52 protein-coding genes, 3 pseudogenes and 1 riboswitch (1 of these 56 cut by a window edge) are annotated in these 57,671 nt (G+C 39.5%); of the genes and pseudogenes, 38 read left to right on the top strand and 17 right to left on the bottom strand.

The window, feature by feature from the left end; translation table 11 throughout:
• Window positions 1-353: 353 nt before the first annotated feature.
• The 5 genes from HMPREF0519_RS02875 (at window position 354) to HMPREF0519_RS02895 (ending at window position 9,023) form a co-directional block, all read left to right on the top strand.
• Complete coding sequence (locus tag HMPREF0519_RS02875) at window positions 354-569, top strand: hypothetical protein (RefSeq protein ID WP_003634469.1); 216 nt, start codon at window positions 354-356, stop codon at window positions 567-569.
• Between the two features lie 1,285 nt (window positions 570-1,854).
• The gene (locus tag HMPREF0519_RS02880; protein WP_003634474.1) at window positions 1,855-3,180 is read left to right on the top strand and encodes a glycoside-pentoside-hexuronide (GPH):cation symporter; all 1,326 of its coding nucleotides are present in this window, start codon (window positions 1,855-1,857) and stop codon (window positions 3,178-3,180) included.
• A gap of 154 nt (window positions 3,181-3,334) precedes the next feature.
• On the top strand, window positions 3,335-6,208 hold the full coding sequence (locus HMPREF0519_RS02885; protein ID WP_040472641.1) for a type I restriction endonuclease subunit R: 2,874 nt from the start codon (window positions 3,335-3,337) through the stop codon (window positions 6,206-6,208).
• Window positions 6,209-6,223: 15 nt separating this feature from the next.
• Window positions 6,224-7,822 (top strand): type I restriction-modification system subunit M, encoded by a 1,599-nt coding sequence (locus HMPREF0519_RS02890; protein ID WP_003634478.1) that lies wholly within the window; start codon window positions 6,224-6,226, stop codon window positions 7,820-7,822.
• On the top strand, window positions 7,815-9,023 hold the full coding sequence (locus HMPREF0519_RS02895; protein ID WP_003634480.1) for a restriction endonuclease subunit S: 1,209 nt from the start codon (window positions 7,815-7,817) through the stop codon (window positions 9,021-9,023). The genes HMPREF0519_RS02890 and HMPREF0519_RS02895 overlap by 8 nt, the downstream gene beginning before the upstream one ends.
• Window positions 9,024-9,195: 172 nt before the next feature.
• On the opposite strand, the gene HMPREF0519_RS02900 is transcribed toward HMPREF0519_RS02895, so the two are convergent.
• Complete coding sequence (locus tag HMPREF0519_RS02900) at window positions 9,196-10,134, bottom strand: DUF5655 domain-containing protein (RefSeq protein WP_003634482.1); 939 nt, start codon at window positions 10,132-10,134, stop codon at window positions 9,196-9,198.
• Between the two features lie 132 nt (window positions 10,135-10,266).
• Window positions 10,267-10,773: pseudogene (locus tag HMPREF0519_RS14715) on the bottom strand (restriction endonuclease subunit S); the annotation flags it as partial.
• 106 nt (window positions 10,774-10,879) lie between these two features.
• On the opposite strand from HMPREF0519_RS14715, the gene HMPREF0519_RS02905 reads away from it, so the two are divergent.
• Window positions 10,880-11,602 (top strand): hypothetical protein, encoded by a 723-nt coding sequence (locus HMPREF0519_RS02905; protein ID WP_225429113.1) that lies wholly within the window; start codon window positions 10,880-10,882, stop codon window positions 11,600-11,602.
• Between the two features lie 119 nt (window positions 11,603-11,721).
• Window positions 11,722-12,639, top strand: coding sequence for a site-specific integrase (locus tag HMPREF0519_RS02910; protein WP_003634491.1), 918 nt, complete (start codon window positions 11,722-11,724; stop codon window positions 12,637-12,639).
• Between the two features lie 28 nt (window positions 12,640-12,667).
• Here the strand turns inward: HMPREF0519_RS02910 and HMPREF0519_RS02915 are convergent, their stop codons facing one another.
• Window positions 12,668-13,189 (bottom strand): restriction endonuclease subunit S, encoded by a 522-nt coding sequence (locus HMPREF0519_RS02915; protein ID WP_225429114.1) that lies wholly within the window; start codon window positions 13,187-13,189, stop codon window positions 12,668-12,670.
• 234 nt (window positions 13,190-13,423) lie between these two features.
• On the opposite strand from HMPREF0519_RS02915, the gene HMPREF0519_RS02920 reads away from it, so the two are divergent.
• The 9 genes from HMPREF0519_RS02920 (at window position 13,424) to HMPREF0519_RS02960 (ending at window position 22,695) form a co-directional block, all read left to right on the top strand.
• Window positions 13,424-14,209 (top strand): glucose-1-dehydrogenase, encoded by a 786-nt coding sequence (locus tag HMPREF0519_RS02920; RefSeq protein ID WP_003634494.1) that lies wholly within the window; start codon window positions 13,424-13,426, stop codon window positions 14,207-14,209.
• Between the two features lie 77 nt (window positions 14,210-14,286).
• Entirely contained in the window at window positions 14,287-14,922 is a 636-nt protein-coding gene (locus tag HMPREF0519_RS02925; protein WP_003557350.1) for a uracil-DNA glycosylase, read from the top strand.
• Window positions 14,923-15,611: 689 nt separating this feature from the next.
• Complete coding sequence (locus HMPREF0519_RS02930) at window positions 15,612-16,820, top strand: serine hydrolase domain-containing protein (protein WP_003557354.1); 1,209 nt, start codon at window positions 15,612-15,614, stop codon at window positions 16,818-16,820.
• Between the two features lie 83 nt (window positions 16,821-16,903).
• Window positions 16,904-17,047 (top strand): teichoic acid D-Ala incorporation-associated protein DltX, encoded by a 144-nt coding sequence (locus HMPREF0519_RS02935; RefSeq protein WP_003634498.1) that lies wholly within the window; start codon window positions 16,904-16,906, stop codon window positions 17,045-17,047.
• Between the two features lie 14 nt (window positions 17,048-17,061).
• Window positions 17,062-18,588 (top strand): D-alanine--poly(phosphoribitol) ligase subunit DltA, encoded by a 1,527-nt coding sequence (gene dltA / locus HMPREF0519_RS02940; RefSeq protein WP_003634500.1) that lies wholly within the window; start codon window positions 17,062-17,064, stop codon window positions 18,586-18,588.
• Complete coding sequence (gene dltB, locus HMPREF0519_RS02945) at window positions 18,585-19,802, top strand: D-alanyl-lipoteichoic acid biosynthesis protein DltB (RefSeq protein ID WP_003634502.1); 1,218 nt, start codon at window positions 18,585-18,587, stop codon at window positions 19,800-19,802. Before dltA ends, dltB begins: the two co-directional genes overlap by 4 nt.
• 39 nt (window positions 19,803-19,841) lie before the next feature.
• Window positions 19,842-20,078 carry a D-alanine--poly(phosphoribitol) ligase subunit DltC gene (dltC, locus tag HMPREF0519_RS02950; RefSeq protein WP_003551866.1) on the top strand — a complete coding sequence of 79 codons (237 nt, stop codon included), beginning with the start codon at window positions 19,842-19,844 and terminating at the stop codon, window positions 20,076-20,078.
• Complete coding sequence (dltD, locus tag HMPREF0519_RS02955; protein ID WP_003557360.1) at window positions 20,075-21,367, top strand: D-alanyl-lipoteichoic acid biosynthesis protein DltD; 1,293 nt, start codon at window positions 20,075-20,077, stop codon at window positions 21,365-21,367. The genes dltC and dltD overlap by 4 nt, the downstream gene beginning before the upstream one ends.
• A gap of 32 nt (window positions 21,368-21,399) precedes the next feature.
• The gene (locus HMPREF0519_RS02960) at window positions 21,400-22,695 is read left to right on the top strand and encodes a serine hydrolase domain-containing protein (protein WP_003634505.1); all 1,296 of its coding nucleotides are present in this window, start codon (window positions 21,400-21,402) and stop codon (window positions 22,693-22,695) included.
• An 87-nt stretch (window positions 22,696-22,782) separates the two neighbouring features.
• Here the strand turns inward: HMPREF0519_RS02960 and HMPREF0519_RS02965 are convergent, their stop codons facing one another.
• Window positions 22,783-23,268 (bottom strand): C39 family peptidase, encoded by a 486-nt coding sequence (locus HMPREF0519_RS02965; protein ID WP_003634508.1) that lies wholly within the window; start codon window positions 23,266-23,268, stop codon window positions 22,783-22,785.
• Between the two features lie 248 nt (window positions 23,269-23,516).
• Between HMPREF0519_RS02965 and HMPREF0519_RS02970 the strand changes: the two genes are divergently transcribed.
• Window positions 23,517-24,680 (top strand): histidine phosphatase family protein, encoded by a 1,164-nt coding sequence (locus HMPREF0519_RS02970; RefSeq protein WP_003634510.1) that lies wholly within the window; start codon window positions 23,517-23,519, stop codon window positions 24,678-24,680.
• 122 nt (window positions 24,681-24,802) lie between these two features.
• Here HMPREF0519_RS02970 and HMPREF0519_RS02975 read toward each other — a convergent pair whose 3' ends face one another.
• Complete coding sequence (locus HMPREF0519_RS02975) at window positions 24,803-25,120, bottom strand: glycine cleavage system H family protein (protein WP_003557368.1); 318 nt, start codon at window positions 25,118-25,120, stop codon at window positions 24,803-24,805.
• Window positions 25,117-26,175 carry a lipoate--protein ligase gene (lplA, locus tag HMPREF0519_RS02980; RefSeq protein WP_003634513.1) on the bottom strand — a complete coding sequence of 353 codons (1,059 nt, stop codon included), beginning with the start codon at window positions 26,173-26,175 and terminating at the stop codon, window positions 25,117-25,119. The genes HMPREF0519_RS02975 and lplA overlap by 4 nt, the downstream gene beginning before the upstream one ends.
• Window positions 26,176-26,355: 180 nt before the next feature.
• Between lplA and HMPREF0519_RS02985 the strand changes: the two genes are divergently transcribed.
• On the top strand, window positions 26,356-26,913 hold the full coding sequence (locus HMPREF0519_RS02985) for a L,D-transpeptidase (protein WP_003634515.1): 558 nt from the start codon (window positions 26,356-26,358) through the stop codon (window positions 26,911-26,913).
• Window positions 26,914-27,040: 127 nt separating this feature from the next.
• On the opposite strand, the gene HMPREF0519_RS02990 is transcribed toward HMPREF0519_RS02985, so the two are convergent.
• The 4 genes from HMPREF0519_RS02990 to HMPREF0519_RS03005 form a co-directional block, all read right to left on the bottom strand.
• On the bottom strand, window positions 27,041-27,358 hold the full coding sequence (locus HMPREF0519_RS02990; RefSeq protein ID WP_225429115.1) for a glycine cleavage system H family protein: 318 nt from the start codon (window positions 27,356-27,358) through the stop codon (window positions 27,041-27,043).
• A gap of 258 nt (window positions 27,359-27,616) precedes the next feature.
• Window positions 27,617-28,462: an aldo/keto reductase gene (locus HMPREF0519_RS02995; protein ID WP_003634520.1), complete on the bottom strand. Its 846-nt coding sequence runs from the start codon at window positions 28,460-28,462 to the stop codon at window positions 27,617-27,619.
• 118 nt (window positions 28,463-28,580) lie between these two features.
• Complete coding sequence (locus tag HMPREF0519_RS03000; RefSeq protein WP_003634522.1) at window positions 28,581-30,041, bottom strand: PH domain-containing protein; 1,461 nt, start codon at window positions 30,039-30,041, stop codon at window positions 28,581-28,583.
• Window positions 30,031-30,510 (bottom strand): PH domain-containing protein, encoded by a 480-nt coding sequence (locus HMPREF0519_RS03005; RefSeq protein ID WP_003557378.1) that lies wholly within the window; start codon window positions 30,508-30,510, stop codon window positions 30,031-30,033. The genes HMPREF0519_RS03000 and HMPREF0519_RS03005 overlap by 11 nt, the downstream gene beginning before the upstream one ends.
• Window positions 30,511-30,680: 170 nt before the next feature.
• Between HMPREF0519_RS03005 and HMPREF0519_RS03010 the strand changes: the two genes are divergently transcribed.
• From HMPREF0519_RS03010 to HMPREF0519_RS03020, 3 genes are all read left to right on the top strand, one after another.
• Window positions 30,681-31,880: an MFS transporter gene (locus HMPREF0519_RS03010; RefSeq protein WP_035462213.1), complete on the top strand. Its 1,200-nt coding sequence runs from the start codon at window positions 30,681-30,683 to the stop codon at window positions 31,878-31,880.
• Between the two features lie 194 nt (window positions 31,881-32,074).
• Window positions 32,075-32,650 (top strand): MarR family winged helix-turn-helix transcriptional regulator, encoded by a 576-nt coding sequence (locus HMPREF0519_RS03015; RefSeq protein WP_003557382.1) that lies wholly within the window; start codon window positions 32,075-32,077, stop codon window positions 32,648-32,650.
• An 11-nt stretch (window positions 32,651-32,661) separates the two neighbouring features.
• Window positions 32,662-34,422: an ABC transporter ATP-binding protein gene (locus tag HMPREF0519_RS03020; protein WP_003634525.1), complete on the top strand. Its 1,761-nt coding sequence runs from the start codon at window positions 32,662-32,664 to the stop codon at window positions 34,420-34,422.
• A 211-nt stretch (window positions 34,423-34,633) separates the two neighbouring features.
• Here HMPREF0519_RS03020 and HMPREF0519_RS03025 read toward each other — a convergent pair whose 3' ends face one another.
• Genes HMPREF0519_RS03025 through HMPREF0519_RS03040 form a run of 4 tightly spaced genes read right to left on the bottom strand, consistent with a single transcriptional unit; the run spans window position 34,634 to window position 37,991 of the window.
• Entirely contained in the window at window positions 34,634-35,239 is a 606-nt protein-coding gene (locus tag HMPREF0519_RS03025; protein ID WP_040472642.1) for a response regulator transcription factor, read from the bottom strand.
• Window positions 35,236-36,336, bottom strand: a complete 1,101-nt coding sequence (locus tag HMPREF0519_RS03030; RefSeq protein WP_003634530.1) for a sensor histidine kinase — start codon at window positions 36,334-36,336, stop codon at window positions 35,236-35,238. The genes HMPREF0519_RS03025 and HMPREF0519_RS03030 overlap by 4 nt, the downstream gene beginning before the upstream one ends.
• Entirely contained in the window at window positions 36,314-37,102 is a 789-nt protein-coding gene (locus tag HMPREF0519_RS03035) for an ABC transporter permease (RefSeq protein WP_003634532.1), read from the bottom strand. The genes HMPREF0519_RS03030 and HMPREF0519_RS03035 overlap by 23 nt, the downstream gene beginning before the upstream one ends.
• A gap of 1 nt (window position 37,103) precedes the next feature.
• Window positions 37,104-37,991, bottom strand: coding sequence for an ABC transporter ATP-binding protein (locus HMPREF0519_RS03040; RefSeq protein ID WP_003557398.1), 888 nt, complete (start codon window positions 37,989-37,991; stop codon window positions 37,104-37,106).
• A gap of 271 nt (window positions 37,992-38,262) precedes the next feature.
• Between HMPREF0519_RS03040 and HMPREF0519_RS03045 the strand changes: the two genes are divergently transcribed.
• The 8 genes from HMPREF0519_RS03045 to HMPREF0519_RS03085 all read left to right on the top strand — a co-directional run bounded on the left by HMPREF0519_RS03045 (window position 38,263) and on the right by HMPREF0519_RS03085 (window position 46,486).
• Complete coding sequence (locus HMPREF0519_RS03045) at window positions 38,263-39,036, top strand: (S)-acetoin forming diacetyl reductase (RefSeq protein WP_040472643.1); 774 nt, start codon at window positions 38,263-38,265, stop codon at window positions 39,034-39,036.
• 202 nt (window positions 39,037-39,238) lie between these two features.
• On the top strand, window positions 39,239-39,826 hold the full coding sequence (locus HMPREF0519_RS03050; protein WP_003634535.1) for a TetR/AcrR family transcriptional regulator: 588 nt from the start codon (window positions 39,239-39,241) through the stop codon (window positions 39,824-39,826).
• Between the two features lie 291 nt (window positions 39,827-40,117).
• Window positions 40,118-40,297 carry a biotin/lipoyl-containing protein gene (locus tag HMPREF0519_RS14255; protein ID WP_225429181.1) on the top strand — a complete coding sequence of 60 codons (180 nt, stop codon included), beginning with the start codon at window positions 40,118-40,120 and terminating at the stop codon, window positions 40,295-40,297.
• An 803-nt stretch (window positions 40,298-41,100) separates the two neighbouring features.
• Window positions 41,101-41,331: a lipoate protein ligase C-terminal domain-containing protein gene (locus HMPREF0519_RS03065; RefSeq protein ID WP_003557406.1), complete on the top strand. Its 231-nt coding sequence runs from the start codon at window positions 41,101-41,103 to the stop codon at window positions 41,329-41,331.
• A 202-nt stretch (window positions 41,332-41,533) separates the two neighbouring features.
• Window positions 41,534-42,382 carry an aldo/keto reductase gene (locus tag HMPREF0519_RS03070; RefSeq protein WP_003634540.1) on the top strand — a complete coding sequence of 283 codons (849 nt, stop codon included), beginning with the start codon at window positions 41,534-41,536 and terminating at the stop codon, window positions 42,380-42,382.
• A gap of 888 nt (window positions 42,383-43,270) precedes the next feature.
• Window positions 43,271-44,191, top strand: a complete 921-nt coding sequence (locus HMPREF0519_RS03075; RefSeq protein WP_003634546.1) for an ABC transporter ATP-binding protein — start codon at window positions 43,271-43,273, stop codon at window positions 44,189-44,191.
• 1 nt (window position 44,192) lies between these two features.
• Window positions 44,193-45,800 (top strand): ABC transporter permease, encoded by a 1,608-nt coding sequence (locus tag HMPREF0519_RS03080; protein WP_225429116.1) that lies wholly within the window; start codon window positions 44,193-44,195, stop codon window positions 45,798-45,800.
• A 47-nt stretch (window positions 45,801-45,847) separates the two neighbouring features.
• Window positions 45,848-46,486: a TetR/AcrR family transcriptional regulator gene (locus HMPREF0519_RS03085; protein ID WP_003634550.1), complete on the top strand. Its 639-nt coding sequence runs from the start codon at window positions 45,848-45,850 to the stop codon at window positions 46,484-46,486.
• Between the two features lie 201 nt (window positions 46,487-46,687).
• On the opposite strand, the gene HMPREF0519_RS03090 is transcribed toward HMPREF0519_RS03085, so the two are convergent.
• Together HMPREF0519_RS03090 and HMPREF0519_RS03095 are read right to left on the bottom strand one after the other, a co-directional pair.
• Entirely contained in the window at window positions 46,688-47,830 is a 1,143-nt protein-coding gene (locus tag HMPREF0519_RS03090; protein ID WP_225429117.1) for a DUF2325 domain-containing protein, read from the bottom strand.
• Between the two features lie 129 nt (window positions 47,831-47,959).
• Window positions 47,960-48,604: a TcaA second domain-containing protein gene (locus HMPREF0519_RS03095; protein ID WP_003557420.1), complete on the bottom strand. Its 645-nt coding sequence runs from the start codon at window positions 48,602-48,604 to the stop codon at window positions 47,960-47,962.
• A 75-nt stretch (window positions 48,605-48,679) separates the two neighbouring features.
• Here HMPREF0519_RS03095 and HMPREF0519_RS03100 point away from each other — a divergent pair, with 75 nt between their 5' ends.
• Both HMPREF0519_RS03100 and HMPREF0519_RS03105 read left to right on the top strand, forming a co-directional pair.
• Window positions 48,680-49,342, top strand: coding sequence for a hypothetical protein (locus HMPREF0519_RS03100; RefSeq protein ID WP_003557421.1), 663 nt, complete (start codon window positions 48,680-48,682; stop codon window positions 49,340-49,342).
• 11 nt (window positions 49,343-49,353) lie between these two features.
• Entirely contained in the window at window positions 49,354-50,025 is a 672-nt protein-coding gene (locus HMPREF0519_RS03105; RefSeq protein WP_190870481.1) for a Crp/Fnr family transcriptional regulator, read from the top strand.
• Window positions 50,026-50,177: 152 nt separating this feature from the next.
• Here HMPREF0519_RS03105 and tenA read toward each other — a convergent pair whose 3' ends face one another.
• On the bottom strand, window positions 50,178-50,846 hold the full coding sequence (tenA, locus tag HMPREF0519_RS03110) for a thiaminase II (RefSeq protein ID WP_003557426.1): 669 nt from the start codon (window positions 50,844-50,846) through the stop codon (window positions 50,178-50,180).
• A gap of 115 nt (window positions 50,847-50,961) precedes the next feature.
• Window positions 50,962-51,052: riboswitch (TPP riboswitch) on the bottom strand.
• 343 nt (window positions 51,053-51,395) lie between these two features.
• On the opposite strand from tenA, the pseudogene HMPREF0519_RS03115 reads away from it, so the two are divergent.
• The 7 genes and pseudogenes from HMPREF0519_RS03115 to HMPREF0519_RS03140 all read left to right on the top strand — a co-directional run.
• Window positions 51,396-53,000: pseudogene (locus HMPREF0519_RS03115) on the top strand (xylulokinase).
• A gap of 20 nt (window positions 53,001-53,020) precedes the next feature.
• Window positions 53,021-53,747: pseudogene (locus tag HMPREF0519_RS03120) on the top strand (L-ribulose-5-phosphate 4-epimerase).
• A 218-nt stretch (window positions 53,748-53,965) separates the two neighbouring features.
• On the top strand, window positions 53,966-54,805 hold the full coding sequence (locus tag HMPREF0519_RS03125; RefSeq protein WP_003634569.1) for a TMEM175 family protein: 840 nt from the start codon (window positions 53,966-53,968) through the stop codon (window positions 54,803-54,805).
• 98 nt (window positions 54,806-54,903) lie between these two features.
• Complete coding sequence (locus HMPREF0519_RS14260) at window positions 54,904-55,173, top strand: glycosyltransferase family 2 protein (RefSeq protein ID WP_003634571.1); 270 nt, start codon at window positions 54,904-54,906, stop codon at window positions 55,171-55,173.
• Window positions 55,170-55,646: a glycosyltransferase family A protein gene (locus tag HMPREF0519_RS14265; protein WP_003634574.1), complete on the top strand. Its 477-nt coding sequence runs from the start codon at window positions 55,170-55,172 to the stop codon at window positions 55,644-55,646. The genes HMPREF0519_RS14260 and HMPREF0519_RS14265 overlap by 4 nt, the downstream gene beginning before the upstream one ends.
• 188 nt (window positions 55,647-55,834) lie before the next feature.
• Entirely contained in the window at window positions 55,835-57,163 is a 1,329-nt protein-coding gene (locus HMPREF0519_RS03135) for a D-alanyl-D-alanine carboxypeptidase family protein (RefSeq protein ID WP_003634577.1), read from the top strand.
• A gap of 77 nt (window positions 57,164-57,240) precedes the next feature.
• Window positions 57,241-57,671: the 5' portion of an ABC transporter ATP-binding protein gene (locus HMPREF0519_RS03140; RefSeq protein ID WP_003634579.1), read on the top strand. It continues 346 nt past the right edge of the window; only the first 431 of its 777 coding nucleotides appear in the window; the start codon lies at window positions 57,241-57,243; the stop codon falls past the right edge of the window.

Consider the following 57,671-nt stretch of genomic DNA (forward strand, 5'->3'; position numbering starts at 1 on the left):
CTATGTGGTGAAAAATAGGTCACAAAAGTTGCAGTTTCTTTCTGATACATAAAGAAACTGCTGTTTTCTTGTCCCAATCCTTGACATTTTCTAAAAAAGTTAACGAAACGCTTAAGAAAAAAATGGTTTTTCGGCCAATAGGCCTGATTTAAGTTTGGATTAAGCTGTTACAGGTAATCTATAGACAATCAAATTTGAAAGGAGACGATGCCAATGGTCTAAAAATAACGATAATGACCGAGCTTTCAACTTGGAAATAAAAACTAAATAATTAAAAATTTAAATGTTCAATAAAAATAAGTCGTGATCATTAACTATTCAATTAAAAGAATTAACTTGAAGGGAGATTTTAAATGATGACAATGAAACAGATTTTATATGCATCAGGGGCTGCCTTGACAATGTTTGGAACAACGGCAGCGAGCTCAATTGTTGTCAATGCAGATACAACGCCAACCACGGTTAATGGTAAAGCCAACGAGCAGAAAAATAATAAGGCTGTCTACGGGCAGAATAACAATTCAAAGAATAATCAAGAAAACGATACTGATGAGCCAATAAGTAACTAAAATATGAGCAGTATTGTCAATGCAAGGGTGTCTAACCAATTCAGCCGATGGGTCAAATTCAACAGTGGTACGTATAGTTGACGTGTTTACAGTTAGGCAATCAATGTACTATGCGGACGGACCTCACAATTAATCAACTATATTTGATCACTTTAAGCTTCGATTAAGCTCTGGAATATATGATATAAACAATAAAATAAGAGGTAGGAATAAAAGGAGAACCTCTTTTAACGATGATCAAGAACGAAGGGGATGATGATTGATGACAATAGCAAATAGTACAAAAATCAAACCAAAGTTTAAATATGATAGAAAATCTCTTGATTATACCCGCATCATTGTGTGGAGTTGCTATTAAAGACCGACAATACGAGTTAATCCAGTTCGAGAGCTGGAACTCATTACACACCAGCCAACTTTGAAAGGAGTGATGCGATGATATTTAACTAGTTACAAGTTGTATGCGAAAAATACTAAAAAACTCACCCCTCAAATAATCACAGATTCAAACGATTTCTTAACAAACCTCATGATATGAATACCCTTCAATATAATGAAAACTCTTTCCTCAATCAAAGTCCTGTGATAGCAGGGCTTTTTCTTATGGCCATATTGCCAACAAAACGCTTTAATCACTGTTCTAGGCTTGAGGATCCTTTTGAAAAGATTAAAGCTTTAGATAAAGAACAACTAACAGTGCAAGTGGACGGCCAATATAAATAGCCGAGTTAGCAATTTGATTTGACAGCTGATCATTGTTGAAGATTAATTTCCAAGCGTCATTGCGTACAATGGACAGAGGCAACGTCAAATTATTTTTAAAAATTGTATTTGCCCTGATTCATTCTGATTCCTTGTTTCTATACTTTAAAAGAGTTCGAGAAAAAATAAAAAAAGATTTTTAGCTTAAGCTTCAGTTAAGCTAGGGACGATATGATATAGACAATCAAATAAGAGAGATGCAAAGCCAAATCAGCACTCTCTTAATATAATTAAGGAAGCGATGCGATGGAATTTAGCGGTTTGTAACGAGAAAATGTGTAAAATAATTAACCCCTCAAATAATTATTTAACTCAACGATTTCTTAACTAACTTCATGTATATGAATACCCTTCAATATAAAATGAAAAATCTTCCCGTAAGATCTGGACGTCAAGTTCAGGTCTTTTCTTATGGCCTTTGCGCAATAAAAATTGACAATTGATTGCTATTGATGCCTGGAAACACCTAGAATAATTGTTAACAATAAGAATGTTGACAATTTAAAACAAATCAGGTGATTAAATGGCAAAAACAACTGCCGGTTGGGTAACCCGCTGGCCTGAACGAATCAGTTACGGATTAAGTGATGCGGCTGATAATTTGGTTTTTCAAATGATGACAACTTACCTGCTGTTTTTTTACACGGACGTTTATGGCCTAAGTGCCAGTGCGGTTGCCATTTTATTTGTGGTAGCTCGAGTAGCGGATGTGGCGGAAAGTTTCATTATTGGTGTGATGATCGATCGAACACATTCTAAATTCGGTAAGAGTCGACCGTTCTTTCTGTGGTATGCATTCCCTTATGTGATCTTTGCCGTTCTTACGTTTATAACACCCGATTTTTCATACGGTGGCAAATTGGCGTGGGCATATTTTACATACTTGGGGCTCGGCTTTTTATACACAGCGGTTAATTTACCGATTACGTCGATTTTACCAACGATGTCGCAAAATTCGCGTGAGTTGACGTTACTCGGTGTGATCCGTCAGTTCTTTGGCAGCTTGGTTCAAATTATAGTGGCAGTATTTACATTGCCCCTCGTGGCGCTTTTCGGAAAGGGAAATCAACAGGCAGGTTTTCTTGGCACGATTATCTTGTTTGGCATTATTTCGTTGATCCTGATTCTGAATACATTTATCCACGTTCGTGAGCGGTATGCGAATCCAAATATTGCACATCAGCCATTGAGGTCAGTGGCCGCAATGATTCGCAAAAATCAACCTTGGATTGTTATTTCGGTGTCGATTTTTATGTACTGGCTGGTCACGTCGATTAAGAATCAAACCACTATCTACTATTTTAAGTATGTTTTGGGAAATGAAAATCTGGTGCCACTTGCTAACGGTTTTACGTTTACGTCATTAATTGGGGTACTGTTGATCATGCGGATTACGGGAACCCAAAGTAAAAAACGCACCATGATGGGTGGCATTTTGGCCGCTTTTGTTGGTCAAATCGTGATTGCACTTGGTGTTTATCTAAGCAATATGCCAACGCTGTTTGGTGGTATCTTTATTAACTCAATTGGTAATGGTATTATTATTGGCTTGGTGTCGATCATGATTGCGGACACAATCCGTTATGGGGTCAGTATGGGTGTTCAGGCAGAGGGCATCTTGGCTTCGACCGATGATTTTGGTGTCAATTTCGGGCTGGGAGTCGGCGGCTTGATTACAGCTGGGGTGTTTCATATTTCTGGATACGTTGCCAACCAGACGCAGAATAGCGCAACAATTACGATGATTGATGTGAATTATGTCTGGATTCCGCTGGTGATTTATGCAGCAATGTACTTTGTAATGAGATTGTACGATGAACAGCGGATATTGGATGAGATTAAGGAATAGTGATTCTTAACTTTTTTAATACAGTCTAAAAATACAGCTAACGATGGTTGGCTGTATTTTTATTGGAATCGTATACCTCAATAGTCTTAGCTATGATAATATAAAGAAGAATATTAGTTATTACATATTTGAATCTGTAAGGGGGCTGGTATCAATGAGTGAAGGATATGAATCTGAAGCGTTACTGGAAAAAAGATTTATGAACCGGCTTAACGCAATTGGATACAAGACTGTCAAAATTAGCGATGAAAAACAATTAACTGATCATTTTCGGACTTTATTAAATGAACGAAACGATGAAAGACTTAAGGGCACCCCGTTAAGCGACACTGAGTTTAGCCGGGTGCTCCATCAAATGGTTGGCACACGAAATATCTTTGAGATCGCCCAGTTGTTAAGGGGGTCGGACATTCAGCCCTATGGAAAAATTGTGATTCAACGGGATGATAATTCCCAGTTATATTTAGAATTTTTTGATGGTCATGATTATCAAAACAATACATATGAAGTGACCCATCAAGTCACAATTAATACGAAGTATGTTAATCGCTATGATGTTACTATTTTGATTAATGGTCTTCCAATCGTTCAAATTGAATTAAAAAGGCGTGGTGTAGACTTTTCTGAAGCATTTCATCAAATCATTCGCTATCGTGACGAATCCTTTCGGCAACTTTATCGGTTTGTTCAGCTTTTTGTAGTCTCGAATGGTGATGGAACCAGGTATTTTGCAAATGGTGATGGCAAACTTAATTCCAATTTTATGTTTTATTGGACAGATCGACAAAATAATTGGTTGAATGATATTGATGCCTTTACATCATCTTTCTTTGTGCCGGAAAGACTGCACAGTATGATTGCCAAATATACAATTTTTGATAACGACAATCAGAGAATGTTAATCATGCGACCATATCAAGTCTATGCAACTGAAGCAATTGTGAACCAAGCTAAGCATCATCCGGAAAAGAATGGCTTTATCTGGCACACAACGGGTTCTGGCAAAACAATCACCGCCTTTAAGTCTGCACAACGACTTACGCGTGAAACTGATGCGGAGAAAGTGATCTTTCTAATCGATCGGTCCGATCTGGATCTACAAACGGCCAAAAACTTTAATTCTTATTTACCTAAATCCGTGACTAACCAACCTGCATTGGATAGAACGGATGACACGCGTAGTCTGGTAAAACAGTTACGATCTAAAGACGACCCACTGATTATTTCAACCATTCAAAAAATGAATGTCGCTATTAGTCATTCAAAATACAAAAAGGTATTAAGCCAATTTCATGATCAACGAGTGATTTTTATCGAAGATGAAGCTCATCGTAGCCAATTTGGTGAGATGAGAAAAAATATCAATAATTGGTTTAAGAATTCAGAGCATTTTGGCTTTACAGGTACGCCGATTTTTTCCGAAAATATAGGGGCAGATGGCCGGACAACTGAAACGCTCTATGATGAAGAATTACATCATTACCTTATTAAAGATGCCATTCGGGATCATAATGTGCTCGGGTTTAGTGTTCAATACATCGGAACAATCAAGGGGAAAGACACTACTATTGCTGACGAAAAGGTTCCCGGTATTGATACCAAAGCGGCTTTTGAAAGTCCAGAGAGGCTTAAACAGGTTGCTACGCATATTATGTTGAATCATGATAATGTTACTAAGAATCGGCAATACAATGCTATTTTCACGGTTTCAAGCACTAATATGGCACTTAAATACTATGAGGTGTTTAAAAAACTAAAAGAAGAATCACACAGTGATCTTAAAATTACAACGATATTCACATGGGCTGAAAATGAAAAGGATGCCGAAAAGAAGCAGGATGAAAAGTTTAAAACATCTCGTCACGGCTTGGATGCAGTAATCGACGATTATAATCATCAATACGGCACGGCATTTAGTACGGATAAGTTTTCAGATTATTTCGGAGACATTTCTAAGCGAATGAAAGAGCATAATGCTCAGACGCCGGATGATAATATTGATATTTTGATTGTTGTCAATATGTTTTTAACCGGATTCGATTCGCCTAAACTATCCACTTTGTACGTTGACAGGAGATTGCAGTGGCAGGGCCTTCTTCAAGCGTTCTCCAGAACCAACCGAATTGAAAAGCAATCCAAACCCTTTGGAAATATTATTTGTTATCGAAATATTAAAAAGGAAACGGATGATGCTATCAAATTGTTTTCCGGTGGCTCCGGTAACTTTGTAGTTGTGCCATCCTATCAAGAGCTGGCAGACCAATTTGACGATAAAATCAAGCGATTAAAAGAGGTTGCGATCACTCCTGGGGATGTGGACGACCTTCATAATCAAGGTGAAGATAAGCTTAAAGATTTTGTTTTGGCATTTAGGGATGTTTTGCGGGTACAAAATAAAATACGTGTTTATGATGACTTTTCTTGGGATAAATTTGAAAATCAATTATCTGAACAGGAAATGGAACAGTATCGTTCGAAATATTTTGCTGCCCACCAGGCGCTTGAGCAAGAAGACGGTGGTGGGGAGAAAGCTTCAATTCTTGATGATATTGATTTTGAAATTGAACTGTTGGAGACGGATAAAATTGACGTTGAATATATTATGAATCTGATTAAGTCAATCAATCTTGGCAGCAAGGAATCAAAGAAGTCAGACACAAATAAGATTAAACGGATGCTTAATAATGCGGATAATCCGGAATTGAAATCCAAAGCAGATTTGTTGGCGGATTTTTTGGATCAAATTATTCCCAAGCTACAGTCTGACGCAAATGTCAGTAATGAATTAAATAAGTATTTGGCAAAACGTCGGCAGAATGAAATTCAACAATTCTCTGAAAAAAATAAAATTCCGTTGGATATTATCGACCATCAATTAAGTGATTATGATTTTTATGGTCGGACAAATTCTCAGGAGGTTATGAGGGCCCTGAGTGAAGCAGGTTATGACTTTAAGCAAAAAATAACAATAAAGAAACGCATCAAATCGTTTGTCCAAAAGACAATCAAACGATTTGCAATGTCGTAAAGAGGAAGACACAAAATGGTAGCGACACATACGGAACAGGCACAGCAACAAGCTGAACTTCAAAAGAGACTGTGGGCAATTGCCAACGATTTACGAGGCAACATGGATGCAAGTGAGTTTAGAAATTATATTCTTGGATTGATTTTTTATAGGTTCTTGTCTGAGAGGGTTCAGATGTACGCAAATCAATTACTGCAAAATGATTCATATACGTTTAGCGAAGCCTATCAAGATGAAGATTATCGAGATGATTTAGTTGCTGAAATCAAATCTTCACTAGGCTTCTTTATTGAACCAAAGGCTTTGTTTGATTCGATGATTCAGCATATTCAAGCCGGTAATTTTGATATCGAAATGCTACAGGATTCAATTAATGAAGTTCAAAGTTCAACAATTGGCCAGGAATCAGAGGATGACTTTAAGGGCTTGTTTGAAGACATGGATTTGGCATCCTCGCGGCTTGGCTCAACCGTTGCCGAACGTAGTGAATTGATCGCTAAAGTGATGATGAATTTGGCAGATATTGATTTTCACGAAAATGAATTAAAAATTGATGTTTTAGGTGATGCTTACGAATATTTAATTGGCCAATTTGCTGCAACGGCTGGTAAAAAAGCCGGAGAATTCTATACACCTCAACAAGTCTCCAAGGTGCTGTCACAACTGGTAACACTTAATAGGGAAGAAGTTCGAACAGTTTATGATCCAACAATGGGATCCGGTTCTCTGCTATTACGGGTAGGTGACTATGCAAAGGTTGCCGAATACTATGGTCAGGAACTAAACGGTACAACCTATAACTTGGCCCGAATGAATATGTTAATGCATGGAATTAATTACAGTCGTTTTGATTTGAGACAGGGAGATACTTTGGAAAATGATCAGTTTCCAGAGCGGACCTTTGATGCGGTGGTGGCTAATCCACCGTATTCAGCAAATTGGAACGCAACCGATAAGTTGGATGATGAACGGTTTAGAAAATATGGGAAAACTGCTCCGAAGTCTAAAGCAGATTTTGCTTTTGTGGAACATATGTTATATCACTTGAAAACAGATGGTCGAATGGCAGTTGTATTGCCTCACGGGGTTCTGTTTAGAGGCGCCGCGGAAGGTAAAATTCGGCAATACATGATCGAAAAAGATAATGTATTGGATGCTGTCATCGGGATGCCGGCTAATTTGTTTTATGGGACGTCAATTCCAACGGTTGTTCTGGTCTTTGACAAGAGTAGAATCAACCATGACATTTTATTTATTGACGCTTCAAAAGATTTTGAAAAGGGTAAAAATCAAAATAACTTAACTGATGAAAATGTCAAAAAGATTATTGATACTTACAAAGATCGGAAAGATGTTAAAAAGTTTGCGCATGTTGCTGACTTTAAAGAGATTAAGGAAAATGAATTCAATTTAAATATTCCCCGATACGTTGATACGTTCGAACCGGAGCCACCAGTTGACGTGGACAAACTGGTGGCTGATATTAAGGACACGGACGAACAAATCAGCAAATTAGAGTCAGAATTTTCGTCAATGCTGGATGATCTGGAAGGTAAGAATCCTGTCGCTCAACAGCAGCTTACAAAGATTAAGGAGTTGTTCAAGAATGAGTGAGGAAAAACAGCCTAAAATCAGATTTAAGGGATTTGATGATCCTTGGGAACAGCGTAAGTTGGGAGAAGGTCTTAAGCAACTAAAATCCTATTCCTTGCCCAGAAAGTATGAAGTACCAGAAAGTGATACTGAATACATTCATTATGGTGATATCCACACTTCGTCAAGAAAATATGTTGATAAATCATTTAGGTTGCCTAATATTAAATCAGGTGACTTCCAGCTACTTCAAACTGGCGACATTGTTTTGGCAGATGCTTCAGAAGATTATAAAGAAATTGCTGAACCAATGTTAATGAAAAATATCAAGGGAAGAAAAGTAGTATCAGGATTGCATACAATAGCTATTCGTCTTAAGTGTGGGGACCCCGTTTATTATTTATATCTTTTTTTGTCTCCGGGCTTTAGACATTACGTTTATAAAGTTGGAACTGGTTTAAAAGTATTTGGGATAAATTATGATAAGGTTCAAAAATATTTCTTAGCCGTTCCAGATGAAAAAGAGCAAAAGTATATTGGTAAAATTTTATTTTTAACTGATCAACTTATCGCTGCCAATCAGAGTAAGCTTGAACAACTAAAGCGACTTAAAAAGTTATTGATGCAAAAGATTTTTAATCAAGAGTGGCGGTTTAAGGGATTCACTGATCCTTGGGAACAGCGTAAGTTGGGAGAAATATTTGAAGAGCGCAAGGAAAATCCGAAAGGTCAAACACTTAAGATGCTTTCAGTGACTATTAATTCAGGAATAGTTGATGCAAATGTCCTAAATAGGAAAGATAATTCTAACAGCAATAAATCTAACTATAAAGTAGTTCATGCTAATGACATTGCATATAACTCAATGAGAATGTGGCAAGGGGCAAGTGGGGTTTCTAATGAATTGGGAATAGTGAGTCCTGCCTATACAGTTTTAAAACCACGGGTTGGTTTAGATGTCAGATTTTGGGGATATTTATTTAAACTTACGAAAATGTTGCAGGAATTCCAAAAAAATTCTCAAGGATTAACCTCTGATACATGGAATTTAAAGTACAAACAAATCAAGTCCATAGAGGTCACGATGCCATCTAAAAATGAGCAAAATGCAATCTCTCAACTATTGCAAAAGCTTGATTTCTCTATCGCTGCCAATCTGCGACAGCGTCTTAATAACTTACTAAACATAGATAACTATTCAAGATTATCAATCAATGCATAGCAGTGCAAAAATCCAGAACACACATTCTACATATTAATAACTATTCTTAGAAGTTTCTGAATAATATGCAAAACACTCTTCCACCTAATCCTTAGGCATACAATTCCCTATCAGCTTACAGTTAACCATTTGCTTACGCTCATACTGAGGAAAAATAAAATCAAGTTATTGCTCAACCTAACTTTTCTTTATCTCTCCAAGCCTTTTTAGCGAGGCTTAAAATATATTCTAAATTAGTATCGTCCTTAACAACTAATTCATAATCACCATTTCCCCAATGGCCTATATGCTTCACATTTCGTGCTAATCCAAGGGAATCATCGAGCTCTCCTTCAGGGCAATTAATCCATATTTTTAATTGCTTCTTTTGAATCTGAATATCAATGAAATTATGCTTATGAATTCGAAATCCAACGTAAAGTTTAACCGGTTTCACCTCGATTGTGCTATCCCACGAGAGAATGGCATCTTTAAACGCTTGATATAATCGACGAATTTCTTCAGAACCGTTACTTAAATGATCTTCCTCAGTATATAGTGCGATTGAAGAAACATCTTTTACACTTTGCACCGACTTAGGTTTTGCCGCAACATGGGTATGTGCCGTTTGCCCCAAATTATTCTTTTCAATTTTGTTAACAATCACATAGTCATTTGTATACTTGTTTACTTCATACAATTCAATCGGTAAAACCGGGTTGTTGACTGCATCTTTTTGATACTGAGTAAATCCTTTCGCCACAAAAATAACTTTTACTTGAGACCAATCAAAATAGCTTTCCGATTCATTTACTCCATAAAAATGATTATAAAGTAAGATGAAGTCTGCCTTGTGGTTTAAAAGAGTATTTAAATATGAGTACCCTTGATCAATCACACTTGATTTAGTCATATTCTTGTATTCCAAGATTACAAATGATTTAAGCTCTTCATCGAAAGCTACTGTATCTAATCGATAATTACCAACCGTAAATTCAGACGAAAGAAATTTATCTCCAAAAAGTGGCTCAACATTGGCTTGAACAATATTCTGCATTTCACGTTCAATTTTAAAATCTTCGGGCTTGATGATTTTTAATCTTTTATTCTCACTTATCTTATAAAGTTCCATTGATTACCACCTTCCGTACATCAAAATACATAATCACAAAAGGAGAGAGAACCTGACTTAAAAATCACTTCCAAAATCCTCTTATTGCACTATCGCTGATTGGCAGCAATAAGTATCTAAAAATAATAAAAATTAGACGAACATATTTTGCATCAAATATTTCTTTAAACTTTGTAACTGATCGAGCCGTCGTTGATTGGCAGCGATAAGGACATTAATTAAATAGGATAATTTACCAAGCTTTCGTTGTTCATTGGAAGTAGGGCACAATACTTCTATTTTTCCCACAACTTTTGCATTAAGTTTTGGTTGGGCAGTACCAGTGTTATATCTTTGATAATGTATTCTTTCCAAGGATTCTGCCAAGAATGTCAGATCAGTGCCTTGAGAGCTTTGAAAAGTGTGCGCGTGGTTATTAACCCAAAACCTACCATTCACGACATAACTAATTGGATGGGTTCGATCTAAAATATTTGCGCCGTCCTCTGCTAGTAAAAGATAGGTGCCCTCAAAAATATAATCTTTAACATAATCAACAATTCCAGTAGCACCATAGTATGGGTATTTCCCTGCCTGCCTTTTACCCGATTCTATTGGGATACGATCTTTGTCTCGTGACTTTACAAGTTGCTTTAGCTTACGCTGTTCCCAAGCGTGTTAAAATCGGGTTGATTTTCGGGATTGCAATAAATAGAATTCTCGTGAATTGAAAAAATGCTGTTGAACTTGAAAGAAGCGTTTGTATATGAAAATAACCAGTCGAGTTTTGATCTTTCTATGTATGGTAATTTCACTATTCTTCATTAATAGCAGTACAGCTCATGCTGCCACCTATTCGAAGAAGTATATGATTCATGATCAATTGAATCTTTTAAAACCTTCTCAAAAGCAACAGATTATTCAACAAAATCAGCAATGGCAGCATGAGGGTAATAAACCACAAATTTGGGTTTATACATTAAATCGGCGACCTTCGGACGTTGGTAATTTGGGTGAGGATCTTTTAACCAAGATTGCTAAAAAGGCAACACCGAAAAATGGTGATTATGATTGGGAAACAAAAGTCGACTCGAAAGCGCAGGTATGGGGGATACATGTCTCACTTTTAGTTGCTTATCCTGGTAAGGGAACGCAAATTAAATTAATCAAGAGTGAAGATTTAGATGGAGCTACATCTGATTTCCAAAATTGGCAGCTTCACCGAGGATTATCGACGAAGATAGTTAATAAGAATATTGCTTATCAATACTTCAACCGCTTTTCGCCGTTTATTAATAAGCATATTGCCAACGTTAAAACGATGAAGCCTGGTATCAGTTGGGGCGATATTTGGGCAGTCATACTTACGCCGATGGTCCTCTGGTTAATTATCAAATTAATTCGATGGTTGCACAACACGCCAACTTCAGGAGGCAGTGGCGATAGTAGCTTCGATGATGGTTACATATTAGGTCGATGGTCACGTTGATGCGTGCTTTGGAATCATAGAGTTTAAATTGGCTTTTTATGGTCTATTGCCTGTTTAATAAACATAGAGGGGGCTTCTGCAAATGAAGTGTCCTCTAATTTATTTATGGAGGTAATATCATGACTAGCGATATTAAGTTACACCGATATTTTCAGGATTGGATGAACCTTTACAAAAAAGATGCTGTCCGGGAAGTCACTTACCGCAAATATGAAATGACTTACCGACAAATTGTTTCTTTAGCACCGGATTTGAGGATGTGTGAACTATCCAGATTGACTTACCAGAAATTGCTTAATGATTATGCGAAAACCCATGAAAGACAAACCGTTATGGACTTTCATCGACATATTAAAAGCTCTTTGATTGATGCTTTAGAGGAGGGGATCCTAGAACGAGATCCTACTCGAAAAGCTATTATAAAGGGGAAGAAGCCGGGACCACACAAAACAAAATTTTTGAATCAACATGAAGTTCAATTAATGTTAGACAGTTTGTCTTTAGATGCAGGTGTAAACTGGGATTATTTTATTTTGCTCATTACTAAAACCGGTTTACGCTTTTCGGAAGCGTTGGCTATTACACCGAATGATTTTGACTTTGCCAGACAAACGTTAAATATTAATAAGACTTGGGATTACAAATCAAGACAGGCTGGGTTTGCGCCAACCAAGAATTTCTCGTCTATGAGAAAAATTCAATTGGATTGGCAAACGGTCATTCAGTTTTCTCAGTTAACGAAAGAATTATCGGAAGATAAACCGATATTTGTAAGGTCAAAAGTATATAACGATACGATTAATCATTACCTGGAAAGACTATGCAAGAAATCCGGCATTCCAATTATTTCTGTTCATGGTCTTAGGCATACCCACGCATCACTTTTGTTGTATGCGGGTGTTAGCATTGCCTCTGTTGCCCGTAGACTGGGACATTCTAATATGAACACCACGCAACAGACTTATTTGCATATTATTCAAGAGTTGGAGAACCAAGATAATAACAAAGTTATGAAACATTTAGCTAGTTTAGTGTAAAACGTGTCAAAAATAACGCCTGACAAGATTAAAGGGCGTTTTTAATTTGTAAGTGCTTACCCTGATTGGCAGCGATAAGACTTATTAAATTTTCAATCAATTGAGTTATTTCCGTTTGTTCTTTCATAGAAGGAAATGAAACGGGTATGTTGGTTAGATATGCATAGTAAAGATTTGCTACTCCTCCGCCCTCAACTCGCTTTGCAAACTCATATTTTAGCATTGAGTTAAAAGAATATGCAGTAAAAAGTGGATTTTGCTTTGTATTAAACACTGAAATCATTTCTCCAATGGCAACATTAGGTATACTCAACCAAGCGCAATGTGCAAAATCAAGTGGATCTTCTCCAACACGAGGAATTAAGACTTCAGTTCCTTTACTTAATTTTAAATTTTTAACCGAAATATTGGTATGTGAATAAATATGATCAATTTTGCTGTTAGATTTTGTGTATAATTCCCCATACCTAACACACGGCGTACCTCCATCGCCAACGACGGACCATTTCGGAGCGCTATGGCCGTAATAAAAGTAACCCCAATCTCCCAACTTACGCTGTTCCCAAGCGACCTCCAAAAAATTAATGGCATTTATTAAAATATAAAACACGAAAATATTAATATTTTAAATCGGGCCAACTTCATATACGCTCTTTCTCCCAACATACCAACACTTGTGCTTGAATTCCCAGCGTTGTCAGATTAACATTAATTTGTAACAATAATTTGTTTTAAAAGATGAAGCTGGTTTGAACTCTAAATTAACTTCCGGGGGAGGAAACAAATGTACACAGATTTAAAAAACAAAATTGCTGTCATCACCGGTGGCTCAAAGGGAATCGGCAATGCGATTGCCAACAGGTTTGGTCAGGAACATATGTCGGTTGTCATCAATTACAATAGCGATGAAGCCGGTGCTCAAAAGGTAGCGGAAGAGGTGGCCGACAACGGTGGTCAAGCCACAATTGTCAAAGCCGATGTTTCCACTGAAAACGGCAATCAGGAATTATTGCGTGCGGCGTTGGATAAGTTTGGTGATCTCGATGTTTGGGTCAATAATGCCGGTATGGAAATCAAGTCACCGACACACAAACTATCTTTGGAGGATTGGAATAAAGTTATTTCAATCAACGAAACGGGTGTCTTTTTAGGGGCAAAAACCGCACTGAATTACTTCAAAGGAAAAAATAAAAAGGGCAATATCATTAACGTTTCATCAGTACATGAGCAGATTCCATGGCCTACCTTTGCCAGTTACGCTGCAGCTAAGGGTGGCGTGAAGCTGTTCACCCAAACAATCGCAATGGAATATGCTAAAGAGGGGATTCGTGTTAACGCCATTGGTCCCGGTGCAATCAATACGCCGATAAATGCGAAGAAATTTGCTGATAAGGCACAACTTGATCAAACGGTTTCAATGGTGCCGATGAATCGAATCGGTAAACCCGAAGAAGTCGCGGCAGGTGCAGCTTGGTTGGCTTCCGATGAATCAAGCTATGTGACAGGAATTACTTTGTTTATCGACGGTGGGATGACACTGTATCCAGCTTTTAAGGATGGACAGGGTTAATCAATTTGATGATAAATTATCAGTAGTCAACCTGTATTTTGAAAGTGCGACAATAACCAAGAAAGAGGTACGTGCAGATGCAACTTCACACCGTGTTAACCCCCGAATGGATTGAGTGGGGAAAGAAAAAGTCGGAAGAAAATCCCCGCTTGGAGGGTTTTGTTGCCGGAGAAGGTGGCTATCATCCCAAGGTGTTGCTTTTAGGTGAAGCACCGGGAGATAAAGAGGTTAAATTAGGACATCCATTTCAAGGCCCATCCGGAAAAGAACTCGACCGTTGGCTGGCTTCGTTGGGCTTAACTCGTGAGGATATCTACATTACAGGGGTTGTCAGTGCGCGACCGTTTTCGATTGGCAAGACTGGGCGTAAACGCGACCGGCGGCCTAACAACACAGAAGTGAAACAGTGGGCACCGATGTTTGATTTTGAGATGACTCATTTTAAGGATCTATTGATGATTCCAATGGGCAATGCCAGCCTTCAGCGTTTACTTGGCAACAAAGCCAAAATCGGAGATTTGCATGGGCAATTGATTGAGCAGCCAATTCAATACCTCGATAAATCAACTGATACCTTTAAATTGACTGATAATATTCGAAAAATCTTTCCACTTTATCATCCTTCGTATTCTAAACGGTTTAAAAATATGAAGACAGTTGTTGACCAAGATTCAGCCAATTTAAAAAAGCTGCTTGCTCAAGTACTTAGTTGATGTTCGATCGTCCTGTCATTTTGGTAACGATTAACTAATGGTATTAATGAAGATCGTTATTTTCAGTGATTAACTTAAGTAAGTCGCAAGGGGCATCCAATGTCGTTGTTTACAACGTTATTGGGTGTCTTTTTTGTATGCTTGATAAAAGAAGGTTCATCAGCTTATTTTTAACTTTTTAACAATTCTAGTTATATTTAATTAGCAAAATATGCCTATATAGGTAATTAATATTAATGGAATGTCAAAGATACTAAAGGTTTATCAAAGAGAAGGAAATATTGGAGCAATTTAATTGTTATTAAAATCACGCAGAATATAATAGGTTCAAATGAGTGAAGGGGGGATAAATAGGAACCTTTTGATTACTAAATGTCGGTTTTGATTACCTAACTTGATTTGACGATTTTAGTGAATTGGAAACCTCAGTGGCAACTAAGTACAAACTTACACAAAGACTATGAAAGCTCAATTGCTTAGGGGGACAAGGGATGTAAGCAGGTTGTCAAAAAAATTTTACTTGTTCGAGTGACTTTTTGTAGTAATCTTGAGGCTATGTAAGAAATTCAGAGGATTAGTTGCAGGACAAGACGTTAAGACCATGTTCCTGGTTTAGCAAGGATGATTATTTATCAATTAGTTTGATGATAAATAAAGTTTGAAATGGTTTTACGGAAGGGGGTGCACACATGAAATGGGGACGTCGTTGGGCTTACGGGCTTTTACTATTAGTGATTATCGTTATTGGCGGCGCCTTAGCTATTAAACAGCATTTAGACGCGCAAAACGCACGCCAGGCTGAGATAAATCGCTCAGAAGGAAACCGTCCTTCCAGCCAAAAAAATGCCAGTCGTTCCAAAAATAAACCAAAAGAGACGGTTAAGTTTCAGGCTAAAGGGTCTGGTGATCATGCTGATGCACAAACCAACGATATCACGATGTATTTGAAGAAAAATCATTTTGTGGGGTCGGCTTTGATTATCAAGAACGACCGATTCTTATATCGGCGTGCATTTGGATATGCGAATTACGCGGATAGAATCAAAAATAGAACCAATTCTGAATTCCAAATTTTGTCAATACAAAAGTCTTTAACTGCTGCATGTATTATGAAACTTGTGCAAGAGAGAAAATTATCATTAAAGACGCCTTTAGCACATTTCTACCCGACAATCTCAAATGCAACGCATATCCGGATTCGCAATATGCTTGATATGGATTCGGGATTGTCCATGAAAGAGGTTGGGTCGGCCAGGCTATTGAACGAGAAACAGGTTGTGGCATTTGCCGTTAAACATTTATCAAGTAAAAAATCCGAATTCGATAAATGGCAGTATCAACCAGTTAATTATGTTCTATTATCTGGTATTATTTCTCGTTTGACTGGGGAAACCTATAAAAAGTATTTTGAACAAACGTTTATAAAGCCTATGAATCTAAAAGGGACCGGATTTGTTCAGGATCAGCCTTTAACGCTTTATAAAACAACGGGTTATCGCTACCAAAAAGCTAATCAGTTCAGTCAAAATTATCGACGGCCCTTTAATGAAACCCAGGCCTCAATGAATAACGAATTGGGTACGGGGCAGGTTTACATGACCGCTTTCGAACTTTTCAAAGCTGAGCATCGTCTTTTACAAGGGAAAGTGATTTCACTAGCAAATGTCAGAATTTTACATACACCAGGTAGCTCATCAACTTATGGAGGTGGTGTCTACAATCAAACAAATGGCATCCGGTCGCACGGCATTGGTTATGGATATGAATCGTCTATCTTGGAATCTCGGGATGGGAAAAATGGCGTCGTCCTTCTAAGCAATAATTATCGACCGGCAGCTTCTATTCAAAATTTGTCAGTTCAACTCTTTAATAGGGTGATGAATGGGAAACTGAATTAGTTCATTATTTTAAGATTGTAGAACGCATAAATTAACCAACCTATTTTAATGTAGTGTTGACTTTTTTAAGGGGGAGAGTTTGCATGGCTTTACTAGAGTGGATTCAGAGGCCAGTTGTAAAATTTGTTTTAACGACTTTATTTTACTTTGCGATTATGATGATTCTGTTTTATTTATATAATTATAGCGGAATCAATCAAGCAAAATTTATTTACAATGACTTTTAACGGGGTGAGTGAGGATGCAAAAAAATTTAATCGACATGGTTGATTCATATGCCGAAACTAAAAGGGATGAAGTTGTTTATCATTACAACAATCAAACAAACACTTATTTAGATTTAAAGCACTATTCAGATGCTCTGGCAAAACACATTGATGCCATGAAGCTACCTGCTAATCAACCGATTATGGTTTTTGGTGGGAAAAGCTTTGAAATGATCGCAACATTTATTGCGATTGTGAAAACCGGCCATTCTTATATCCCTGTAGATGTTGATTCGCCGGATGAGCGGCTGGTATTGATAAATTCTATTGCAAAGCCGGTTGCTGTAGTGGCAGTTGAGGACCTGCCTGTCAGTCTTGGGACTGTACCGGTAATCACCAAAAAGGAACTTGGCAACATTTTCTTGGAGCGGGAAGACTATCAAGTGACACATCCTGTCGAAGGAGATCAAACTTTCTACATTATTTTTACGTCTGGAACGACCGGTGTGCCTAAGGGCGTTGAAATCAGCTATCATAATTTAATGAGTTTTGTAGATTGGATGGTAGGCAGTGATTTTCAGTTACCGGATGACTTACAGATGCTGCAACAACCTGCTTATTCGTTTGATTTATCTGTTATGAGTCTGTATCCTACGTTGTTTAAGGGTGGGACATTACACGTCTTATCTAAGAAAATTACAGATAATTTTTTGGTCCTTTTTACAACGTTACCAACACTACCGATTAATGTCTGGGTTTCGACACCGTCATTTATAAATATTTGTTTGTTGGAACCGACCTTTAACGCAGAAAACTATCCGGCTTTAACCGATTTTCTCTTTTGTGGAGAGGAGTTAACGGCCAGGACAGCCAAAATGCTAAAGAAAAAGTTTCCTAAGGCCCATGTTTTTAACACTTATGGTCCCACTGAAGCGACTGTGGCTATGACTCAAATTGAAATCACGGATGAGGTCATTCAGAAATTCGACCGCTTGCCAATTGGCTATGTTAAAAACGGTATGCATATCAGAATCATTGATGACGATGGTCATGTTGTTAGTGACGGGACACAAGGAGAACTTGAAATTTACGGTTCAAGTGTTTCCAAGGGGTATATTAATAATCCGGAAAAAACGAAACGTGTTTTTTCAACACTAAATGATCAACCGGCGTATAAAACAGGGGATGTCGCTACCGTTCGCCAAGACGGCCTGATTCAATATTATGGGCGAAAAGATTTTCAGGTTAAGATAAATGGTTATAGGGTCGAACTTGAAGATGTGGCTATTTTGGTTGATAAACAGAAGTACGTTAAACAAGGTGTGGTTGTTCCAAAATATAATGCACAGCATCAGGTATCAATGTTGATTGCATATATTGTGCCAAATGAAAATCACTTTAATAATGAGCTGGATTTAACGGCAGCAATTAAAAGTGATTTAAAAAATTCAATGATGTCATATATGATTCCTCAAAAAATTATATATAGAAAATCTTTACCATTAAGCGCTAATGGGAAGGTTGACATTAAATCAGTCATTAACGAGGTTAACTCAAAATGAGATGGTATATTCCTTATGGAAATCCAACGTACTTTATTTGGCTAGCTGTAGCGTTGATACCGTTAATGATTGGCTTGCTTTATGGACGCCGGTTTCGCTGGTATCAGACAGTGGTATCACTATTTTTCTTGATTTTGACGTTTGGTGGTCCCAACTGGCGGACTGGAATTGCATTAATTTGTTATTTTGTTTATCAGGTTTTACTGGTATCCGCTTATTTTCATTACAGACGTCGGAAAGATTCGCCCAATAAGGGATGGGTGTTTGTTCTATCGGTCATCTTGGCAATTCCGCCATTGGTTGTTGTCAAAGTAACACCCGCTATTCAGTCGGGTAAACAGTCCATTATCGGTTTTCTGGGTATTTCATATATTACTTTTAAAGTCGTTCAGACAATTATGGAGACTAGGGACGGCTTTATAAAGGAATACCATCCGATTATCTTTGCTCAGTTTCTATTATTCTTTCCAACAATTTCGTCAGGGCCGATTGATCGGTACCGGCGGTTTGTAAGTGACTATGAGGCTGTTCCTGCACAGAAAGATTATCTCGACTTGGTTCAAACAGGTGTCCGATATATCTTTCTTGGCTTTCTTTACAAGTTTGTTTTGGCATACTATTTTGGCTCTGTATTGATGCCTCAAATGCAGTTTGGTGCCATGATGGCCCATGGTTTTTCATGGTATATTATCGGCTATATGTACACGTATAGCATGGACTTGTTCTTTGATTTCGCAGGCTACAGTTTATTTGCGGTAGGGATCAGTTACTTCATGGGCATTAAAACGCCTATGAATTTCAATCATCCGTTTAAGTCTAAAAATATTAAGGATTTTTGGAATCGTTGGCATATGACTTTATCGTTTTGGTTCCGTGACTATATTTTTATGCGGTTAGTCTTCTTTATGATGAAGCACAAGGTCTTCAAAAGCAGAATTACAACCGCAAATGTCTGCTATATCATCAACATGTTAATTATGGGATTTTGGCATGGTGAAACATGGTTCTATATTCTTTATGGGTTACTTCATGGATGTGCATTAGTGGTAAATGATACTTGGCTTCGTTATAAGAAGAAGCATCAAGATAAGATTCCACATAATAAGTTTACAGAACTATTTGCAATCTTTATTACATTTAATTTTGTCTGCTTCACATTCTTGATCTTCTCAGGTTTTCTTAACACGTTGTTTTTTGGACCAAGTAAGTTTTAATGAGTACAAAGATTAAATTATATTGAGGGGTTGACTATTATGGATGATGTAAAAGAAACTGTTCTTTCAATTTTAAATGACTTAACTGGTGAAGATTTTTCAACAAGGTTGGACGAAAATTTGTATGATAGTGCATTATTGGATTCTATGGGGACTGTTCAGTTGTTATTGGATCTCCAGGATAAATTGGGTGTTAATGCACCAATTTCAGAATTTAATCGATCGGAGTGGGATACGCCTTCAAAAATTATTGCAAAGGTTGAAGAATTGAAATGAAAGTAAAAAAGCGTCTTTTTGAAATCTTTGGGCCAATTCTATTTGCGGCTTTACTGATGTTTGCTGTGTTTTTATCACCAACATGGATAAAATTCAGCTATGTCAGTCCCAAAGTTCAGAGGAACGCCGCCGCTTCCTTGTCGCCTTTAATATTGAAGGGCCAGTTAATAAAGCGCAGCGCATTGGAAAACAATTATGTACCGTTTTTTGGTTCTTCTGAATGGTCGCGGTTTGACCCATTTCATCCATCTGTTTTAGCTACTAAGTATCACCGATCGTATCGTCCATTTCTTCTTGGAGCCAGAGGGAGTCAGTCCCTCACCCAATTTTTCGTCATGCAGTCAATTAATCAACAAATGAAAAACAAGAAAGCAGTCTTTTTTGTTTCACCACAGTGGTTTGTGCCAATGGGTGAAGATCCAAATGCCTTTTCCTTTTATTATTCACCGCTTCAGACAACAACCTGGATTCAACAGGAAAAAGGTTCTAAAATGGATCGTTACGCTGCTTACCGATTGCTACAGATGCCTTCCGGTGACTCTGATAAAATTATTTCCGGGACTTTGGCACGGATTGCTGCAGGGCTTAAGCCAACATCCTTTCAAATGCTTTATGTTAACTATCGTCATAGGGTATTGTTGAATGAAGATCAGATTTATTCCAGGTTTAGAATCCCGGTTAATAATGCAAAAAAAATTGCTGATAATGCGGCAGAATTACCGAAGACGTACCATTTTCAGCAGTTGGATAAGTTGGCTGGCCAATTAGGTGCACAACATACAAACTCTAATAGGTTTCAGATTGGGAATCGCTTTTGGAATCGCCGCTTAAAGCATCACGTGAAAGCTTTGAAGGGGTTTCAATCTAATATGAGTTTCTTGAAATCGCCGGAATACGGCGACTTTCAATTAGTACTAAATCAGTTTGCTAAAGATCATACAAATGTGTTATTTATTATTCCACCTGTTAATCAAAGATGGCAAAAATATACTGGATTATCTTCAGAGATGTTGAAGCAATTTGATCAAAAGATAACTTATCAATTGCGCTCTCAAGGCTTTAATCATATCGATGATTTAAGTCAAGATGGAAATGTGAATTACTTTATGACAGATACCATTCATCCGGGATGGCGGGGATGGTTGAAGATGGATCAGGAAATTAATCCGTTTTTGACTAAAAAGCAAAAGGCACCTCACTACAGGATCGACAAGAGTTTCTATTCCAAAGAATGGCAACAGGCTGGTTCAGATTTTGATTATGATGGTTATAGAAACGACGGACGGTGACAAGTTTGATTCAAACGACAAAAAGGGTAAGAATGATACTATTTTTTTTCTGTGGGATGCTATTTGCCGGTTCGATTGCAATTCATGGGCTGATGGACGGATATAATCCGATATTAAAAACAAGCAATAAACGATATGATGCACAAATTGTTAAGCGTTCTAATGCGTACTCAATCTATCGTTTTGGACCTTATTTTACCAGTTCAAGCACAAGAACGGCGGATAGCAATGGAAACAAATACCCTAATGACTATGTAAGAGTGATGCAGACCAAGACAACCAAGACCGGCACCTATGCAAAATTAAGGTATTTCAATCAAAATATTGGTTGGATGAATGTTAAGGGACTCAAACCCGTTAGTTTTTCTCAAATAGCAACAGCGACTATGAAACAATATGATGTCAGTGGAAGTGCTATATTGGCTTCAGCAGGCAGTAAACACACTGTCACTGTGAATAATGGATTTGCCAATGCAGCAAAGAAAACTGCCAATAGTAGTGACGGCACTGTACTATATCCCTTAGCATCCCTCCAAAAGGCAATGACGGGTGCAATCATCCAACAATTGATAAGTAGTGGCAACTTGTCTGCCGGGACGAAATTAAGTCGTTATTATCCGCAGGTAAAAGGCAGCAGCAATATTACGATTCAGCAAATGCTGTCAATGTCATCCGGCCTGGATAATAATGATACGACACCGGCTAAGGTGATGACTGAAAATCAGGCCTATACAAGCATGTTGAAACGTTTAGAGTCAACGGGCAAGATGGCCTATGATTATAGCGATGTTAATTACGTTTTATTGGCAGGCATTATTGCTAAGGCAACAAAGCAGAGTTATGTTTCAAACCTAAAGACAAGAATTATTAATAAACTTGGCATGAAAAATACAAAGGTTGTTGATAGTAATAATATTGATACGTCCTCAATTGCATTAAGTTATTCTCGAAAGGCAACAACGGATTATACCAGTCCACAATCGGTTTCACTCCCAAGACTCTCTGCAATTCCCGGAGCGGGCAATATGCTCACGACACCGAGTGATTATTACAAGTTTATCTTAGGATTGCAAAACGGTTCCGTCTTAACGGCTAAGCAATATCAACAGTTGTTAAGCTATGGAACGGTTTATTCCGGTGGTATGTATGTTACCCAAAATGGTGTGAAGTACAATAACGGTTCGTTTGGTGGTCAGAGTTATCATTCGGGATATTTCGCAACTACTGGTAATTATCACATGGCCATTGTCTTCGAAAATCAAGATCCACTTGGTTTAACACCGAAAGATTTTGTGAAAAAAATGTATCAGGTTGCAACATATTATTAATTGGATAAAGATATAACCATTAATTATGATTGGTTATTAATAAAACAAGGAGTTGAGGCAAAATCATTTTGCCCCAACTCCTTGTTTTTAATAGCTTAAAGCCATTTGTTGTTTGTTGTGCCAGATTTTATAGAACGCATCTTCAGGCAATGAGTCCTGCTTTTTCGTCCAACAATCGTTAAAATAAATTGTTGAGTTGTTAAACCCCGTCATTAATAGGGCATGGGTGTGAAATCCGTCAAATTCACCAACCCATATGACAATGGGGTGACCTGTTGCACTTAAATACTGTTTTAGATTGGCCAATGGTTGACCGCTCAAATTGACAGCGTTTCCTGCATAGGTTGTCACTAAATCTGTGAGTGCAGATGGGTAAATACTATCACCATCATCAGTGAATGGATTACCAACAAATCCCTGATTGGGGTCAGTCGGATGGTAGGGCATTTCATGTGCCAGCTGAACTTTGTCAACAACGGCACCTGCATATTGAAGCATCATTGTGGTGGCAGTAATCTCGCAGCCGGTTGGGAGTTCTGGACGCTGAGCAATAACGGGAATTGATAGTTTCATTGATATATACGCTCCTTGATAAGTAGTAAATGTTTATTCTCTTGATATTATATAATGCTTCTAGTTTATCATTGTGATCAACTGTTAAAATGTTTCCGTTCTAAAAGAAAGAATAGTTTTAATGATGAAAGCGCTAACACAAAATGATATAATTAAATCGGTTTAATAAACGTATTGGGCGATTATTGACCATCATTATATTATTTCGTAATGGTCGGGTACCATTACTTGTTCTGGGGGAGTCTTATATGAAGAAATCACTTATTGTTGTAACGACTGTTTTGTCAGGCATTTTTTTCTGGGGCACAGCTAATCAGCAGGAAGCTTCAGCGGCATCGAAGCCTGTTGAGATTTATTTGACACGCCACGGGCAAACGATGTTTAACATTAATGGGCGTGGCCAGGGGTGGGCTGATAGCCCATTAACGGATACCGGGGTTCAAGTTGCACATCAATTAGGCTATGGATTATATGGCTTACATTTTAGTGCTGCATATTCGGTTGATAATATGAGAACGTTTAAAACAGCTCATTATGCACTTGACTCATCCGGCAATGGTAAGGTCAATGTGACTTGGACGCCTAATCTGCGTGAGGGTGGTTATGGTAGTTTTGAAGGTCAAAAATATGACGACGTCAATAAAATTACAATGCCGTTGGTACGGCCTGCAGGAACCTACACTGGACCGCAAGACTTTGGCAAAGCACAGCAGGCACTTGGTAAAGACTTTTGGCCGGCACTTCAAGATGCTTATCATGATGCGGAAACCGTTGATGGCGGAAAGTATAGCGATTCAACATTACCAGCCAGCCTAAAAGCCGAATCAGCCAGTCAGGTTATTTCGCGGATGGACACTGAATTAACCTTTATCGCTAAGAAAGCTGCTAATAAAGGCGGCAACGTGTTGGTTGTCAGCTCGGGTATGTCCATTCCTGAATGGTTGTCTGCCCAATCGAATTATACGGTCAATGATTTTGTAAATTGGGGCAACGAGGCTGTTATGAAGGTCACATATAAAAATAATCAATTTTATTTTCCAAAATATGTGACTAGCGATACGCTCCTTTATACAATCAATAAGGGAGCTAAGTTGCAACAGTTACCGGCAAATAGATTGAGCGTTAATCAATTTAAGTTGAAGAAAAATGTCCTCACCGGAAAGACTTCTCAAAATGCTTCATTGACGGTCTTGACCGATAAAGGAGCGACATTACAAACTGCCAAAGCCAAGCCGGCCGGCACCTTTGGGTTTAAATTAACCAAGAATGCTTTGAACAAAGTTAAGCATTTCAAGCAGTTTAAAGTATTGTCAACGCCAGCCGGTGCCAAGGCATCATTGAATATGAACACCGACGTGGTGACTCAAACTGTTTTTGGCAATAAAACAGCGACTGTTAAGGTCATCCAATAACTGGTTTGGAGAATAGAAGCGCAATGATGTTTAACGTTTTTTAAAATGCCAATTTTGCGATTAAACAATAAAAGAGGCTGTGGACTTGATATGACCGTCCACAGCCTCTTTTATTTGTTCGATTAATATAATTCTATAATCCAGTTTTTCTCTTTATCTGCATCATTTAAATAATCGGGATGGTCAAGCAATTCGGTATTAACACGAGCAACCTTACCCGATTGAGGGGAGTGGATATCTTCTACTGCTTTAGCGCCCTCAAATGAGAAGAATTCTTCGCCGACCCTAACCTCGTTTAGATTTTTAGGGAATGACGCGTACGAGATTTGACCGATTTGATTTCTGGCTTCGTCGTTTAGTCCAATACGGGTATGTCCTTCTGAAGTTTCTTCCTGCCATAAATAGTTTGAATCATCAATTGGGTTTGCCATGTTAATCATCCTTCCTGTTGTTTCTGTTGATAAACCGGATTGACCATCAAATCTGCCATTTGCTCAGGTGTCAGCTTTCCGATATTGTCTGCCAAATGGGTGTGACTAAAAGCTTCTTCAAGATTATCTTTTTCAAATGGGACGCCGGCTATTTTATTTTCAATTTCTTTTAGATTACCATTGGCTTTATTGAAATCACCAAAAATTTTGGCATGTGAAACAATGCCGTCATTAACTGAAAAGCTGATTTCGACGTTACCGACACCTTCATAATGATTGGAATGGAAATTATCATCGTGATAACGTTTTCCCATTGTCCAAGTTTCATCCTGATAGTCATGACCGGTGATGTCGTTGACTTTTTGCCAGTCAATTTTGCTCATGACGTGAGTTGGAATTTCTTTAATGGTATCTGTTTTAAAAATTTCTTTTAAAATCATTTCTGTTATGTCGTCAATTGAAATATCTTGATACTTGGCGGAGAAGTAAGGGCGAATATTTGTTACCCGGCTGTGAACCGGTTTAACCCCCTTGGAAGCCAATTTAGATTTCGGCGGATTTAGTGCTTTATCGGCAGCGTCCAAATTGACATCAATCATCAAGGTACCGCCACAATAAAAGCGATTGCCGATTTTAAAAGCTGCCATTCCGGAAAATTTCTTACCATCGACGGTGAGGTCGTTTCGTCCGGTTAAGGCTGCGTTAACACCCAGTTTTTTTAAAACGTTGATAATAGGGGTAGCATACTTTTTAAAGTTCATATAGTTAGTCCCGTCATCAGTGTCCACAAAAGCATACGTCAGATTGCCGGAATCAACGTAAACAGCACCACCGCCACCGGCTCGGCGGGTGATTTGAATATGATTTTGTTTGATATAATCCAAATTCAGTTCGGAATACACATTTTGATTGGCACCGATAACAACCGATGCTTTAAGAGGCCGAGACCATTCGAACAACGTATCCGTAAATTGACCGTTTGTCATTAAATACCGGGAAACACTTTCAAACATCGTTGGATTTCCCATGTACTGGGTACCGGTAGAAAGATCTACATATCGCAACTTATCACGTCTCCTTTCAATTAAGTAACCGCTTTCGTAGTTAAGTATAGCATTTCCCAAAATTTTAGAGAAAGAAAGGGATGTTTTGATAGGAGTTGATATCGTCGGCCTCAGGAACTATAGTTAAGAATGTGATTTTAGTTGATCTAATTAGTACATAAATGGGGGCTTTAATAGAATATGAAACGATTTTTAATGATTTTTTCAACACTGGCAATTACTGCAGTGATTGTTTTGGCGTTATTGGCTGGCTTTGGTTCAAGAAAAACAACCTATGCAAAGTATAAAGCAATCGGCTCAACGGTCAATTGGCATGAGCCATCGGAAAGTCAGCCGTATCCGAATTTGAAAAAAGAGTCAAACCTTTGGATATACGTCAGTACCAAAAACCAACGTGTTTATTTGCATGGCAATGGTCAGGTGATTTATAAGATGTACTGTTCAACTGGGGAGGCCTCATCGCCAACACCCAAAGGGACCTTTCACATTCAAGCCCAACGTGGCAAATCATTTTATAATGCGGCCTCGGGTGAAGGTGCCAACTACTGGGTATCATGGTTGGATCATGGCGTTTACCTTTTCCATAGTGTGCCAGTGACCAAGACTGGGCAATATATCCCCTCCCAAGCTGAAAAATTAGGAACGCCGGCATCTCATGGGTGTGTTCGCTTAACGGTTGCCGATGCTTATTGGATGTATAAAAATATTCCTTATGGGACAAAAGTTGTTATTAAATGAAAAAATTAAAACGAGGGACTGAGTCAAAAGTGAATTTGATTCAGTTCCTCGTTTTTATAAAAATAAAATAATATCACTAAAATGCGTGACAAAAACCGACCTTGTGCTTTGTTGGCACACGATGTTTCTAGTATACTTCCACAATCCAGTTTTTATTTCGATCGGCACTATTGATCAGGTCGGGCTGATAAAGTAGTTCTGTATGAAACCTAACGACTTCTCCACTTTCCGGAGAATGAAGAACGGTTGTATCGCTAACGGTATTGGGGCTCTCAAGCGTCAAGAAGTCATGCCCATCACGAATTTCTTTATCGGATGTTGAGAATGTGACTGAGGAAATTTCGCCGAACTCTTCACGGGCGGCATCACTTAAGCCGATCCTAAAGTTGCCGTCAGTGGCACGAGCTTTCCAGAAGTAACGTGAATCATCAATTGTACCAGCCATGTTAATCATCCCTTCACGGTTTTATTCTTAACCTCTATTATCGGTCTTATTGTGGAAATTTGATAGGAAAAGGGCGTGGATTTTTTCAGAATATTAAAAAAGGTTGGAATTTATTCTTTTTGATACGGTCTTGTTCAGAATCAATGATTATCGGTTGCACGTTTTGAAGTAAATTTTCAGCTGTATTATCGTGATAGTCAAACAACGTTGGAGCAAGAACTTTTCTGCTTCAACGTTGTTTGACTTGTTTTATAAAATTTATCGGATATCTAAAGGTTGTTTACTGGTCGGCTTTGGAAACTGGGTATCAAGTTTTGCCAAATCATCATCAGAAAGTGTGATTAAACCAGCTTTTACATTGTCAACAGCGTGCTTAGGATCACCTGATTGAGGAATGGCAAGTGTACTGCCGTCACGAATTGCCCAAGCCAGCAAAATCTGCCATGGCGTTGCGTGATGCACTTCGGCAACTTCTTTAACGGCTGAATGATTGATTAATTGACCGCGTTCGTCACCAGCGGCTACCGGTGTGTAGGCAATCAAAGGAATGCCCTGCTGACGCTGCCAGGGAAGAAGGCTGTATTCGATACCGCGACTGCCGAGATTATAAAGGTCTTCGTTTGCGGCTACCTGATCGCCACCCGGCAAATCAAGCAGCTCTTTCATATCGGGGAGGTCAAAGTTGGAAACACCCCAGCGCTTGATTTTACCCTTTTTCTGCATTAATTGGAGTGTTTCAACGGTTTCACTTAATGGAACGGCGCCTCGCCAGTGATAGAGGTAGAGGTCCACGTAGTCGGTGCCGAGCAGCTTCAAACTGGTATCTAAGCGGTGCTCCATTCTATCAGCGGAGGCGTTGGAAGGAAGAACCTTGTCAATTAAGAATAAGTGATCACGATTAATATTGGCAATGGCTTCACCAACCAGCTTTTCACTGCGGCCGTTGCCGTACATTTCCGCAGTATCAATGACATTTGCCCCGGCATCGATACCGGCTTGGATTGCTTTGATTTCTGTTGAACGGGTTGCTGCAGAATCTCCCATATGCCAGGTACCAAGGCCGATTGCCGGAACCATTCTGTCGCCAAGATGTAAGTCTTTCATAAAAAATTAGCCTCCTAATTGATTAGAAATGTGTTTTCAACTGTTTGTTTTGCTACTTAGAAACATCGTGAAAACGTGACGCTAGGTTCATTATAGGAGTGAAAAACGGGTTAATCAATCAGTTCCTGATGCGTAACCAGTTAAAGATCTTTTCGGCATCTTTGAATGGCACATAACGGATTTCGACTTGTTCGTTATGATTTCCGTGGCGAACATTTACTCGCAGGTGTGCCAGTTTTTTATGGGACATCCAAATGGATTGGTTAAGACTGAAGGATTGGACATTCTTTTTGGGAATAATGAATTCGGTTCTTGTGAAAAGCCAACCGGATTGCATGATCAACTGATCGCCATGGAGTTGCCAGCCGGTATTACTTGATGAGTACCAACCCAGGAAGAATGCGATGATCAATAAAAGCAGACTGAATGCACCCCAGAGTCTAAAGAAATAGATGCAGCCGGCAATTGGAATAAGCGTCCAAAGAATGGCATTTCGAATAAAATAAAAATAATGTCGTTTTGGCAATCTTTCAAGGGAAATGAACTGATCCGGTGCCCAACTTACAAAAGGCTTTAATTGGTTAAAAACGTCGTGAGTCTTGATAACCGGTAAAATCATCATGTCATTGCCCTTATCATCATCTCCTGCCGAAGAAGCCGCTAACGCCTGAACAGTTGAAATTTTGGCCCACTGTCGGAGAACGTTTTGTTTAACCCTAAGGGCTTGGATGCGGTTGATAGGGATGGTGACAGATTTTCTTTGAAACAGGCCCTGGTAGGTTTTTAATTGGTTTGATTCGGAAGTTAAGGTGAATTTATAATATTTTTGAACGAGTGAAAAATAGGATCCCACCACCGCAATGATGACAATCAATAAGACAATCCCGCTGATAATCAGGATAGATTGCGAGATGATTTCCTTGGTGACCGTGTTGAGAAAATGTTTAGGGATATATTCCTGAATCTTTCCGTAAACGGCAGCGAGTACGCCCATTAATGGCAGAATGCCAAACGAAGTCAAGGCAAATACATTAAGATCATGAGGATTGATTTCGTAATGGTGAGTGGCCGTTATTGAAATTGAAGAATCAACTGCTGGTTTTGCTGATTGATCTGTTGTTAAGCCTGGCATCGTTGAATTTCCCTTAACTGCTAAGCGTTTGCGCTCGATTTCTTCACGAACGCTTTCGGAAACGACCGGTAACGTGACTTCAGGACGATGACTTTCGTGACCGGCCGTCTCAATTTTTAATTGTTCCAAATGCAGTGGTTTCAAAAAGAACCATTGACTGCGTTGGATTGTCTGAATCCGACCATAGGGGATGTGCGTGTGACGTTTAACAAAGATACCGGAATTAATGGTTATCATATCGCCGCCGATTTGAAAGGTGAAAAAGAAAAATTTCAGTAATCCGATAATAATAACCAGGCTCAATAGTGTTCCAATGACGACCCAGAAGTTGGTTCGTTGAGACGGAAGGGCGATAAGGGCAAAAATTCCCCAGTTAAGAATGCCTTTGTAAGCATAGTAAAATAAAGAAAATGGGTTTAGATGCTGCTTGGGAGCTTCAGACGTCATTTTCTTTCACCTCCACGGCCAGTTGCATGATTTGGCGGCGTAATTGCTCGGCTGTTTGTGGTTCCAGCCCGTCAATCTTGTGGGAAGTTGAGGCAGTTGTAATTTGAACTGTTTGTAACTTTTGTGATTGAAGGATAGGTCCAGCTGAAAGGGTGACGTCCTGCACACGTGCGATTGGAATTGAAACAAGCTTTTTGAAAATGTAGCCGGATTGTAATTCAACGGCATCGGCGGTTAGGTTATAGCGCCAAAAGGCATAACGGTACGAAACCAATATCAGCTCAAATATGAGATCAATGATCGCAATTGCACCAAAGCCTATTCCCGGCCAAAACAACCACTGCCAATTTAAAAAAATGAATGCGATGTAACAGCCGATTGCAATGATAAGTAGGATGGCAAAGTTGATGAAGGCGGAGATCCGCCAAACGTTTTTAATCTTTTCTGGTAAATGGGTTCCTTCTGTCAAAATAAATCACTCCTCTTAATATGTATTGCCCTTACGTGAAGTGTACAGAATAGCTATTGAAAAATCCAATTCTTATTATGTTATTATTGTTCTTTTGTGTAGACACGCCGAGAAGAATGGCGTTATACTATCTTTTATGCGGTCTACGACTTTAAAAAGGGGATGATTAATTGTCAGTAAAAGTAAGGAACGCCATTATTGTGCTGATTTTTGGAAATTTTTTGGTTTGTATCGGGATGAGTCTGATTTTTCCGGTGATGCCGTTTATTAAAAATGAACTTCATCTGTCGGCAACCGATATGGGTATTATGAATTCACTATTTGCCTTTGCGCAATTGATTGCCTCCCCAATTGTTGGCCAGATTTCCGATCGAATTGGTCGAAAGCCTGTTTTGGTCTGGGGATTAGGGCTATATATGATTTCTGAAATTCTATTTGCGGCAACAAATTGGTTGTGGATGTTTGACATTTCACGGACAATCGGTGGTTTGTCAGCCGCAATGGTCGTGCCAACAACCAACGCTTTGGCAGCGGACTTAACGACGCCAAGGCAACGGGCCAGAGTGATCGGTCTGCTTTCGGCAGCTTTTAGTGGTGGCTTGATTTTAGGCCCGGGGATTGGTGGCTTTCTCGCTAAAATCGATTATAAAACACCGTTTTGGTGTGCAGCTGTCTTAGGGTTGCTCAGTATGATTTCGCTACAGGCCATGTTACCGAGTGAAAAAGAAATTGAAAGTATTGCAAAGGATAGTATTGTCCCACCGATTTCGAAGGGGCCCAGCCGTGCAACTTGGAAACAAACTAAGCGGTTATTCAGCGGTCCTATGAAAATCTTATTTCTGTTGATTTTGATATCATCATTTGGATTAGTTGGTTTTGAGAGTATTTACAGTTTGTATGTCAATGAGGTGTTTGGATTTACGATCGGCAATATTGCCCTGGTACTAACGCTGAATGGGTTGTTATCACTGATGTTTCAGGCGCTTTTATTCGACCGTTTGGTGACGTGGCTAACAGAGAAACGTTTAACCAGATATTGTTTCTTCTTAGCGGCTGCCGGAACGGTTTGGATTATTCTCGCTCACAGTAAACTTGAAGTGATCATTGCAACTTTGATCGTCTTCACATCATATGATCTCATTCGACCGGCAATCACAACCCTTTTAACAAAGGCAAGCGCGACCGGACAAGGTTTGATTAACGGCGTTAATATGTCACTAACAAGTGTTGGTAACATCATTGGACCGATTATGTCGGGGGCCTTGTTAGACATGAACTATCATGTTCCATATGTGATAGTGGCAGCGTTTCTGGCTTTGTCGTGGTTGATGACGTACATGGTTAAGGATCATTTTACTGTAACAATTTGAGGTGCCATCTGCATTAGAAAGCGCTTGAAAATGGTTTATAAAACAGTCAGTTTGGCCCTTTCTACCAAGCTGATTTTTATTTTTAAAAAATATTAGTTTTGGTTGACAAAGACTAACTAACTATCTATAATTCATTTTGTTAGTTTAATCAGGAAGAGACTAACTAAATAATAAGGTTAAGGAAAGTGAACAAAATGACTTACAATTCACAGGAACTTTTAAATCTTTTTGGCCGTTTATTTCAACAACGTGCTTTCATGTCTGCCGCAATTAAAAGCGTTCAATTTGGACGTTCCCAGGATCCGCAAAAGAATCCAAATCAGTTGCGCGTTCTTCATGAACTGGCGGAAAAGAAAGCATTAACGAATACTGACATTGTTGAAGCGTTGGACATTCGACCAAGTTCGGTCAGTGCGATGGTAAGTAAATTAGAGGCCGCCGGCTTAATCGAACGGCATGAATCCCCGGATGATAAACGGGTGATGCTGATTTCACTGACGGAAAAAGGGCAAAACATGATTAATGATTCTCGGCAGTTCACGGATCAACTATCCGAGTCGCTTTTCTCGTCACTGACGGACGATGAACAGCAGCAACTTTGCAAATTATTGGGTAAATTGATTACCGATTTGGAACAAAAAATGCCGGAAAATTGGTCAGAGCCCAAAAATTTTGCGGATTTTATGAGAATGGCTCATGATTGGCACCACAATATGGACGGATTAAATCGTGACTTTCCATTTGGCGGATTTAATCGGAACCGGGATTAGGGGGTAAGATTATGGAACAGGTTATGCAGCAACCCACCAGGCCAAAGAACAAATCAAAATTCAAAATTAAGGGGTTTCTGCAGCTGATTGCGCAAATCAAGCCTAAGTATTGGCAATTGGGTGTAGGGCTTTTGCTGGGAATGATTGCCACGGGAATGCAATTAGCTGTGCCAAAGTTTGCCAAAGATTTGATCAACCAGTTGGGTCATCATCTCAACACGCAACTGGTTATCGGCGTGATTCTGCTTTTTGTGGCGAGTGCGCTGATTAGTGCCTTTTCTGGTGCAATATTGGGCTTCTTCGGTGAAAACGTTGTTTATAAACTTCGAGGGAAGCTATGGCAGAAATTGTTGGTATTACCGGTCAACTATTACGATGAAACCAAATCCGGTGAGATTACCTCGCGATTGGTAAATGATTCTACTCAAGTGAAGGATTTGCTTGCCAATTCTTTGCCGAATATGGCAACGTCACTTCTTCAATTGGTGGGCGCATTTATTCTAATGCTGGTTATGGACTGGAAAATGACCGTCATGATGTTTATTGCCGTTCCGTTGGTTATTTTGGCAATTCTGCCTGTGGCAAACAAATCTCGAAAGATTGCGCATGCCCGTCAGGATGCCCTGGCTGATTTTAATGGCTCGGCAAGTGAAATTTTAAGTGAAGTTCGGCTTGTTAAATCATCAAATGCCGAAGCAGTCGAGCGGCAATCCGGTCATAACCGCATTTCAAAGCTTTATCAAATCGGGTTGAAAGAGGCAATTTATGATTCCGTCGCAGGACCATTGATGACAATGGTGATGATGGGGATGGTTGTAGCGATGTTGGCCTATGGTGCCAGCAGGGTAGCCCAAGGTACGATGGATATGGGGACACTGTTTTCATTTCTGATGTATTTAGTTCAAATGGTTGGTCCGTTTGCGACCCTCGGGCAATTCCTTTCAGCAACTGCCAAAGCCAGTGGATCGACTGACCGGATTCAAGAATTACTTGGCACATCAGAGGAGAATCAGGTTGATGGGCGCCCTGTTGATGCGCAAGGTCAAACATTAAGTATGAACAAAGTTGATTTTGTTTATGAGGACGGTAAATCTGTGTTAAATAAGGTTTCGTTTGAAGCTAAGCCAAATTCGATTGTAGCCTTTGCCGGACCTTCAGGCGGTGGTAAATCAACGATCTTTAGTCTGCTGGAACGTTTTTATCAGCCAACTGGCGGTACAATCAAAATAGGCAACCTGAATCTTGAATCGGTTAACTTGACGGACTGGCGGGAACAAATCGGATTGGTTAGTCAAGATGCTGCTATTATGGCTGGAACGATTCGTTACAATTTAACCTATGGTCTCAGCGGTCAGTATTCGGATGAGCAGTTGTGGCACGTTCTTGAAATGGCGTACGCTAAGGAATTTGTTGAGGCGATGCCGGATGGGCTGGATACCCAGGTTGGTGAGCGGGGTGTTAAAGTCTCTGGTGGTCAACGTCAACGTTTGGCGATTGCCCGAGCATTCTTACGTGATCCTAAAATTCTGATGCTGGATGAAGCAACTGCCAGCTTGGATTCGGAATCGGAAATGATGGTTCAAAAAGCGTTGGAAAAATTGATGCATAATCGAACCACTTTGGTCATTGCGCACCGTTTGAGTACGATTGTGGATGCCGATCAAATCTACTTTATAGAAAAAGGTCACGTCAGCGGTCATGGCACTCATAAACAGTTGGTAGCGGAATTACCATTATACCGTGAATATGTAGAAAATCAGATGAGTATGTAATTTTGTTGACGTAAAACGACTATCAGAACTTTGACAATCATATTATCGGTTAGTGATACGAGTCCGTTTATAAGGCTTAAACGATAATAGTTTGATAGTTAAAGAGGGTCTCAAAAATCTAGTTATTGATTGTTGAGATCCTCTTTTGGATAGTTAATCATTTTATAATGAACATTTTTTTATTTTTCAGTAAGATTGGCTGTCAAAATTCTCAGAACCATTTGTTGTTCTTAGCCATATTAACCGCTTCTAAGCGATTGTGAACGCCGAGTTTACTGAAAATAGCTGAAAGATAATTACGGACGGTACCGTTAGATAAGAAAAGCTTTTCAGCAATTTCTTTAGTCGTATCACCATCAGCGGCGGACTTTAGGACGACCATTTCCTGATCACTCAAAGGGTTATCCGCCGCGTTAACCATATTGCGAACTAATTCTGGATCGTAAATTGTTTGGCCGGTCATGACATTTCGGATGGCTGTTACCAAGTCATCGCTTGGACTATCTTTCAAAAGATAACCGCTGACTTTGGCTTTTACCGCTCGCGCAAAATAAGCCTTTTGAGCAAAAGTCGTTAAAATAATGACTTTAGTTGCTAAATGGGCTGCCAGGATGTCATCGGCAACATCCAGTCCGGTAGCTTTTGGCATTTCAATATCCAAAATGGCAATATCCGGTTTTAATCGATTAATATCCAGCCAAGCTGTTTGACCATCACCACTGGTACCGAGGACTTTGAGATCGTCTTCTAAGTTCAGAAGCTGTGCAAGTGCTGAACTCAACATACTTTGATCCTCTGCTAAATACAAGGTAATCATTTTATCTCGGTCTCCTTTGACCATCGGGCGGAAACGAGTGTTCCGATTTTGTTTGATTGGATATTGAATTGGCCACCATCGGCTTGAACGCGTTCCTGCATCCCTAATACGCCATGAGAACCCTCGCGACTATAGTTAATACCATGGCCGTTGTCTTGAATTGTAACTTGATAGGAATCGTTGTCTGGTCGACTGAAAGAAATCAGCACCAAAGTCGCTCGACTATGACGAATGACATTGGTAACCGCCTCTCGCAGGATTGGCGTTACTTTAATTTGAATAGCAGTCGGCCATTTATTGGCATCCTGTTCGCTTTCTGTTTGAAGGTTGATCTGAGCTTCTTGAAGATTCTTTTCTTGCTTAATCATTGACTCGTCAATCATTTCTTGGCGAAGATTATTAACAATATTTCTGACCAATTGAAGGTTTTGACGACTGGTATCAATAATATCATCGAGTTCTGCAGGGACCTTTTCCGGCTGTTTCTCGAGTAGTTTTTTAGCAAGTTGGGACTTAACGGTAATCATTGAAAAGGATTGACCAAGTGTATCGTGCAGGTCCCTGGCGATTCGTTCCCGTTCGCCGCGTGTAATGACTGATTGCAAACGTTGGTTGGTGTGGGCAAGGTCCTGCATGTGCTTGATGGACCTGGACAAACTATAGGCAAAGATTGGTGAGAATAGTGGGAAAACAAATAACCACAGACCAAGGTTCACAGGATTCAGAATTTTCAAATTAATCATTTCGCCAATAAATGTCGCATAATAAACAGTCGCGAAAAGCCTAAAGTAACGTTTTGGCGCGTAAGCTAAAATGGATGAAATTTGCCATCCTGGAAAAATCATGATCCAGAAGTTATTGTCAAAAAATGTAAAGATCATTCCGATCAGCGTCTCAGTTATCATACCGGCTATTTGGTATTTTGGGGAGGCAGAAGTGATCACGAAAGCAATCAGAAAAAGAAAGGTCATTCCAACCCAGAACCAATCGCTTGACGTTTTGGGAGGAAATTTGTCTGAAATGTCCTCTATCAAAAAGATTAGCCAAATATACGAGTACCAATAGGTTTTTAAATTAGACCGCAGTCCCTTGATCATTTTTTAGTTCTCCACTCTTTTGAACCAATTTGATCAGTACAAAAATCAGTACTAATATCAGTACTAATATGATAACGGTCCAAATGACTATTCCCATAATATCATGAATTGGTAGGGATTGATTATTGATCGCAAGATTGATCATTTTGCTGGTGAGGTAAGTCGGTGTGGCTTTACCGATGGTCTGAACCCAATTCGGCATCATCGAGATTGGCCACCACAAGCCGCTAATGATGGCCAACGGAAAGACGGTTAAGTTTGCAATAATGCTTGTCAGTTGAGGCGTTTTGGCAAATGAGGAAAGAACGCCAACCCCCATGATTGGCAGCGTACCAAGAACAGCAATGACGATGACACTAACAGATTCACCTAACGAGAGAGTGATATTCCACGTTGATTTTGCGACAAGCTGCATTAAAATAATGGACAGCACATTGACAAGTGACATGATAATACCAATTGAAATATAGTAGTATTTGGTTCCTTTAGGTGTGAGTGATAATGCCGAGAGCAGTTTGTGCTGACGGTCGTTCTGCATAATTTGTCCCAGCCCAAACATGGCGTTAATCAAGACACTGTACACGATCATACTGCCAAGGTATTGCTTGGCAAAGACCAATTCCTGAGCAGTGGTTCCCGAAATCAAAACCTTTGTGAATAGGACATAGAAGCCAATTGGCATTAAGATGGTGAAAAATAAATAGCTGAAGTTTCGTAAAAAAACGCGTTTTGCATTAAAGCTGATTTGATATCCCAATGTTTTCATCTTAATGATCCCCCTTATTTGTCATTTCCAAAAAGATTGACTCCAATGATTCACGCGTAATCGTGATGTCATGCAGCTGATCGATAAAAGGCAATAGTGCCTTTAACGTTAAATCGGTATCGTTACTGATTAAGGTCATATTGGCGTCGGTTTGAGTGGCGGATTCAACAGCTGGTAAATGTGTGAACAATGATCGTTCCAGCTGTGTGTTGAAATTGAATTGACCATTATCATGGTGGCTTTGAAGTGTCTGCCAAGTACCAACGTAACGAAATTGCCCGTCTTGTAAAATGGCGATTCTGTCAGCCACTTTTTGAATTTCCTCAAGATAGTGGCTGGTAATGACAATAGTGACGTTTTGCTGACGCAACTTTTCAATATAGCGCCAAAAATTTTGCCGAGTTTCTGCATCCATACCCACGGTTGGTTCATCTAAAAATAAGAGTTGCGGATTTGACACAATGGCACTGGCAAAACTGACTTTTCGACGTTGTCCACCGGATAGTTTATTCATGAGTTGATTTTGAATATCTGAAAGACCAAGTTCCTTTATGACTGTTTCGGGATTCTTGGGATGGGTTGCTTGTGCCGCAAATAACTTAATGAACTCGTTTACTTTGACATTGTTAATTTGTAAATCATCTTGAAACATTGTGGCCACTTTTTCTTTAACAATGGTGCTTCCCGGTTGGCTGTCCAAAACGGTAATGGCATGATTGTGGGAGCTTAAGATGCCCTGGATGAGATTGAGCAGGGTGGTCTTTCCGGCACCGTTTGGACCGACCAACCCAAAGATTTCGCCTGATTGAATTTGCAAATTCAGATGATCAAGTACCCGCTTATTAGGGTATGCAAAGGATAAGTTTTTTAATTGAATAGCAGCTGTCATGTTGCCCGCCTCTTTCTTTTATCTATTTTTATAGTAGATGCAACGAATAAGTTTGTTAACGAAACAGCATTTGTCATATAGGTCACTTCTTTTTTCTACCTACAGTCATAGTATATATTGATAGCTATTTGGCTTGTAGTAAGGATTGTCATGAATAGGGATGACAAATGTCACATGATTCACAATGAAAAAAAGATTTTTTTCATTGTGAATCATTTTCTTGCGAAGTATAATGTAAGCGGATACAAAAAAGAAAATGGAGGCACTTATTATGGCAGAAAAAGTAGCGTTGGTTACAGGCGGCGGTCAAGGAATTGGTGAAGCAATTGCAACACGGTTACACGAAGATGGCTTTAAGGTAGCAGTTGCGGATTTGAATATCGATAATGCAAATAAGGTAGCCGCTAAATTATCGCCGGATGGCAGTCAGGCCATTGGCGTTAAGGTAGATGTTGCAGATCGTGATTCTGTCTTTTCTGCTGTTAATGAAACTGTGGATAAATTGGGCGGCTTTGACGTGATTGTCAATAATGCAGGCCTTGGACCAACCACACCTTTGGATACCATTACACCGGATCAATTCCGACTCGTATACGGCGTTAACGTTGGTGGCGTTCTCTGGGGTGCTCAGGCCGCTCATCAAGCCTTCAAGAAATTAGGACACGGCGGTAAGATTATCAATGCAACTTCACAAGCCGGTGTTGTTGGGAATCCTAACCTGGCCCTTTATTCAGGAACCAAATTTGCAGTTCGTGGGATCACTCAAGTGCTTGCTCGTGATTTGGCTGAAGAAGGTATTACGGCCAATGCTTATGCACCAGGTATTGTTAAGACACCGATGATGTTTGATATTGCACATCAAGTTGGTAAGAATGCCGGTAAAGACGATGAGTGGGGCATGCAACAATTCGCAAAAGATATTGCTTTGAAACGATTATCGGAGCCCGAAGATGTTGCAGCTACTGTCTCATTCCTTGCTGGTAAAGATTCTAATTATATTACCGGCCAGACAATTATTGTTGATGGTGGGATGCAGTTCCATTAATTAATTAGTGTGTCGGTTAAATAAGGACTTATTATTAAGCTTACGAAGGGTCAAGGCAAAATCTGCTTTGGCCCTTTTGGTGTGTCCATACTTGTCTCTTAAATTGATGGGGTGAAGCCAGTCAGCATACTAACCTTTACGTGATTGATTTAGCTTCTTAAGTCGCTTAAGATAATATTTGATGCACCTTTAGAGGAATTACATGCCATCAAATCAAAAAGTCGTCAATACGGAACGAAAGATTAAATCGGCTTTTATTTATCTGACAGAAACAAAGGGAATAAAAGCGATGACTGTGAGCGATATTACTAAATTTGCCAGGATTAACCGCAGCACGTTTTACACGCATTATCATGATAAAACAGCGATGGTGAGCGATTTTGAAGATCAGATATTAACTCATATTGAAAAATTAGTGTTGGATCATTCGGATGAAAAAATCGGCTATCAGGATGTTTCTGAAGGGACACTCCACGTCTGTGCGGCGGTTGAAACGGTCGTTGATTATCTCAATCAAGAATTTAACATGTCCCGAGCGTTATTGGGCCCGAGCGGGGATTCCCAACTTGAGACAAAAATCAAGAAATTATTGGGTCGACTAATTGATAGGCAGTTGGTTGAGGTGAAAGGGCACACCAGGCCGACTAAAATCCCTGATAATTTTGCTCGAGAAATTATTGTTTCGGGATTAATGAGCATTATTAAGGTTTGGCTTACAGAAGGTAATCCCGAGACGCCCAAAGAAATATCAACCATTATCATGAAGACCAAGTATCTGAGCCCCCCTTGACCTTTTAGGCGTTAAAAAGACATAGGCTGGAATATTCGGGTGTCTTTTTATAACGATGCTTAAAAATGAACTATTCACAATTTAAATAAAAAATATATGCAATTAATCCTACTGTTAATAGATAATTAAGGATTTTTTTTGATTTGCTGTAAACACTATTTCACAATTTGATGAACGATGATATATTGAGGCCAAGAATCCAATTATTCTTAAGGGGCGGCCAAAATGTTAAAAGAAGTTCACATGCCAAAATTAGGCCCAAAGTCTGACGATTACTTTTTCGGTGAGTGAATCAAGAACCCCGGGGAAGCTGTTAAGCAGGACGATATCCTATTTGAGGTTGAGACAGATAAAGTGATTAGTCAGGTTGAAAGTGAAGAAAATGGTGTTTTAAAGGAACAGAAGGCTGCGACGGGTGATACGACCAAGGTGGGAGATTTAGTTGCGACAATCGAAGCTTCGGATAGCTAAAGGGGAAAATCACAAATTGAAAAGAAAGAAGCATCAAAGAGGTCGGATTGGTTAAAAGTGACATATGATCAAAAGAAAGTTGACCAAATGAATCAATTGTTGTCCGGTTTGAAACTGAACACGGTTTGTGCGGAAGATAATTGTCCCAATTTGGGCGAATGCTTTGGGAGTGGGACAGCTTCGTTTATCATTTTAGGCCCTAACAGTATCCGGGCCTGTCGATTCTACGATATTCCCCATGATCACCCAAGACCTGTTGATTTAATGGAACCATATCGGGTTGCCGAGGCTACCAACGATTGTAAGTCACGTGGTTGTTACCGGTGCTGATCGAGATGCCCTGCCGGATTTAGCTGCCAAACCGGATGTTTTTTAACCATTGTATGGAAATGATAAGCTCAATTACGCCAAAAATTCGACATCATGTTATTTATGATACCTCACTATATGTAAAGCAGTATGTGCCAAAGACGACCTTCGTCAAAACAGGGATCATGCTTGACCTTGGTGAAACTGATGAGGCAGTTTGCGGAAAATGATTTATTTACCCGTGACGTTGACTGACGTTTATCAGCAAACTGTTAATTTGAAGGAGCAACAACCACTTTGGTCGGTTTTGGAGTTTAAAGAGCGGTTATTATAAGCGGTTTAACGGCTGGATAATATCAAAAATATCAGCTGACTGACCAAGATGAAGACAGGATTTCGGCGATTGCAACCCCACGTTTTGCAAATCCCGAATTTATTTCTGGACAGAGCAATTATTTGAACATACCGGCAAATGTTACTTTAAAGGCGATGGCTTGGCACAGATCAGCTATACGCTTAGTAATCATCAATTAAAAGGTATTCGATTATCTGGCGACCTTTTCAGTAACCTGGATAGGGATAGCTTTGAATCGGCTTTAATCGGTACTGTTTTTGATCAAAAAACAATTTCGGAAATTATTACGAATCAGCTTGATACAGCGCCAATTATGGGTATCAGTGCTGATCAATTAACATCGATGCTATTTTCGTCAGAATTAAATTAAGGTATTATGGTTTTAGGAACTGCTTGAGTTTAGTAATTAAAAGTGGTTTTTAAGGCTTTTTTAATTTTATGCGTTGTTCCCAGCTTCTGATTTGGTATCACATTAATTGATATGTTACGATTTAATTGGTTTATAAAATGATTGGAGATGTTTCACATTGGACGGATTACACTCAACAATTACCTTGAATAACGGCGTTAAAATGCCGCGATTTGGTTTAGGGGTTTGGAAGACCGATAACCGGACGTCTCGTGATTCGGTTGCAGCCGCAATCAAGAATGGCTACTTGGCAATTGATACTGCACGACAGTATGGTAATGAGCAGGGAACCGGTGCTGGCATTAAACTTGGCTTGGAACAGGCAGGATTAAAGCGTTCCGACCTATTTGTGACAACTAAGCTTTATAATGGTGAACAGGGAGATTATGATCAGGTTTCTAAGGCGTTTGAAAACCAACTAAAAGATTTAGGACTGGATTATGTTGATCTTTATCTGATGCATTGGCCGGTAGATAAGACTTATATTGAAAGTTATCATGCAATGGAAAAATTGTATCGTGAGGGTAAGGTTCGGGCCATTGGTGTTTCTAATTTTGATAATGACCGAATGGAAAAATTGCTTGAAGAAGCCGAAATCATACCGACTGTTAACCAAATGGAATTCAATCCAACTAACCAGGAACATGAAATCTTGGCCTTTGATCAAAGCCACGATATTGAAATGACAGCGTGGTCACCACTTGGTGGCGGTGAGTCTTTGACCAATCCGGTCATTGATGCGTTGGCTAAAAAGTATGACCGTTCAGCTGCTCAAATTATCTTGCGCTGGGAATGGCAACGTGACATTATCACGGTTGTTAAATCTACCCACGAAAAACGGATCATTCAAAACAGCCAAATCTTTGATTTTTCATTAAGTGATGAAGATGTTCAAAAAATCAACGAGCTTGATCAAGGAAGACGTGGCCTTTGGTATGATGACTTTCAGTGGCATAATCCAAATGGAAAGGTTGCCAATGGTATCGATCAATGGCCAGATACTAGAAAGTAATTGCTTAAAATAAGGTGTTTTGGGTAGAACTTGGATTAACGATAATCTGTTAAAAATTCACTATGTAAAATACGAATAAAAAATATTCTTCCAGGAAGATTCAGAAACGATTTTTGAATTTTCCTGGTTTTTTAATTTTTGGAGAAGCCACTTTGAACGCCGGGACTAAGAATAAGTATGAATACGATAATGGTTGGTAGTGCCCAAGGCAGTGACCGAATAGACAATAAAATTGGATCTTGAAGAAATTGGCCTGGGTAAATGATAAGGCTAATTAAAAAATTGCCAATAATTAAGATAAACGAATGATGGACAATAAAAAAGAATGTATTCGATTTCGTTCTTAGACTAAGGTTGAAAATTTCCGTTTTGTTTCGTGATAGTTGATGTGTTTTGTTATTTGTCGAATAAGCTGATCTTTTGGCTGATACACATGCAGCCAGAGTTGCCATAAGTGGGATTTGTTCAAACGAAAGTGTGCATATTAAGAGTGAAATGAAGGTCCGACTTTTTTTAAAAGACCGGCAAGCTCACCGACATATCTAAATAGGGAAGCCACTGCTAAGAAGATAAGGAGAATATAAAGGCAACGAAAAGTTGTTGAGACATCTTTGTAATAATTAATTTTTTTGAACAGATTCCAAGTGGTCAATTGGATCACCTCGTGTCGTTATTTAGTCATTAGTAATAGATTAACAATTATCATGACTTGGTTCAATAACCCGTCTGATTATGATGCTTGTAAATCCTTTAACAGTAAGTTGGTTTACTGACCAAAAAATTAATTTTATTAATGACTGCATGGTTATTGACTGGGTAGTCATTAATATATATACTAAGGGCGAAAGAAAGAATAGGGCTTGTTCTTAAGTATGAGAGGTGTTAGCTATGAATGATGAACTTGTTTTAGAAACGAAAAATTTAAAGAAATCCTTTGGGAAGTTCCAAGCATTAAGGAACGTTAATTTACAGCTTCATAAGGGCGAAGTATTAGGTTTTATCGGACCAAACGGTGCTGGAAAGTCTACAACGATTCGAGTTATTCTGGGTCTGATTAAAGCTACGGGTGGCTCAGCAACTGTCTTCGGCAAAGATGTTTGGAAAGACTCGGTTGCCATTCATAAGAATCTGTCCTATGTACCCGGGGATGTTTACCTTTGGCCTAATTTGACCGGTGGGCAGACAATTGACTTATTGTTGCATATGTCCGGACAAAAGCATACAGCTAGAACAGATCAACTCATTAAAGAGTTTAAATTGGATACCAGTAAGAAGAATCGAACCTATTCAAAAGGAAATCGGCAAAAGGTCGCACTGGTGGCTGCATTCTCAACCGATGTTTCATTATATATTTTTGACGAACCAACTTCGGGACTGGACCCGTTAAATGAAGTGATCTTTCAGCAACACGTTGCCGAACTTAAAAAAGCGGGCAAAAGTGTCTTGCTTTCAAGCCATATTCTTTCAGAAGTTGAAAAGATGTGTGACACAATTGCCATTATTCGTGAGGGAAACGTGATTGAAGCTGGTTCGTTGGAATCAATGCAACATCTAACTCGTAATACAGTTGCCGTTCGAACGAAGAAGCCACTTGATGAGTTACAGAAAGCTGAAGGTGTCTATCAATTAAAATTCAATGATTCATCCAAAACAACTGCTGAATTCAGTGTTGATTCGGATCAGATTGGAAATGTTATGGACCTGCTTTCAGCAAAAACAATTGTACAGCTAAAAACAACACCGCCAACGCTGGAAGACCTTTTCCTGCGTTACTATCAGTCTGCCGACGATCAAAAAGGTGGCGATTAATATGACACAATATGCTCAAACAATAGCTTTGCTAAAAGCTAATATAAAACGCGATTGGCTAAAAATGACGATATGGCTGGTTGTTTTGGCAGGAATGTTTGTCGCTGTAGCTGCAAAGTTCGAGGGGATTTATGGTACACCCAAGCAGATTTCAACTATTGCAGAGACGTTGAAATCTCAAGCAATGGTGTCATTATTTGGCCCAATGACGACGGCTCATTTAAATACTGCCATTATTTTTGCATCTGAAATGATGGTCTTTTGGGGCATCTTTATGGTGATCTTCAATTTTTCACTGTCAGTTGGTGCGACGCGTGGTCAAGAAGAATCTGGTCTTACTGAAATGGTTTTGGGCGGTCATCCTGTTGGACGACTGGCGCCCCTTGCTGCAGCCGGTTTGGAATTAGTGATTGCCAACTGTGCATTTGTGATTGTCACGGGGGCCGGAATGATGGTGGCAAACATGCCCGGAAGTGATGGAAACGGCAATTGGTTATTTGCAGTAACATTAGGTGCGGTTGGACTAAGTTTTGGACTGATCTCACTTATTTTTGCACAATTGGTTGCCGATAGTCATAATGTTGCCATTTATAATTATGCGTTCTTTGGGATAACGTATTTGGTACGAATGATGACTGATGTTTCAAATTCAGACTATACTTGGTTCTCACCGTTTGGATGGATTGAGAAAACCGATATTTACACGAAAAATAATTGGCTGCCGGCGGGGTTACTACTGATGTTGGGAGTCGTCGGTTTTGCCGTTGCCGTCATCTTGAATGGCAATCGAGACATTGATACCGGAATTATTCAAGTCCGTGGTGGTAAACGTACGAGTCGATTTCTTCGTGGCTCCGGAACATTATTGTTTTGGAATCAAAAAGCAATTAGCCTTTTCTGGATTGTCGGTATGGCAGTCTTAGGCGCCAGTTATGGATCAGTCTTTAATAGTATTAGTAAAATTGTAAATGATTCGCCGGTTGTTCGCCAAGTTCTTGGTCAAAGCGGTGTTCAGCATCTCGAACAGAACCAACTCCTTTCGTTTGTTGGTATCCTAGGCGTGATCTTTAGCGTCCTGGCAGTTGTGGGCGGTGCAATGGTCATTAATCATCTCTACACGGAAGAACGTCGGGGATATTTACAGATGATTAATACAAAGCCTGAAAGTCGATCTAAATTATTAGCAACCTACATGATTTACGGATTTGTTCTGTCTGTTATTATTTTATTTGTAGCTTTGATGGCAACAATGGGAGCCGGAAACTCAGTCCTAAAGCATCCATTAGCATTTAAATATTTCTGGCGACTATTCATAGCAATGCTGCCAACGTTGGCGCTCTTTACCGGAATTCTGGTTGCGTTGATCGGTATTAAGCCAAAATGGCGGGCTGTTGTTTGGATTGCACTTGGTGGGTCGTTTGTGATTTCCTACTTTGGCAGACTGATTGATTTACCAGCATGGGCAATGAAACTATCGCCATTTTACTGGTTCAGAAAAGTACCGTTGGCACACATTAATGTCGCACCGGTAACGTGGATGCTCGGTATTGCATTTGTGATGATTGTGATTGGTTTCATTGGGTACAATCATAGGGACATTGAGAGTTAACATCGTCAAATGACGTAACAGTAGGCTGATTTCAAGGGAGGTTAATAATGGGAAAGAGACTACCAAGAGATCTGCAAAAGGAAAAGGCCATTCTTGCAGCAGCTGTTAAGGCTTTTGGAACTGACAGCTTCCGGGCAAGTACTGATAAAATAGCTGAATCAGCAGGTGTGTCAAAAGGATCTGTTTTTAGATATTTTGATAACAAAAAGAGGCTATATGTAGCAGCGGTCCACCAGGCGATGGACACGCTGATCTCGGTTGTGGATTTTAATGTTTGGACTGATTCCGATGATTTAGTCAGTATGATTATTCGAGCGACTAAATATAAAACCGAGTTATCACATCGGTATCCAAATGAATTTGCTCTGTTAACAAGGGTGTATACACATGATGTTAATGTTCCTGAAAAGCTCAGAAATGAAGTGTTTTCGACATTTAATAAGTGGGCAGAGCAGACGCAAAATATCATTGTAGACGCAATCGTTGATAAAATGACTTTACGACCCGAACTTGATGAAGCAACGGTAAAGCATTATTTATCTATTACGATTCAAGAAATTTCAAAACGCATTCAGGATTATTTTGAAAAGCATCCGGGGTTAAACCGAATAGAGGATATGACAGAAATAATTGATGAGGTCAAAAGTTATATGGATATGGTTCAATATGGTATAGTGAAGCGGTAATGTAGTGAAAAGAGTAACTCGATTTGAAAGAAAGAGTGGGTCACTTGGATAGTTAAGTTTTAATTATCTAAGTGACCCACCCTTTCTTTGTAGTTGGGTTAGTGGCAGATATATGGTCAATGGTTCAACTACTTTAAAGTTGATTTTAGGGCATGGTAACTGATTATCTTTTCGTAACCGACAATTAATGAGGCATTAAAATTATTCCTCTGCATTAACTTGAGCTGCTTCATATCGTTGTGCCGCAGTTCTAAGTGCGATTTCGAAAGGGATCTTTGCGTGTTGATTAAAAGTAGCGTAGGTTAGTCCGTGTGCCTTAGCAAGGTCGACTGCGAGATTCGAATCGCGATGGCTGACATAATGTAGTGCAATAATCAGCATATCCGCATCTTCAACCATTGCTTCAAAACGTTCCCGATCAATTGAATCGACTTCCGTTAGGGTGGCATCATAAGCATCCGTTACTCTTCGGAGATTTTCTGTATAAACACTGTCACCGACCAACAGCACATTTTTTCCGGAAACAATTGGTTTTATTTCGGCATAGTTGGGTGTCCATGGCTTGGGCGTATTACCGGTTGGCTTCTTTGGCTTTTCCGGTTTGGATTCAGCTTGGCTGTCAGCAGCTTCTTCCGGATGAATCCAGACAATCTTTATAGTACCGGGGTTGCTGGTATACCAGCTAACATCGACAATTTGGCCGACTTTAAGATCATACTTGTCAATTTCTTCGTGTGTCGGCACATATGGTAAAGCTCCCATTTCAAAAGCGGCAGTTCCACTGATATTACCATCACCGGTTGGATTATCAACTTCCAAATGACCGTTTCGGTCGACAATTTCCCCAGTATAAAATTTGATGCCGGCATCGTCTAAAGTGTGACCATTATGTTTAATGACGTTAACGGTAATTTTACTATCCTCAAAGTTGGCATTGGCTAAATCGCCATCGGACAGACCATAGCGACGAACAATTTCTTCATTAACATATTTGGTACCAATGTTGGCGCCGGAAAGATGTAATCTCACTGGGAAAGCTTGTGCGGCATTAACTTTTTTTAGAAGGTCTTTTTTTAAGTCGTTATGGGATTGTAGATAATCCCAGAGTTGATCGATTGTAATAGTTGAATCTAATTGTTTCAGAGAAGTGACTTTATTAGTTTGAGTTTCCTGTTGTAAATTAGCAATCCGACCTTGAAGGATTGATATTTTATTAAGTAATTTTTGAAGATCAGGATAAGGTAAATTAACATTTGCGTGGTTTAATTCGGGAATTTCCGAGTTTGTTTTTTCTGTAAACGACGGTTCGTTTTTATATGAGAATTGGTGATCGAGTAGTCCCATTATTGATAATTCCTCCTTTGCTTGTGAATTCAGAATACTAGCTTTTCCCAATAGCCTCAAGGGAACAGGCTAAAATTTTACAAAGTTTTCTTAAAAAATATTGGAGAAATTACGTAAGAAATGAGTCGATTATTTAAAATTTTCTTGAATGTGTAATGATTGTGGTGATGGGTCTATCCACTCAAATGTACGACTAACTATTTTCGTTTTTCCATGATTATTTGAAGTCATGATAATGTTGTAGCGCCCAGGAATATAAGGCCCGAATGTGCGCGTCACGCTTTTGTTTAAACTTTTGGCGACTATTCGATTATTAATTTTAACCTGAGTGTTATCTTGATTGGCATTAATCGTTGGGAAAATCGGTTTTACTTCGAGTAGGTACTTTTCAAAAATAAAGAAGTGATGACCGGTATCCACAAAGTCCAAGACACCGTTTACGACACCAGTTGCCGCCATCCGTCTTTTTAGTTTGGCCCGCTGATTCGGATGATTTTGATAATAGGCCATTAGAGGCTGAACCGAATGGAGAGTGACTTTAAAATCCGGATCATCCGTACGGATTAAAGACGACACTGTTTTAGAATCATTCTGTTCGATGGCGGTTACGAAACGATTTGTTGTGGCTGACCGGCTATAATAATGATTTAAATATAAGTAACTGCCGACAAAGGCAAGGAGAATGACCAGCAAAATTCCGATGAGCCATTTTTGAGTTTTTGTTGCACGCTGTTGTTGCGATTCCAAGGGCAATCTTTCTTTCTGAATTGGCATTAGTGATTATTCTGTTATATCCTATTATAATATAATTAATGTTATCCAAAACAATAGATTGCGGTATAGGTGATAATGATGGTAAAACAAGGTAGATTTGCCAAGTCCAGCAAGCTTCGACAGATAAAAGAAATAAAAAGGGCCCGCCAGGAAAAGTCGGATAGAATGATTACCGAGAAGCAGTTTGGTAAGTTCATTTTTGTGCGCTACGGGTTGACAATGAAAGCCAAAATGATTGGGACGGATAAGGAAACCATGCAACGGTTTCTGATCGAATGGGTAGATCATGCACCTAAAGATAAAAATTGGTCAATAAAAGCACTGGCTGTTAATACGTTGAAAAAAGTCAACGTTCGAGTGCCATACCAGTTCTATCGGGTGGTTGTCAGAAACTGGTCAAAGTATCAGCGATTTTTAAAGCGGGAAATTCCCGCTGTCCCTTTGAAACAGCGGATTTTGTTGACTGATACACTCACAACCGAAGAATTTGAACAACTTGTTGCCAGACAACTGGCTGCGAACATTCTGTTATCGACTTTGGGAAATAATCCTCAACTGATGCAACAGATCAATCTTGAGCAGGTTGCGGATCTTTCTAAAAATTTAATGACTGAAAATGAAAAGGGAATTGATTGGCAGAAAGTTCAAAGTATTTTTAAACCAATGCCATTTGATATGAGTACAGCACCGGATACGCCAACTAAAAATTGGTTGGGACATCTTTTGAATGAAAAATGAGGTGGTTAAAAATGCATACTGAACATGCACTGGATTGTGTTAACCTGGTACCGATTTTTAAATCATTGCCACTTGATGAAAAAAAGGCGGTAGCCGGCTTGGTTGTTCAACATCAATATCCTAAAGGAACGATTATTTATCTTGCTGGTGATCAGGTGGGACATTTTATGATTTTGGAGCACGGACAGGTCAAACTTTCCCAGATATCCGAGAGTGGAAAAGAACAACTTTTGAAGGTGATGCAGCCGGGAGATTTTGATGGTGAAGCAGCTCTTTTTAGTCATGATCAGCGAAATGTTACGGCAACTGCCTTGGTTGACTCCAACGTTTGCCAAATTGATCAGGGTGCCTTTCAATCTTTATTAAAAAGCAGTCCGCAGTTAGCTGTTAATTTACTAACGACGATGAGCCAACAAATTAATAACCTTCAAGAAGAAAAGACGGTTTCATCGACATCCGATGTTGCGGGTCAGCTTGCCAAATATTTGTTGGAAACCAGCGCTTCTTTGCACGAATCAAGTTTTAAACTGCCACTTAAGAAAAAAGATATTGCCACTTTCATTGGGACAACTCCTGAAACAATCAGCCGTACATTTAAGCAACTCATTGCTGATGGGGTGATCAAAATGACCGCTTCGCTGGTTGAAATAGTAGACCAGGATCGATTGACAGACATTGTTTGAGACTATAGGTTTCGGTATATAAGAGGGGGTGTCGAATCAAAAATAATTTTGATCCGGCAGCCCCTTTTGATGTTCTTATTTTCTTGTTAAACGGTATAAGAAAAGGTTGATTTAAAACCTGAAACTTGAATTCTCTCTTACCTGACGCCGTTTTAAAGTGAATCCCAATTTTCATGTCGAAGCGACATTCCCCAGTAACCCAGTTCGTATGCACTGCTTCGAATAAAAGCGGTCGTCATTTCTTGTCTTTCAGCGTCATCTACTTGCTCAGCAGCTCGATTGGTCAACTGAATCATTTTATTAACACTGTCTGTATAACCATCACTGTCATAGGTTTCAATCCATTGCTGATATAGGCCGACTGGTGATCCCTGCCTAATCAATGATTGACCGATTTCGTTGTAAAGCCAGTAACAGGGAAGTAATGCCGCAATTGCTCGTTGAGGGGTACCTTGATACAGGGCGGCATACATATGGTTAACGTAATTATAAGCAGTAGGCGCAATCGGGGTTAAAGCGATTTCTTCTTTTGAGATGTTTAATTGGGTAAAGAATCCCTTTCGAACCGCAATTTCGCCATTTTTCAATCCCTCGGCACCATCACGGAGAAACTGAATGGCCGTTTTGTCTGTTAGTTGATCAGCAATCTTATCGTGCAATTTGCCGAATTCACTTAAATAGTAGCGATCCTGCAATAAATAATAACGAAACGTTGAGAGTGGTAAATCTCCCGAAGTCAATTGTTTGATAAACGGGTGATGGGCACTTCGAAGCCATAGGGGCTTTGCAAGTTCGTGAATCTGATTTGTAAATGTTGTCAAAATAGAATACCTCTTTCTTTTTAACCTTGAAAACTAAGGAGAAAAATCGGCTTTGACGATAAAAAAGCCCACTTCAGTTTAAAGTGGACTTTTAGTCAGATATTAACAGATGATGGTTTGACTAAAACGGTCTTCCTTCGACAGTATTAACTGCATCAGGTTCCATGGGTATCTCTCAGCCGATTAAAGCACCCCAGACCACAAGGTTATTTGATTTTTAAGCGGTGTCTTTTAAAGACCAACAAAGATAATGATCAATGATATCATTGCTTTTGTTCCGCAATTTAACTATATACCAAGAGAAAGATAACATCAAAACAAAAAAGATTGTTTAACCGTTTTGTGATTGGATAACAGCACTATTCCCCGTATTCGAGGGAGTTAACTATCTTTTAATAAAGCACATAAATGAGTTATCCATCTGTTATTCTGAGAATTCAGTGCCAATTTATTCTACAAGTAACAAATACCATCGATTTATCCGTACGAATATTCTACAATTAAGCAGTAAATGTAATTTAATAACGAGCAACTCTGGAGGATAAAACAATGGACGAAAGTCGAGTACGAGACGAAATTGTAAGCGGAAACATCTCGTTGGGTATCGAACTAGGATCAACCCAAATTAAGGAAGTCCTGGTAACGAGCGATTTCCAAACAATTGCTTCAGGCGATTATCTTTGGGAAAACGAACTGGACAATGGCATTTGGACTTACCCGATCGAAAAGATTTGGGATGGGATTCAAACCAGCTACGCAACATTAGCCTTAGAAGTTCATGATAAGTATGGCGTTGACCTTAAGAAAATCGGGTCAATCGGCGAGTGCCATGATGCACGGTTACATGGCCTTTGATAAGAATGGCGAACTGTTGGTACCATTCAGAACTTGGCGAAATAATATTACCGGCCAAGCTGCTGAATCTTTAACCAAGCTATTTAACTTTAACATTCCAGAACGCTGAAGTATTGCACATTTATATCAGGCAATTCTCAACAAGGAAGACCATGTTAAAAACATTGATTTCCTGACAACGCTTGCCGGTTATGTGACATGGAAACTTTCAGGCGAACGTGTTCTTGGCGTTGGTGATGCTTCGGGTGTCTTTCCAATTGACGAACAGACGACCTATTATGAAAAGGGTATGATTGATAAGTTTAACAGTCTACCGGAAGTTCAACAATACCCATGGAACTTGACTGACATTTTGCCACAGGTTTTACCAGCTGGCAAAAAAGCCGGTGAATTGAACGCTGAAGGTGCCAAATTATTGGATCAAAGCGGTCAACTTGAAGCCGGTTCATTGATTGCACCTCCAGAAGGGGATGCCGGTACTGGTATGGTTTCAACCAACAGTGTTAAGAAACAAACTGGTAACATTTCTGCCGGAACTTCAGCATTCTCAATGGTTGTACTTGATCGACCAATGAAAGCCGTTCACCGTGATATCGATATGGTGACAACGCCTGAGGTGCACCAGTTGCCATGGTTCATACCAACAACAGCTCATCAGATATCAATGCTTGGGTCGGTTTGTTTGGTGAATTTGCCAAGGCACTTGGGCTTCAGCTTAAACCCGATGATCTTTACGGAACATTGTTTGCAGAATCTGTTAAAGGTGATCAGGATGCCGGTGGTCTGGTTAACTTTGCTTATCTTTCAGGTGAAAACATTACTAAGATGCCCGAAGGACGACCATTATTTGTTCGTAAACCGGATGCTAAATTAAACCTGGCTAACTTCATTAAAACCCAAATCTATTCAGCTTTTGCGCCATTAGAGATTGGGATGGATATCTTATTGCGTGAAGAGCACATTAAGACAAATGTTTTGGTTGCCCAAGGTGGTATTTTCAAGACACCGGTTGTTGCACAACAAGTCTTGGCTGATGCATTAAACACACCGATATCTGTTATGGAAAATGCCGGTGAAGGTGGCCCATGGGGAATGGCAGTATTAGCACTCTTCTGCATCAACCGAAAGAATGGCGAATCTTTGGAAGACTACCTGGCTAACCGGGTATTCAAGGATTCAACCAAAGCCACTCTTTATCCGGAACCAGCAAGTGTTCAAGGATAAGACAAATTTATCGATAATTACAAAGCTGATTTACCTGTTGAAAGTGAAGCAGTTAAGTCAATGAAAATGAAGTAATTGAAAGGTGAAATCAGACAATGCTAGAAGATCTTAAACAAGAAGTTTATGAAGCAAATATGCAGCTTCCCAAGTTGGGCCTTGTGACCTTTACCTGGGGAAACGTTTCCGGAATTGATCGGGACAAGGGTTTATTCGTTACCAACCATCCGGAGTTGAATACGATAAGATGAAGCCATCCGATATGGTAGTGGTTGACTTGGACGGTAAAGTCGTTGAAGGCGACATGAATCCATCAAGTGATACACCACCCCACACTTATTTGTACAATCATTTTCCTAATATCGGTGGAATTACCCACACGCATTCACCTTGGGGTGTTTCCTTTGCCGCAGCTAAAATGGATATTCCAGCTGTCAGTACGACACATGCCGATACTTTCTATGGTGATATTCCATGTGCACCGGCTTTGAATGAGGAACAAATCAAGGATGCTTACGAATTAAATACTGGTAAAGTCATCGTTGACGAATTGAAAAACGCGGGATTGACCCGGATGCTGTACCAGCCGTGTTAGTTAGTCAACACGGACCCTTTTCATGGGGACTAACACCGGATAAGTCAGTATACAATGCCAAAGTATTGGAAGTTTCAGCTGAAATCAGATACCATGCTTTGCAATTGAATCGTGACGAAATCCACGTACCACAATATCTTTTGGACAAGCATTATTATCGTAAGCACGGTGCCAACGCTTACTATGGTCAAAACAGTGCCAAGTCAAAGGATCACGCAGAACACGAATAAATTAAGTTGATTAGAATGTCTACAAAGTGTTGTCATTTTGACGGTCGGGAGCCCACTTTGTAGTCGATACAATAAGTTAAATTAAGAAGCTGGACAAAAAGTGAATTTTTGTCTGGCTTTTTTGACGTGTTGATAACACGTCATTGACTCTCTAGCAATACCGGTTGATTTGGACTATACTGGTTTATATTTTGAAAATGGAGAAGTAGTTGACGTTTATGAAAGAAAAATTAAAGGGGCGACTTGACGTTTTTGTCGATGCAATCATTGCTATTTTGATTACGGTGATGGTCCTGGAGTTGCCCATTCAAATTAATAATGGTGTTTTGGACTACCGGAGTTTATTTACGGCAATTGGTATTTACGCGGTTAGTTTTTGCTTTATTGCCAATTTGTGGTATCAGCACGCAGTGATTTTTAATGAAGTCGAAAAGATTTCAAATGGTGTTGTGGTTGGTGACTTGGCGCTGATGTTCTTTGTGTCGCTTATTCCAACGTTTACCCGGTTAATGGCCATTGATACCAATTCAATGACGGTGGTCATGTACGGGGTATTGGACCTTGTCATTTCGGTCTTGTTTCGGCGAATTGTAAAGACAATTATCCATGATAAGTACACTGATAAAGATGATATGCGGAAGTTATACAATGTTATTTATGGCACCGCCTTTCTCGAATCCTGGATATCATATTTGATTTTAATCGTTATTGGCTACTTTTTTCCGAAGTTTTCTCTGATCTTATTCATCATTATTCCCGTTCGCTCGTTTATTCGGCATGCCTTGGATAACGAAGAGTTTAGTGATGTTGGAGATTTGGGAACTCAAGAGCGTAAAGCTTTTATTGAACTAACACCAAGTCAGCAGCGAACCTTTCGTCGGTTAGCCCACGACTATCGGCGAAAGACCAGGTCAATCGGAAATCAGCCAGATGCCCAAAAGCAGGCTTGGCAGGATTTCTCGAGTCAAATTCAGGAGAAACTTAATATGTCTGCCGGAGATGCCATGAAATGGGATCATCAAAATAACCAGCACGATCATCATAATCAAAGACGATAACCAACAAATTAATTGGAGTCGATTTGTTTGACCAAGCCCTAATTCGAGGATAAACTGACCTCAAAAGTAAGCGGATTAGCGAACGGAGGGACTTTATCATGGCAACTCATGCACCGTTAGTAACAATTTCAATCCCTGCATATAATTTAGGCTCATACCTTGAAAAAACGTTGAACAGTGTCTTTAAACAAACCTATCAAAACTTTGAAATCCTACTGGTTGACGATGCCTCAACCGATCATACGGCCGAAGTCATCGCAAAATTTGCAGAACAGGACGATCGTATCAAACCCCATTTCTTTAAAGAACATGAGGGGGTCTCTAAGGCCCGTAATTATGCGATTGACAATGCAAGGGGGGGGATATGATCGTTTTTGTGGATGGCGATGACTTGCTGGATCCCACTTATTTGGAAGTTATTGTGTCGGGCTTTTCAGATCCCAAAGCAGATTTAGTGATTGTTGGATTTAATTGGGGTTGGCGTGGAGGCGGTCACGATCATCAGCCCGGGTTTGAAGAGGTTACCAAACGAAGAGCCTATGATTCAATTAATTATCGTGGCGATGGCATTGGTGGCTATACCTGGAATAAAGGGTTCAAGATGTCAATTATTCGCGATAATCATATTCGCTTTGATGAATCTTTGGATTTGGCAGAGGATTTATTGTTTACCGCCGACTATATGATGGCTTCCCATAAATTTCTATTCTACGATGTGCCGCTTTATAACAAGGTAAATCGTGGCAACAGCATTATTCATAGTGCCACTTATCAGATGCGGGCAAAAGAGCAGGTTGTTCGTCGTCATATTGACGAAATGGGTATGAAGTTAATGCCGTAGTGTTTAAAAACAAAATTAGTTAAAATCGCCTCCAAAAATTTATAGGTAAGAAGTCACATTTCTGAGTTTTGTTATCAAAAATATGACTTCTTTTGCGTACATGTTAATTTGTGAAGAGAGTGTGAACTCTGGGTAAATTTTAGGTAAAGAATCAATAGGAAGGACTTTTATTTTTCACATAAAGCGGTATGATAATTCAGATTAAGAAATTAATGGAGGTAACTTTTATCATGCGAGGCACTTCCCGATTAACTAAATTGATGGCTGTTATTTTGGTATTGGCCTGTGTTATTGCAGCATTAGTACCATCAGCAACAGCTCAAGCAAAAAGTAAGAAACCAAAGTATAAATTCGAAGCTAAAGAAATTTATGTGATGGACGCAAAATCCGGTCAGATGTTGTATCAAAAAAACAGTCATCAAAAACGGCCGATTGCCAGTTTATCCAAATTAATGACACTGTACCTAACCAAAAAGGCAATTGATCAGCATCAATTGTCTTGGAATCAAAAAGTCCCAGTCAGCAAACCGCTTATCAAGATGAGCAAAAGTTATGAACTGGGTACTTTTAAAATAAAAAAATCGAAGCAATATACGGTTAAACAACTTTATCAGGCAGCTTTAATTGCATCTTCCAATTCATCGGCGATTGCTCTTGGAGAGTTGGTGGCTGGCGGCAGTAATACCAAGTTTATTAACCTGATGAATCGGCAGGCTCAAAAATGGGGGATTAATGCTCATTTTGTCAGCAGTTCCGGTCTTGATAACACCGATTTAACAACCTACAAACTTCAAGTTCCGGGAACCGGCAAGAAAGCTCAGAATATGGTGAGTGCCAAAGCTATTTCAACCGTTGCCGCAAAAGTTTTGGGCGAGTTTCCTTCAATTACCAAGTGGAGTAGGAAGCCCTCGATGAAGGTAGGCAATCAGGTCCTGGTGAACAGCAACAGACTGTTGAAGGGGGACGCTTTCTATAAGAAGAGCGAGCATGTTGATGGTTTAAAGACCGGCTTCACAGATACTGCCGGTTTATGCCTGAACGTGTCTTTTTGGCATAAAGGACGTCATTTGATTGCAACGATCATTGACAGCAACACCATTTTTTCATCGATGGAAAAATTGGTGAGAGCAATTGAAAAGAACTATACAACAGAAACGTATTTGATTCATCAGAATATTTTTACGATTGGAAATAGAAAAGTTTCCGCGTCACCTCAGGATTCAAGGGCGACCATATGGAAGACTGAATCATCCAAACCGTCTATTAGCGATTCATATGAACCAACGACTCAAAAATTGCCGGTTAAAAAGGGCTCAACCGTTGGCAACGTTCTTGTAAAAGTCGGGAACAGTACTGCGACAGTCCCGATGCTGGCAACACAAAGTGTTCGGGCACCTAAAACTATCGTCAAAGAAACGGTTAAACGTCGATCGTTTTTTTCGAAAATCGGTGACTTCCTGGGGAATCTTATCAGTGGTCTAGCGAGAGTGGTTAATCAAATTTTTAAACATCTTTAATTGAATATCACCTAAAAGTGTGAGGACAGAATTTTGATGTCTTTGTACTTTTTCCTTTGGAGTGGTTTTGGGTTGTTATGGGGGTGATTCCGCACACTAGGACTGCTCCAGCGAATTTAAGCGACTATAAAGATCGTTATCCGGCTCAACTATCCGGCGGTCAAAAGCAACGGGTGGCACTGGGAAGGGGAATGGCCAAGAAGAGCAACATCTTTTTACTGGATGAACCGCTCTCGAATATTGATGTTCAATTAAGAGAGAAGGCACGGGATCAATTACTACAGTTACACGCAGAAAATGGGCAAACAATCATTTACGTCACACATGATCAGCAAGAAGCCATGGCGTTGGGAGATCGGATTGCGGTTATTAATGATGGAAAGATTCAGATGATTGACACCCCGGATAATCTATATCGACATCCAACAAACCTGTTTGTTGCACAATTTGTCGGGACGCCACAAATCAATATTCTTCCCGTGAACTTTTCGAATCATCAACTAACCGG

It is taken from the genome of Lentilactobacillus hilgardii DSM 20176 = ATCC 8290 (assembly GCF_000159315.1).
In the GTDB taxonomy this organism is placed as follows: domain Bacteria; phylum Bacillota; class Bacilli; order Lactobacillales; family Lactobacillaceae; genus Lentilactobacillus; species Lentilactobacillus hilgardii.

Excerpts from the sequence above, each read along its gene's own strand:
- HMPREF0519_RS02875 (WP_003634469.1), top strand. The coding sequence starts at position 354 with ATGATGACAATGAAACAGATTTTATATGCATCAGGGGCTGCCTTGACA.
- HMPREF0519_RS02880 (WP_003634474.1), top strand. The coding sequence starts at position 1,855 with ATGGCAAAAACAACTGCCGGTTGGGTAACCCGCTGGCCTGAACGAATC.
- HMPREF0519_RS02885 (WP_040472641.1), top strand. The coding sequence starts at position 3,335 with ATGAGTGAAGGATATGAATCTGAAGCGTTACTGGAAAAAAGATTTATG.
- HMPREF0519_RS02890 (WP_003634478.1), top strand. The coding sequence starts at position 6,224 with ATGGTAGCGACACATACGGAACAGGCACAGCAACAAGCTGAACTTCAA.
- HMPREF0519_RS02895 (WP_003634480.1), top strand. The coding sequence starts at position 7,815 with ATGAGTGAGGAAAAACAGCCTAAAATCAGATTTAAGGGATTTGATGAT.
- HMPREF0519_RS02900 (WP_003634482.1), bottom strand. The coding sequence starts at position 10,134 with ATGGAACTTTATAAGATAAGTGAGAATAAAAGATTAAAAATCATCAAG.
- HMPREF0519_RS02905 (WP_225429113.1), top strand. The coding sequence starts at position 10,880 with ATGAAAATAACCAGTCGAGTTTTGATCTTTCTATGTATGGTAATTTCA.
- HMPREF0519_RS02910 (WP_003634491.1), top strand. The coding sequence starts at position 11,722 with ATGACTAGCGATATTAAGTTACACCGATATTTTCAGGATTGGATGAAC.
- HMPREF0519_RS02920 (WP_003634494.1), top strand. The coding sequence starts at position 13,424 with ATGTACACAGATTTAAAAAACAAAATTGCTGTCATCACCGGTGGCTCA.
- HMPREF0519_RS02925 (WP_003557350.1), top strand. The coding sequence starts at position 14,287 with ATGCAACTTCACACCGTGTTAACCCCCGAATGGATTGAGTGGGGAAAG.
- HMPREF0519_RS02930 (WP_003557354.1), top strand. The coding sequence starts at position 15,612 with ATGAAATGGGGACGTCGTTGGGCTTACGGGCTTTTACTATTAGTGATT.
- HMPREF0519_RS02935 (WP_003634498.1), top strand. The coding sequence starts at position 16,904 with ATGGCTTTACTAGAGTGGATTCAGAGGCCAGTTGTAAAATTTGTTTTA.
- dltA (WP_003634500.1), top strand. The coding sequence starts at position 17,062 with ATGCAAAAAAATTTAATCGACATGGTTGATTCATATGCCGAAACTAAA.
- dltB (WP_003634502.1), top strand. The coding sequence starts at position 18,585 with ATGAGATGGTATATTCCTTATGGAAATCCAACGTACTTTATTTGGCTA.
- dltC (WP_003551866.1), top strand. The coding sequence starts at position 19,842 with ATGGATGATGTAAAAGAAACTGTTCTTTCAATTTTAAATGACTTAACT.
- dltD (WP_003557360.1), top strand. The coding sequence starts at position 20,075 with ATGAAAGTAAAAAAGCGTCTTTTTGAAATCTTTGGGCCAATTCTATTT.
- HMPREF0519_RS02960 (WP_003634505.1), top strand. The coding sequence starts at position 21,400 with ATGATACTATTTTTTTTCTGTGGGATGCTATTTGCCGGTTCGATTGCA.
- HMPREF0519_RS02965 (WP_003634508.1), bottom strand. The coding sequence starts at position 23,268 with ATGAAACTATCAATTCCCGTTATTGCTCAGCGTCCAGAACTCCCAACC.
- HMPREF0519_RS02970 (WP_003634510.1), top strand. The coding sequence starts at position 23,517 with ATGAAGAAATCACTTATTGTTGTAACGACTGTTTTGTCAGGCATTTTT.
- HMPREF0519_RS02975 (WP_003557368.1), bottom strand. The coding sequence starts at position 25,120 with ATGATTAACATGGCAAACCCAATTGATGATTCAAACTATTTATGGCAG.
- HMPREF0519_RS02985 (WP_003634515.1), top strand. The coding sequence starts at position 26,356 with ATGAAACGATTTTTAATGATTTTTTCAACACTGGCAATTACTGCAGTG.
- HMPREF0519_RS02990 (WP_225429115.1), bottom strand. The coding sequence starts at position 27,358 with ATGGCTGGTACAATTGATGATTCACGTTACTTCTGGAAAGCTCGTGCC.
- HMPREF0519_RS02995 (WP_003634520.1), bottom strand. The coding sequence starts at position 28,462 with ATGAAAGACTTACATCTTGGCGACAGAATGGTTCCGGCAATCGGCCTT.
- HMPREF0519_RS03000 (WP_003634522.1), bottom strand. The coding sequence starts at position 30,041 with ATGACGTCTGAAGCTCCCAAGCAGCATCTAAACCCATTTTCTTTATTT.
- HMPREF0519_RS03015 (WP_003557382.1), top strand. The coding sequence starts at position 32,075 with ATGACTTACAATTCACAGGAACTTTTAAATCTTTTTGGCCGTTTATTT.
- HMPREF0519_RS03020 (WP_003634525.1), top strand. The coding sequence starts at position 32,662 with ATGGAACAGGTTATGCAGCAACCCACCAGGCCAAAGAACAAATCAAAA.
- HMPREF0519_RS03025 (WP_040472642.1), bottom strand. The coding sequence starts at position 35,239 with ATGATTACCTTGTATTTAGCAGAGGATCAAAGTATGTTGAGTTCAGCA.
- HMPREF0519_RS03030 (WP_003634530.1), bottom strand. The coding sequence starts at position 36,336 with ATGATCAAGGGACTGCGGTCTAATTTAAAAACCTATTGGTACTCGTAT.
- HMPREF0519_RS03035 (WP_003634532.1), bottom strand. The coding sequence starts at position 37,102 with ATGAAAACATTGGGATATCAAATCAGCTTTAATGCAAAACGCGTTTTT.
- HMPREF0519_RS03040 (WP_003557398.1), bottom strand. The coding sequence starts at position 37,991 with ATGACAGCTGCTATTCAATTAAAAAACTTATCCTTTGCATACCCTAAT.
- HMPREF0519_RS03045 (WP_040472643.1), top strand. The coding sequence starts at position 38,263 with ATGGCAGAAAAAGTAGCGTTGGTTACAGGCGGCGGTCAAGGAATTGGT.
- HMPREF0519_RS03050 (WP_003634535.1), top strand. The coding sequence starts at position 39,239 with ATGCCATCAAATCAAAAAGTCGTCAATACGGAACGAAAGATTAAATCG.
- HMPREF0519_RS03070 (WP_003634540.1), top strand. The coding sequence starts at position 41,534 with ATGCCGCGATTTGGTTTAGGGGTTTGGAAGACCGATAACCGGACGTCT.
- HMPREF0519_RS03075 (WP_003634546.1), top strand. The coding sequence starts at position 43,271 with ATGAATGATGAACTTGTTTTAGAAACGAAAAATTTAAAGAAATCCTTT.
- HMPREF0519_RS03080 (WP_225429116.1), top strand. The coding sequence starts at position 44,193 with ATGACACAATATGCTCAAACAATAGCTTTGCTAAAAGCTAATATAAAA.
- HMPREF0519_RS03085 (WP_003634550.1), top strand. The coding sequence starts at position 45,848 with ATGGGAAAGAGACTACCAAGAGATCTGCAAAAGGAAAAGGCCATTCTT.
- HMPREF0519_RS03090 (WP_225429117.1), bottom strand. The coding sequence starts at position 47,830 with ATGGGACTACTCGATCACCAATTCTCATATAAAAACGAACCGTCGTTT.
- HMPREF0519_RS03095 (WP_003557420.1), bottom strand. The coding sequence starts at position 48,604 with ATGCCAATTCAGAAAGAAAGATTGCCCTTGGAATCGCAACAACAGCGT.
- HMPREF0519_RS03100 (WP_003557421.1), top strand. The coding sequence starts at position 48,680 with ATGATGGTAAAACAAGGTAGATTTGCCAAGTCCAGCAAGCTTCGACAG.
- HMPREF0519_RS03105 (WP_190870481.1), top strand. The coding sequence starts at position 49,354 with ATGCATACTGAACATGCACTGGATTGTGTTAACCTGGTACCGATTTTT.
- HMPREF0519_RS03125 (WP_003634569.1), top strand. The coding sequence starts at position 53,966 with ATGAAAGAAAAATTAAAGGGGCGACTTGACGTTTTTGTCGATGCAATC.
- HMPREF0519_RS14260 (WP_003634571.1), top strand. The coding sequence starts at position 54,904 with ATGGCAACTCATGCACCGTTAGTAACAATTTCAATCCCTGCATATAAT.
- HMPREF0519_RS14265 (WP_003634574.1), top strand. The coding sequence starts at position 55,170 with ATGATCGTTTTTGTGGATGGCGATGACTTGCTGGATCCCACTTATTTG.
- HMPREF0519_RS03135 (WP_003634577.1), top strand. The coding sequence starts at position 55,835 with ATGATAATTCAGATTAAGAAATTAATGGAGGTAACTTTTATCATGCGA.